General features: G+C 68.7%; 51 protein-coding genes, 3 tRNA genes and 1 pseudogene. 28 read left to right on the top strand and 27 right to left on the bottom strand.

Annotation, left to right across the window (positions count from 1 at the left end):
* Positions 1-132: 132 nt before the first annotated feature.
* Complete coding sequence (locus tag FHS00_RS08525; protein ID WP_183471830.1) at positions 133-552, top strand: ion channel; 420 nt, start codon at positions 133-135, stop codon at positions 550-552.
* 4 nt (positions 553-556) lie between these two features.
* Here FHS00_RS08525 and FHS00_RS08520 read toward each other — a convergent pair whose 3' ends face one another.
* The 5 genes from FHS00_RS08520 to betI all read right to left on the bottom strand — a co-directional run bounded on the left by FHS00_RS08520 (position 557) and on the right by betI (position 6624).
* On the bottom strand, positions 557-1237 hold the full coding sequence (locus FHS00_RS08520) for a thermonuclease family protein (protein ID WP_183471828.1): 681 nt from the start codon (positions 1235-1237) through the stop codon (positions 557-559).
* 81 nt (positions 1238-1318) lie between these two features.
* Positions 1319-2974 (bottom strand): choline dehydrogenase, encoded by a 1656-nt coding sequence (gene betA, locus FHS00_RS08515; RefSeq protein WP_221188765.1) that lies wholly within the window; start codon positions 2972-2974, stop codon positions 1319-1321.
* A 74-nt stretch (positions 2975-3048) separates the two neighbouring features.
* On the bottom strand, positions 3049-4506 hold the full coding sequence (gene betB, locus FHS00_RS08510) for a betaine-aldehyde dehydrogenase (RefSeq protein ID WP_183471826.1): 1458 nt from the start codon (positions 4504-4506) through the stop codon (positions 3049-3051).
* A gap of 34 nt (positions 4507-4540) precedes the next feature.
* Entirely contained in the window at positions 4541-6052 is a 1512-nt protein-coding gene (betC, locus tag FHS00_RS08505) for a choline-sulfatase (protein WP_183471824.1), read from the bottom strand.
* Positions 6049-6624, bottom strand: a complete 576-nt coding sequence (betI, locus tag FHS00_RS08500; RefSeq protein ID WP_183471822.1) for a choline-binding transcriptional repressor BetI — start codon at positions 6622-6624, stop codon at positions 6049-6051. The genes betC and betI overlap by 4 nt, the downstream gene beginning before the upstream one ends.
* Before the next feature lie 110 nt (positions 6625-6734).
* On the opposite strand from betI, the gene FHS00_RS08495 reads away from it, so the two are divergent.
* The 3 genes from FHS00_RS08495 (at position 6735) to choV (ending at position 9727) form a co-directional block, all read left to right on the top strand.
* Positions 6735-7673, top strand: a complete 939-nt coding sequence (locus tag FHS00_RS08495; RefSeq protein WP_183471820.1) for a choline ABC transporter substrate-binding protein — start codon at positions 6735-6737, stop codon at positions 7671-7673.
* A 174-nt stretch (positions 7674-7847) separates the two neighbouring features.
* Entirely contained in the window at positions 7848-8678 is an 831-nt protein-coding gene (gene choW, locus FHS00_RS08490; RefSeq protein ID WP_183471818.1) for a choline ABC transporter permease subunit, read from the top strand.
* A 2-nt stretch (positions 8679-8680) separates the two neighbouring features.
* On the top strand, positions 8681-9727 hold the full coding sequence (gene choV / locus FHS00_RS08485) for a choline ABC transporter ATP-binding protein (RefSeq protein ID WP_183471816.1): 1047 nt from the start codon (positions 8681-8683) through the stop codon (positions 9725-9727).
* Here the strand turns inward: choV and FHS00_RS08480 are convergent.
* From FHS00_RS08480 to FHS00_RS08470, 3 genes are all read right to left on the bottom strand, one after another.
* On the bottom strand, positions 9678-10637 hold the full coding sequence (locus FHS00_RS08480) for a DMT family transporter (RefSeq protein WP_183471814.1): 960 nt from the start codon (positions 10635-10637) through the stop codon (positions 9678-9680). The genes choV and FHS00_RS08480 overlap by 50 nt on opposite strands.
* A gap of 80 nt (positions 10638-10717) precedes the next feature.
* On the bottom strand, positions 10718-11335 hold the full coding sequence (locus FHS00_RS08475; RefSeq protein WP_183471812.1) for a LysE/ArgO family amino acid transporter: 618 nt from the start codon (positions 11333-11335) through the stop codon (positions 10718-10720).
* 37 nt (positions 11336-11372) lie between these two features.
* A complete protein-coding gene (locus FHS00_RS08470; protein WP_183471810.1) occupies positions 11373-13772 on the bottom strand; it encodes an ATP-dependent helicase in 2400 nt (799 codons plus the stop codon).
* A 1461-nt stretch (positions 13773-15233) separates the two neighbouring features.
* On the opposite strand from FHS00_RS08470, the pseudogene FHS00_RS17715 reads away from it, so the two are divergent.
* The 8 genes and pseudogenes from FHS00_RS17715 to hisH all read left to right on the top strand — a co-directional run.
* Positions 15234-15757 (top strand): annotated as a pseudogene (locus tag FHS00_RS17715) (GGDEF domain-containing protein); the annotation flags it as partial.
* Positions 15758-15870: 113 nt separating this feature from the next.
* Positions 15871-19314 carry a pyruvate carboxylase gene (locus FHS00_RS08460; protein WP_183471808.1) on the top strand — a complete coding sequence of 1148 codons (3444 nt, stop codon included), beginning with the start codon at positions 15871-15873 and terminating at the stop codon, positions 19312-19314.
* Positions 19311-19703 carry a VOC family protein gene (locus FHS00_RS08455; RefSeq protein WP_183471806.1) on the top strand — a complete coding sequence of 131 codons (393 nt, stop codon included), beginning with the start codon at positions 19311-19313 and terminating at the stop codon, positions 19701-19703. Before FHS00_RS08460 ends, FHS00_RS08455 begins: the two co-directional genes overlap by 4 nt.
* Before the next feature lie 99 nt (positions 19704-19802).
* The gene (locus FHS00_RS08450) at positions 19803-20585 is read left to right on the top strand and encodes a TerC family protein (RefSeq protein WP_183471805.1); all 783 of its coding nucleotides are present in this window, start codon (positions 19803-19805) and stop codon (positions 20583-20585) included.
* Between the two features lie 92 nt (positions 20586-20677).
* Positions 20678-20752: transfer RNA gene (locus FHS00_RS08445), tRNA-Gly, on the top strand.
* Between the two features lie 359 nt (positions 20753-21111).
* Positions 21112-21186: transfer RNA gene (locus FHS00_RS08440), tRNA-Gly, on the top strand.
* Between the two features lie 86 nt (positions 21187-21272).
* Positions 21273-21860: an imidazoleglycerol-phosphate dehydratase HisB gene (hisB, locus tag FHS00_RS08435; protein ID WP_183471803.1), complete on the top strand. Its 588-nt coding sequence runs from the start codon at positions 21273-21275 to the stop codon at positions 21858-21860.
* Positions 21857-22498 carry an imidazole glycerol phosphate synthase subunit HisH gene (gene hisH / locus FHS00_RS08430; protein WP_183471801.1) on the top strand — a complete coding sequence of 214 codons (642 nt, stop codon included), beginning with the start codon at positions 21857-21859 and terminating at the stop codon, positions 22496-22498. The genes hisB and hisH overlap by 4 nt, the downstream gene beginning before the upstream one ends.
* 51 nt (positions 22499-22549) lie before the next feature.
* Here hisH and FHS00_RS08425 read toward each other — a convergent pair whose 3' ends face one another.
* On the bottom strand, positions 22550-23356 hold the full coding sequence (locus FHS00_RS08425) for an alpha/beta fold hydrolase (protein WP_183471799.1): 807 nt from the start codon (positions 23354-23356) through the stop codon (positions 22550-22552).
* 64 nt (positions 23357-23420) lie between these two features.
* Positions 23421-23810 carry a DUF2147 domain-containing protein gene (locus tag FHS00_RS08420; protein WP_183471797.1) on the bottom strand — a complete coding sequence of 130 codons (390 nt, stop codon included), beginning with the start codon at positions 23808-23810 and terminating at the stop codon, positions 23421-23423.
* Between the two features lie 129 nt (positions 23811-23939).
* Here FHS00_RS08420 and hisA point away from each other — a divergent pair, with 129 nt between their 5' ends.
* Complete coding sequence (gene hisA / locus FHS00_RS08415; RefSeq protein ID WP_183471795.1) at positions 23940-24662, top strand: 1-(5-phosphoribosyl)-5-[(5-phosphoribosylamino)methylideneamino]imidazole-4-carboxamide isomerase; 723 nt, start codon at positions 23940-23942, stop codon at positions 24660-24662.
* Between the two features lie 92 nt (positions 24663-24754).
* Here the strand turns inward: hisA and FHS00_RS08410 are convergent, their stop codons facing one another.
* On the bottom strand, positions 24755-25201 hold the full coding sequence (locus FHS00_RS08410) for a DUF302 domain-containing protein (RefSeq protein WP_183471793.1): 447 nt from the start codon (positions 25199-25201) through the stop codon (positions 24755-24757).
* A gap of 113 nt (positions 25202-25314) precedes the next feature.
* Between FHS00_RS08410 and hisF the strand changes: the two genes are divergently transcribed.
* Both hisF and FHS00_RS08400 read left to right on the top strand, forming a co-directional pair.
* Positions 25315-26076 carry an imidazole glycerol phosphate synthase subunit HisF gene (hisF, locus tag FHS00_RS08405; protein ID WP_183471791.1) on the top strand — a complete coding sequence of 254 codons (762 nt, stop codon included), beginning with the start codon at positions 25315-25317 and terminating at the stop codon, positions 26074-26076.
* Positions 26073-26384 (top strand): phosphoribosyl-ATP diphosphatase, encoded by a 312-nt coding sequence (locus FHS00_RS08400; protein ID WP_183471789.1) that lies wholly within the window; start codon positions 26073-26075, stop codon positions 26382-26384. The genes hisF and FHS00_RS08400 overlap by 4 nt, the downstream gene beginning before the upstream one ends.
* 55 nt (positions 26385-26439) lie before the next feature.
* Here the strand turns inward: FHS00_RS08400 and FHS00_RS08395 are convergent, their stop codons facing one another.
* The gene (locus FHS00_RS08395) at positions 26440-27003 is read right to left on the bottom strand and encodes a carboxymuconolactone decarboxylase family protein (protein WP_183471787.1); all 564 of its coding nucleotides are present in this window, start codon (positions 27001-27003) and stop codon (positions 26440-26442) included.
* A gap of 165 nt (positions 27004-27168) precedes the next feature.
* On the opposite strand from FHS00_RS08395, the gene FHS00_RS08390 reads away from it, so the two are divergent.
* Positions 27169-27765, top strand: coding sequence for a TetR/AcrR family transcriptional regulator (locus FHS00_RS08390; RefSeq protein WP_183471785.1), 597 nt, complete (start codon positions 27169-27171; stop codon positions 27763-27765).
* Between the two features lie 184 nt (positions 27766-27949).
* Here the strand turns inward: FHS00_RS08390 and rlmB are convergent, their stop codons facing one another.
* The gene (gene rlmB, locus FHS00_RS08385; RefSeq protein WP_183471783.1) at positions 27950-28741 is read right to left on the bottom strand and encodes a 23S rRNA (guanosine(2251)-2'-O)-methyltransferase RlmB; all 792 of its coding nucleotides are present in this window, start codon (positions 28739-28741) and stop codon (positions 27950-27952) included.
* 165 nt (positions 28742-28906) lie between these two features.
* On the opposite strand from rlmB, the gene FHS00_RS08380 reads away from it, so the two are divergent.
* The 3 genes from FHS00_RS08380 to FHS00_RS08370 all read left to right on the top strand — a co-directional run bounded on the left by FHS00_RS08380 (position 28907) and on the right by FHS00_RS08370 (position 30576).
* A tRNA-Tyr gene (locus FHS00_RS08380) sits at positions 28907-28990 on the top strand.
* 74 nt (positions 28991-29064) lie between these two features.
* Positions 29065-30042 carry a hypothetical protein gene (locus FHS00_RS08375; protein WP_183471781.1) on the top strand — a complete coding sequence of 326 codons (978 nt, stop codon included), beginning with the start codon at positions 29065-29067 and terminating at the stop codon, positions 30040-30042.
* An 18-nt stretch (positions 30043-30060) separates the two neighbouring features.
* Positions 30061-30576 carry a DUF421 domain-containing protein gene (locus FHS00_RS08370; protein WP_221188764.1) on the top strand — a complete coding sequence of 172 codons (516 nt, stop codon included), beginning with the start codon at positions 30061-30063 and terminating at the stop codon, positions 30574-30576.
* A 9-nt stretch (positions 30577-30585) separates the two neighbouring features.
* On the opposite strand, the gene FHS00_RS08365 is transcribed toward FHS00_RS08370, so the two are convergent.
* Positions 30586-31290, bottom strand: coding sequence for an SIMPL domain-containing protein (locus tag FHS00_RS08365; protein ID WP_183471779.1), 705 nt, complete (start codon positions 31288-31290; stop codon positions 30586-30588).
* A gap of 193 nt (positions 31291-31483) precedes the next feature.
* Here FHS00_RS08365 and FHS00_RS08360 point away from each other — a divergent pair, with 193 nt between their 5' ends.
* Both FHS00_RS08360 and FHS00_RS08355 read left to right on the top strand, forming a co-directional pair.
* Positions 31484-34327 carry a hypothetical protein gene (locus tag FHS00_RS08360; protein WP_183471777.1) on the top strand — a complete coding sequence of 948 codons (2844 nt, stop codon included), beginning with the start codon at positions 31484-31486 and terminating at the stop codon, positions 34325-34327.
* 46 nt (positions 34328-34373) lie between these two features.
* On the top strand, positions 34374-36290 hold the full coding sequence (locus tag FHS00_RS08355; RefSeq protein WP_183471775.1) for a monovalent cation:proton antiporter-2 (CPA2) family protein: 1917 nt from the start codon (positions 34374-34376) through the stop codon (positions 36288-36290).
* Here FHS00_RS08355 and cobT read toward each other — a convergent pair whose 3' ends face one another.
* Complete coding sequence (cobT, locus tag FHS00_RS08350; RefSeq protein ID WP_183471773.1) at positions 36291-37304, bottom strand: nicotinate-nucleotide--dimethylbenzimidazole phosphoribosyltransferase; 1014 nt, start codon at positions 37302-37304, stop codon at positions 36291-36293.
* Positions 37305-37375: 71 nt separating this feature from the next.
* Between cobT and FHS00_RS08345 the strand changes: the two genes are divergently transcribed.
* Complete coding sequence (locus FHS00_RS08345; protein WP_183471771.1) at positions 37376-38086, top strand: adenosylcobinamide-GDP ribazoletransferase; 711 nt, start codon at positions 37376-37378, stop codon at positions 38084-38086.
* Here FHS00_RS08345 and FHS00_RS08340 read toward each other — a convergent pair.
* Positions 38083-38784, bottom strand: coding sequence for an FG-GAP repeat domain-containing protein (locus tag FHS00_RS08340; protein WP_183471769.1), 702 nt, complete (start codon positions 38782-38784; stop codon positions 38083-38085). The genes FHS00_RS08345 and FHS00_RS08340 overlap by 4 nt on opposite strands.
* The gene (locus tag FHS00_RS08335; RefSeq protein WP_183471767.1) at positions 38784-39107 is read right to left on the bottom strand and encodes a 2Fe-2S iron-sulfur cluster-binding protein; all 324 of its coding nucleotides are present in this window, start codon (positions 39105-39107) and stop codon (positions 38784-38786) included. Before FHS00_RS08335 ends, FHS00_RS08340 begins: the two co-directional genes overlap by 1 nt.
* Before the next feature lie 188 nt (positions 39108-39295).
* On the opposite strand from FHS00_RS08335, the gene FHS00_RS08330 reads away from it, so the two are divergent.
* On the top strand, positions 39296-39781 hold the full coding sequence (locus FHS00_RS08330) for a peptidoglycan-binding domain-containing protein (protein ID WP_183471765.1): 486 nt from the start codon (positions 39296-39298) through the stop codon (positions 39779-39781).
* A gap of 54 nt (positions 39782-39835) precedes the next feature.
* On the opposite strand, the gene FHS00_RS08325 is transcribed toward FHS00_RS08330, so the two are convergent.
* From FHS00_RS08325 to rpiA, 6 genes are all read right to left on the bottom strand, one after another.
* Positions 39836-41347: a Do family serine endopeptidase gene (locus tag FHS00_RS08325; RefSeq protein ID WP_183471763.1), complete on the bottom strand. Its 1512-nt coding sequence runs from the start codon at positions 41345-41347 to the stop codon at positions 39836-39838.
* A gap of 159 nt (positions 41348-41506) precedes the next feature.
* Positions 41507-41701, bottom strand: a complete 195-nt coding sequence (locus tag FHS00_RS08320; RefSeq protein WP_183471761.1) for a DUF2065 family protein — start codon at positions 41699-41701, stop codon at positions 41507-41509.
* Complete coding sequence (gene hflC, locus FHS00_RS08315; protein ID WP_183471759.1) at positions 41698-42849, bottom strand: protease modulator HflC; 1152 nt, start codon at positions 42847-42849, stop codon at positions 41698-41700. The genes FHS00_RS08320 and hflC overlap by 4 nt, the downstream gene beginning before the upstream one ends.
* A 1-nt stretch (position 42850) precedes the next feature.
* The gene (hflK, locus tag FHS00_RS08310) at positions 42851-44038 is read right to left on the bottom strand and encodes an FtsH protease activity modulator HflK (protein WP_183471757.1); all 1188 of its coding nucleotides are present in this window, start codon (positions 44036-44038) and stop codon (positions 42851-42853) included.
* A gap of 80 nt (positions 44039-44118) precedes the next feature.
* The gene (locus FHS00_RS08305) at positions 44119-45564 is read right to left on the bottom strand and encodes an FAD-dependent oxidoreductase (RefSeq protein ID WP_183471755.1); all 1446 of its coding nucleotides are present in this window, start codon (positions 45562-45564) and stop codon (positions 44119-44121) included.
* Between the two features lie 18 nt (positions 45565-45582).
* Entirely contained in the window at positions 45583-46368 is a 786-nt protein-coding gene (gene rpiA / locus FHS00_RS08300) for a ribose-5-phosphate isomerase RpiA (RefSeq protein WP_183471753.1), read from the bottom strand.
* A 149-nt stretch (positions 46369-46517) separates the two neighbouring features.
* On the opposite strand from rpiA, the gene FHS00_RS08295 reads away from it, so the two are divergent.
* On the top strand, positions 46518-47219 hold the full coding sequence (locus FHS00_RS08295; protein ID WP_183471751.1) for a glutathione S-transferase family protein: 702 nt from the start codon (positions 46518-46520) through the stop codon (positions 47217-47219).
* A gap of 53 nt (positions 47220-47272) precedes the next feature.
* On the opposite strand, the gene FHS00_RS08290 is transcribed toward FHS00_RS08295, so the two are convergent.
* Positions 47273-47821: a hypothetical protein gene (locus FHS00_RS08290; RefSeq protein WP_183471749.1), complete on the bottom strand. Its 549-nt coding sequence runs from the start codon at positions 47819-47821 to the stop codon at positions 47273-47275.
* Positions 47809-48414: a riboflavin synthase gene (locus tag FHS00_RS08285; RefSeq protein WP_183471747.1), complete on the bottom strand. Its 606-nt coding sequence runs from the start codon at positions 48412-48414 to the stop codon at positions 47809-47811. The genes FHS00_RS08290 and FHS00_RS08285 overlap by 13 nt, the downstream gene beginning before the upstream one ends.
* Before the next feature lie 135 nt (positions 48415-48549).
* Between FHS00_RS08285 and FHS00_RS08280 the strand changes: the two genes are divergently transcribed.
* From FHS00_RS08280 to FHS00_RS08265, 4 genes are all read left to right on the top strand, one after another.
* Entirely contained in the window at positions 48550-49848 is a 1299-nt protein-coding gene (locus FHS00_RS08280; protein WP_183471746.1) for a capsule biosynthesis protein, read from the top strand.
* Between the two features lie 216 nt (positions 49849-50064).
* Entirely contained in the window at positions 50065-51198 is a 1134-nt protein-coding gene (locus FHS00_RS08275; RefSeq protein WP_183471744.1) for a polysaccharide biosynthesis/export family protein, read from the top strand.
* A 2-nt stretch (positions 51199-51200) separates the two neighbouring features.
* Positions 51201-53195, top strand: coding sequence for a capsular polysaccharide biosynthesis protein (locus FHS00_RS08270; protein WP_183471742.1), 1995 nt, complete (start codon positions 51201-51203; stop codon positions 53193-53195).
* A gap of 154 nt (positions 53196-53349) precedes the next feature.
* On the top strand, positions 53350-53778 hold the full coding sequence (locus FHS00_RS08265) for an EF-hand domain-containing protein (protein ID WP_183471740.1): 429 nt from the start codon (positions 53350-53352) through the stop codon (positions 53776-53778).
* Between the two features lie 15 nt (positions 53779-53793).
* Here FHS00_RS08265 and ribD read toward each other — a convergent pair whose 3' ends face one another.
* Both ribD and nrdR read right to left on the bottom strand, forming a co-directional pair.
* Positions 53794-54909, bottom strand: coding sequence for a bifunctional diaminohydroxyphosphoribosylaminopyrimidine deaminase/5-amino-6-(5-phosphoribosylamino)uracil reductase RibD (gene ribD, locus FHS00_RS08260; RefSeq protein ID WP_343064593.1), 1116 nt, complete (start codon positions 54907-54909; stop codon positions 53794-53796).
* On the bottom strand, positions 54906-55370 hold the full coding sequence (nrdR, locus tag FHS00_RS08255; RefSeq protein ID WP_183471738.1) for a transcriptional regulator NrdR: 465 nt from the start codon (positions 55368-55370) through the stop codon (positions 54906-54908). The genes ribD and nrdR overlap by 4 nt, the downstream gene beginning before the upstream one ends.
* Positions 55371-55505 lie beyond the last annotated feature (135 nt).

Raw genomic sequence — 55505 nt, 5'->3', positions numbered from 1 at the left:
ACGACCTGGAAGACGACGCGCCTGCTCCTTGAATGTGACTGCGCGCTGTCGTGATGCCTCGGGCTTTGCAGCGCAAGCTGGCGCCACGCCTTTTCGCTTGCTGCACTGGTGATGCGGGCTAGCTCGATCCGCATGTTGCTGACCATCGCCATTCTGTTCGTGATCGTCCTGGGATCGGTACACCATTTCGGATTGGTGCTGTGTCGGCACATCCTGCCCCCCGCGAAAGGCCGCAATTCGCTGGTACCGCTCGGCGCCTTCATCCTGACGGCATTGCTGCACACGTTGCACATCGCGATCGGGGCGATGCTCTACGTGTTGCTGCAGGAGCAGGCTTGGCCCGGCGGCTTCGGCGTTAGCTTCACCAACTGGATCGACTACGTCTATCTCTCGGCCATTGCCTTTTCGACCGTGGGTTTCGCCGATCTCGACGTGACCGGGCCGATGCGTCTGGTCGTCGGCGCGCAGGCGATGGCGGGCTTCATGATCATCACCTGGTCTGCGACCTTCATCTACGACGTCTCCGCCAAGCAGCTTGAAAAGCACCGCTGAGGGGTCAGCTCCCGGCGTGGCGCCAACCCGCGCGCCGTGCCTCGGCCTCCGAGCAGAACCAGCGTTCACCGGCGCCCGTGTCGATCTTCGTGCGGCCGTAATAGGGATCGCCCGGCATGTGGTAGATGCGTCCTCCGCCGGAGATGTTGCCCTTGATCGCGCAGCCACCAGCCTCGATGCGCTCCGGTGCGGGGTCAGGGATGCCCTGCCCTGCCCTCTTGGCCCGGCGCCAATCCCAGGGTGCCTGAACCTCGCCGCGCCAGATGCCGCGCCGGGCGGCGCGTGCTTCGGCTTCCTGTGCCTCGTAGGCGCGGGAATACTCGACATAGGCTAGCGCCAGCCCCTCCGAGACCAGCGTCTCGCCGATATCGGCACCATCCACGGCGCAGCGTGCGACGATGCGTTCGTAGCGATCGATGTCGACGGTCTCGCAACGCGCCTCGCGCCCCGCGAAACGCAAGGACGCCTCTTGCGTGACCCAGTCGCCGCAGGCCCATTGTGCGCCTGATCCGGTGTCGCAGCGCTGCGCGTTCTCGGGGGCGTCGACACCGTGCAGCCGCACCCGTGCGCCGCCCACGTCGAGCGTGTCGCCGTCGATCACGGCGACGATACCTGACGGGCCGGCTGCGGGAGCGGGCTCGATCGAGCAAAGCCCCAGAAAGGCGAAGATCGCGAAGCAGGCCATGCCGGAGATGTCGGCGCTTTCGACGCCCCCGGCAAGTGTTTCGTTAACGAATAGTTAAGGATTTCGTGCTAGGCGCGAGTCTCAGCGCTGCGCAACCCGCCAAGCGGGATGAATCCACGGCTTTTCCTGCAGCGGGTCGAGCTTGCGGCCGAGAATGTGATCGGACGCCTTTTCGCCCACCATGATCGACGGCGCGTTGAGGTTGCCATTGGTGATGCGCGGAAAGATCGAGCTGTCGGCGACCCGCAGCCCCTCGACCCCGATAACCCGGCATTCCGGATCGACCACCGCCGACGCGTCGTCGCGGGCGCCCATCTTGCAGGTGCCGCAGGGGTGATAGGCGCTCTCCACATGCTCCTTGATCGCCTCGTTGAGATCCTCGTCCGACTGATAGGCCTCGCCGGGCAGGATCTCGTGGCCGCGATAGGGCGCGAAGGCCGGCTGGGCGAAGATCTCGCGTGTCAGCCGGATGCAGGTCCGGAAATCCTCCCAGTCCTGCTCCGTCGACATGTAGTTGAAGAGGATTTTCGGCGCCTCGGCCGGATCGCTCGAGGCCAGCGTGACATGACCCCGCGAGCCCGAACGCATCGGGCCGACATGCGCTTGGAAACCATGCCCCTCCGCCGCCGCCTGCCCGTCATAGCGGACGGCCATGGGCAGGAAATGATACTGGATGTCGGGATATTCGACGCCTGCGCGCGACCGGATGAAGCCCGCGCTCTCAAACTGGTTCGACGCACCGAGCCCGGTGCGGCTCAGCATCCATTGCGTGCCGACCTTGCCCTTGCCCCAGAGGTTCCAGTGGCTGAACAGCGAGACCGGCTGGGTCGCGGCCATCTGGATGTACATTTCCAGGTGATCCTGGAGGTTCTGGCCGACGCCCGCGCGGTCGGCCACCACGTCGATCCCGTGCTCGGCCAGATGCGCGGCCGGGCCGATCCCCGACAGCATCAGGAGCTTGGGCGAGTTGATCGAAGAGGCCGCGACGATCACCTCGGCGCGCGCACGGATCACCTCGACCCGGCTGCCGCGCGAGATTTCCACGCCGGTCGCGCGCCCCTCTTCGATCACGACCCTGCGGGCCAGTCCCCGCACCAGGCTGCAGTTGTCGCGTTTGAGCGCGGGACGCAGATAGGCATTGGCCGCCGACCAGCGGGTGCCCTGCCAGATCGTCGCCTCCATCGGGCCGAAGCCTTCCTGCTTCTCGCCGTTGTAGTCGTCGGTGAGCTGGTAGCCCGCCTGCCCGCCGGCCTCGACGAAGGCGCGGGTCAGCGGGTTGTCGCGGGGACCGCGGGTGACATGAAGTGGCCCGTCATGGCCGCGCCGCGCGGGGTCGCCGCCGTGGCCGCCATCATGCCAGTTCTCCATCCGCTTGAAGTAAGGCAGCACGCTCGCATAGTCCCAGCCCTCGGCCCCCATCTCGGACCAGGTGTCGAAGTCGCGCGCATGGCCACGCACATAGACCATGCCGTTGATCGACGACGAGCCGCCGATCACCTTGCCGCGCGGCGTGGCGAGACGCCGGCCGCCCAGATGCGGCTCGGGCTCGGAGCGGTAGCCCCAATCGTAGCGCGACATGTTCATCGGGTAGCTGAGCGCGCCCGGCATCTGGATGAACGGCCCGGCATCAGTGCCGCCATACTCGATGACGATCACGCTCTTTCCCGCCTCGGACAGGCGATAGGCCATGGTGCAGCCGGCGCTGCCGGCCCCGATGATGACGTAGTCCGCTTCCATGTCAGGCTTCCTTCTGCCGGAGCGGCCTCGGGGCCGCTCGACGGTCGTCTTGTTGCGCCCCCTCGGGGGCCGGTTCAGAACGGGGCTTCGACGGCGCCCGTGGCCACGTAGACGGTCTTGAGCTGGCTCCAGTGCTCGATCGCCACCCGGCCGTTCTCGCGGCCCACCCCGGACATCTTCATGCCGCCGAAAGGCGCCTCGACCGGCGTCAGGTTGTAGGTGTTGATCCAGCACGATCCGGCCTGCAGCGCCGCCACGAAGCGGTGCGCACGGGCGATGTCGCGGGTGAAGACCCCGGCCGAGAGCCCGTAAATCGTCGCGTTGGCGCGCTCCAGCGCCTCTTCCTCGGTCGCGAAGCCGAAGACCGACATGACCGGGCCGAAGATCTCCTCGCGGGCGATGGTCATGTGGTCCTCGACATCGGCGAAGACCGTGGGTTCGATCCAGAAACCCTCGCCCTCTAGCCGGCCGCCGCCCGCGACCAGTCGCGCGCCTTCCTGCTGGCCCTTGGCGATGAAGCCTTCGACGATCTCACGCTGCCTCTCGGACACCATCGGCCCGAAATTGGTCGCCTCGTCGAGCGGGTCGCCGGTCTTCACGGCCTTCAGCCGTTCGGCCAGCCGGGCGAGAAACGCCTCGCGGATGCCGTCCTGCACGAAGACGCGGGTGCCGTTGGAGCAGATCTGCCCGGTCGAGTAGAAGTTGGCGTTGATCGCCGCCGAGACCGCGTCCTCGAGGCTGGCGTCGTCGAAGATCACCAAGGGCGACTTGCCGCCCAGTTCCATCGTCACCGATTTCATCCCCTCGGCGGCGGCGGCATAGACCTTGCGCCCAGTCGGCACCGAGCCGGTGAGAGAAACTTTCGCCACGCGATCGTCGCTCACCAGCCCGGCGCCGACCTCGCCATAGCCCTGCACCACGTTGAACACGCCGTCGGGCAGCCCCGCCTTTTTGAGGATCTCGGCCACCTTGAGCGCGCAGAGCGGCGTCGTCTCGGAGGGCTTGAACACCATGGTGTTGCCGCAGGCCAGTGCCGGCGCGGCCTTCCAGCAGGCGATTTGGGTGGGGTAGTTCCAGGCGCCGATGCCGACCGCGACGCCCAGCGCCTCGCGGCGGGTATAGACAAAATCCTCGCCGAGCTGGATGTGCTCACCCGAGAGGGTCGCGGCCAGCCCGCCGAAATATTCCAGCGCGTCGGCGCCGGAGGTCGCGTCGGCGACCAGGGTCTCCTGCAGCGGCTTGCCGGTGTCGCGGGTTTCCAGCTCGGACAGCTCGCGGTTGCGGGCGCGCATGATGTCGGCGGCGCGGCGCAGGATGCGGCCGCGCTCGGTGCCGGTCATCGCGGCCCAGGCGGGCTGCGCGCGACGCGCCGCTTCCAGCGCCCGATCGACGAGCGCCGGGGTCGCGGCGTGCAGATCGGCGATCTTCTCGCCGGTGGCGGGATAGATCACTGGAAGCGCCGCACCGGACGCGTCCTCGACATACTGGCCGTCGATGAAATGGCTGGCCTCGGGCTGGGTCGGATAGGTCATGACTGCGTACTTTCGGAATGGTGAAGGGGAGAGATCACTCACCACGCGGGAAGCGCTGGCTCTCCTCGAGAATGTTCAGGTCCATGTGGTTGCGCATGTACCGCTCGGAGGCGGCGCGCAGCGGCTGGTAGTCCCAAGGGTAATAGCCGCCCTGCCGGAGCGCCTCGTAAACGACCCAGCGGCGGGCCTGACTCTGGCGCACCTGGGCATCGACGAGGCCGAGATCCCAGCGTTCGGCGGCAAGCTGGCGGAATTGCTGCAGCGTTTCGGCATGGGCGGGATCGGTGGCGAGATTGGTCCGCTCGCCCGGGTCGGCCTCGAGATCGAAGAGCTGTTCGGGGTCGACCGGACAGGCGGTATATTTGAACCGCCCCTGCCGCAGGCCGATCAGCGGCGCGATCGACCCTTCGGCGGCGTATTCCATCGCCACCGGCGTCTTACGCCGGCCGCCCTGCCCCAGATGCACGAGGCTCTCGCCATCGGTCCAGGGCGTGACCTCGGACATGTCGACGCCGGCGAGCTGGCACAGGGTCGGCGTAACGTCGATGCTCGACACCGGGTCGGTGACGAGGCCGGGCTCCATGCCGGCCGCCGAGATCATCAGCGGCACGCGGGCCGATCCCTCGAAGAAGTTCATCTTGAACCACAGGCCCCGCTCGCCCAGCAGGTCGCCGTGATCTGACACGAAGACCACGATCGCCTCCTGGCGCGTGTCCTCAAGCACCTGCAGGATCTCGCCCAGCTTGTCGTCGACATAGCTGATATTGGCGAAATAGCCCTGCCGGGCCCGGCGGACCTGCTCGGGCGTGATGTCGAAGCGGTCCGAATCGCAAGCGTCCCACAGGCGGCGCGAATGCGGGTCCATCTCGTCATAGGGGATCGCCTCGCCCGGCGCGTCGAGATGGGCGCAGTCGTTGTAGAGATCCCAGTATTTGCGCCGCGCGACATAGGGGTCGTGCGGATGGGTGAAGCTCACCGTCAGGCACCAGGGCCGGGCGTCATGGCCACGCGCGAGGTCGTAGAGCCTGGCCTTCGCCTGATGCGCGACGTCGTCGTCATATTCGAGCTGGTTGGTGATCTCGGCCACCCCGGCGCCGGTCACCGAGCCGAGATTGTGATACCACCAGTCGATCCGCTCGTTCGGCTTGCGCCAGTCCGGCGTCCAGCCGAAATCGGCAGGATAAATGTCGGTGGTCAGCCGCTCCTCGAAACCATGCAACTGGTCGGGGCCGACGAAATGCATCTTGCCCGACAGGCAGGTCAGCCAGCCGGCCCGGCGCAGGTGATGCGCAAAGGTGGGGATGTCCGAAGGGAACTCGGCGGCGTTGTCGTAGACCCCGGTGCGGAATGGCAGCTGGCCAGACATGAAGGAGGCGCGCCCCGGCGCGCAGAGTGGGCTGCCGGTATAGGCGTTGGCGAAACGCGTCGAGCGGGCGGCCAGCTTCTTGAGGTTCGGCGCGTGCAGCCAGTCGGCCGGGCCGTCGGGAAACAGCGTCCCGTTCAGCTGGTCCGCCATGACGATGAGGATGTTGCGGCTCGGGGTCATTTCAGCTCCAGTTCCAGCGCGGCGAGCAGCTGTCGCGTGGCGGCGGGCCCGTCGGCTGGGCCGCCCGCGAGGCCCTGCTTGAGATACATCCCGTCGATCAGCGCGGCGAGGCGCTCGGCTGCATCGGAGGCACCCGCCCCCAGAAGTGGCCGCAAATCATGCGCGAGATTCGAGCGCAGCCGGCGGTGATAGATCCGTAGCAGCCGCGCGGCGGGCTCCGAGGTGCGGGCGAGGACGTAGAAATTGAGCCAGGCCGCCACCACTTCGGAGCGGAAGTTGGAGGGGCCGAAATTGGCGCGTAGGGTCGCGGCGACACGGGCGCGCGGGTCGCCCTGCGCCTCGATCAGCGCGTCGCGCACCTCGGCGGAATACTCGGCCAGCAGGTGCCGCATGGCGGCGAGGAAGATCCTTTCCTTGTTGCCGAAATAGTGATGCGCCAGAGCCGAGGACATGCCCGCGCGCCGGGCGATCCGCGCCACCGTGACATCGAGCGAACCCTGTTCGCCGATCTCCTCGATCGTCGCTTTGACCAAGGCCGCGCGCCTTATAGGTTCCATCCCGAGCTTGGGCATCAAGGGTCTCCTGATCCGCTCCGGTTCAACGACCGGGTTGCAACCGCGACCCTAATAGGCTTTTTATTGACGCGTCAATCAAGAACCAAAACACCACAGGAAGGACGACCATGATGCTTCGCACCACGATCAGCGCCCTGGCGCTCGCCACCGCCGCCACAGGCGCCTTTGCCCAGGACGCCGCCGAATGCCGCGACGTCGTGATGTCCGACGTCGGCTGGACCGACATCACCGCGACCACCGCCACCACCGCCATCGTGCTTGAAGGTCTGGGCTACGAGCCCGAGATCAAGGTGCTCTCGGTGCCGGTGACCTTCACCTCGATGTCGGATGGCGACATCGACGTGTTCCTGGGCAACTGGATGCCCACGCAGTCGAGCGAGATCGCCCCCTACACCGAGGATGGCAGCATCGAGACGGTGCACAAGAACCTCACCGGCGCGAAGTACACGCTGGCCACCAACGCGGCCGGCGCGGCGCTGGGCATCGCGAACTACGCCGACATCGCCGAGCATGCCGATGCGCTCGAGAACACCATCTACGGCATCGAGCCGGGCAATGACGGCAACCAGCTGATCCTCGAGATGATCGAGACCGATGCTTTCGGTCTGGGCGACTTCGAGGTCAAGGAAAGCTCCGAGCAGGGCATGCTGGCGCAGGTCGACCGCGCCTCCAAGCGCGACGAACCGGTGATCTTCCTCGGCTGGGAGCCCCACCCGATGAACGCCAACTACGACATGACCTACCTCGAGGGCGGCGACGACTGGTTCGGCCCGAATCTCGGCGGCGCCGAGGTCTACACCGTCACCCGCAAGGGTCTTGTCGAAGAGTGCCCGAATCTCGGCCAGCTTCTGAAGAACCTCGAGTTCTCGCTCGAGATGGAGAACGAGATCATGGGCTCGATCCTCAATGACGGGATGGATCCGCGCGAGGCGGCGCAGCAGTGGCTCGCCGCCAACCCCGAGGCCGTCGAGCCCTGGCTCGAAGGCGTGACCACGCTCGACGGCGGCGAGGCACTGCCCGCCGTCAAATCCGCGATCGAGGGCTGAGGGCCTTCTCGCCGGGCGCGCCGCGCATGGCGCGCCCCTACCCCGGCCCCGTTTCAGGGGCCGGGCCCGGATCTCAGGCCGCTCGGCGGCCCCCGCCCATCCGACCCGCGGCGCCCGGCGTCGCATTCCCGACACGGAGACCCCGATGACCGGACCGAACCGAGGCCGCGCGCCATGGAAATGACCATCCCCAAGATCCCAGTGGGCCGCTGGGCCGCCGATGGTTTCGACTGGCTGGAGACCAACCTCGCCATCGTCTTCGACACCCTGTCGCTGCTGCTCGAGGGCATGATCGACGGCATCCTGTGGCTGCTGCAGACGCCGCCAGAGTTGGTCGTCATCGCCGTCTTCGTGGGCCTCACCTACGCGTTGCAGCGCCGCTGGCAGCCGGCGCTGCTGGTCGCGCTGGGTTTTCTCTTCGTCCTCAATCAGGGCTACTGGGAAGAAACCACCGAGAGCCTGACGCTGGTGCTGTCGGCCTGCGTGGTCTGCATGGGCGTGGGCGTGCCGATCGGCATCGCCGTGGCGCACCGTCCCAAGCTCTATGCCTGGGTCGCGCCGGTGCTCGACCTGATGCAGACGCTGCCGACCTTCGTCTACCTGATCCCGGCCATCGTGTTCTTCGGCATCGGCATGGTGCCCGGCCTGATCGCCACCGTGATCTTCGTGCTGCCGGCGCCGATCCGACTGACCCAGCTCGGGATCTCCAACACGCCCACCGCGCTCGTCGAGGCCGCGCAGGCCTTCGGCGCGACCCCGCGCCAGCTGTTGTGGAAGGTCGAGCTGCCCTCCGCCTTTCCGCAGATCATGACCGGCCTTAACCAGACCATCATGCTGTCGCTGTCGATGGTGGTGATCGCGGCCCTCGTCGGCGCCGACGGGCTCGGCGTGCCGGTGGTGCGTGCGCTCAACTCGGTCAACACCGCGCTGGGCTTCGAGAGCGGATTCGTGATCGTCGTGGTCGCCATCATGCTCGACCGGGCGCTGCGGGTGAAACGAGGATGACCATGACCGATACGAGCAAACGCAACGCCGTCGAGTTCGACGCCGTCAACATCGTCTTCGGCGACAAGCCCGAGACTGCCCTGCCCTTGATGGACGAGGGGCAGGAGCGGCCCGAAATCGCCGAGAAGACCGACCAGGTGCTCGGCGTGCACGATTGCACGCTCGACGTGCCAGAGGCCGAAATCCTCGTGCTGATGGGCCTGTCCGGCTCGGGCAAGTCGACGCTGCTGCGGGCGGTCAACGGCCTCAACCCGGTGGTGCGCGGCGACGTGCGGGTGCGCATGAACGGCGAGATGACCTCGGTCACCCATGCCGACAAGAAGACGCTGCGCCAGATCCGGCTGCACCACGTCGCCATGGTGTTCCAGCAGTTCGGCCTGCTGCCCTGGCGGACGGTGCGCGACAATGTCGGCCTCGGGCTGGAGCTGGGCGGCATGTCCAAGGCCCAGCGCCGGGAGCGGGTCGAAACCGAGCTGGAGATGGTCGGTCTCGCCGATCGCGCCGATGCGCTGGTGGGCGAGCTCTCGGGCGGCATGCAACAGCGCGTGGGTCTCGCCCGCGCCTTCGCCACCGACGCGCCGATCCTGCTGATGGACGAGCCGTTCTCGGCGCTCGATCCGCTGATCCGCTCGCGGCTTCAGGACGAGCTTCTCGACCTGCAGGCGCGCAAGAAGCGCACCATCATCTTCGTCAGCCACGATCTCGACGAGGCGTTCAAGCTCGGCAACCGCATCGCCATCATGGAAGGCGGACGGATCGTCCAGTCGGGCACCCCGCGCGAGATCTTCACCCGTCCTGCCAATGGCTACGTCCGCGACTTCGTGGCCCACATGAACCCGCTCGGCGTGCTCTGCGCCCGCGACGTGATGGACCCCGACGCCCAGCTTGCGGCCGAGGGACAGGTGACGGCCGACACGCCGATCCTCGAAGTGATGGCGCGCATCCATGCCACGCCTGCGCCGCTGGACGTGACCGAGGGCGGCCGCGTCATCGGCCAGGTCAGCCCCGGCTCGATCCTCGAGCGGCTGGGCCAGATGCCGACCGACTGAGCAGCGCGTCGGGCGCGGCGGCGATCGCCGCCCGCCGCGCCCGCGCCTCACGCCAAGTGATGAAGATCACCGCGCCCATGATGATCGCACCGCCCAGCAGAGTGAAGGGATCGACCGGCTCGCCGAAGAGCAGCGCCCCGACCGCCACCGCCCAGACCAGCTGCAGAAATGTCACGGGCTGGGTCACGGTCAGCGGCGCCGCCGCGAAGGCCCGGGTCATCGTGTAATGCCCGGCGGTGCCGAGCCCCGCCGCCGCGAACAGCAAGATGAGCTCGGTCGCGCCCGGCGTCTGCCAGACCGGTAGCGCGAAAGGCAGCAGCCCGAGCGGCACCATCAGCGACATCATTGCGACGATTACTTCGGCCGGAAGATCTTCGGAGAGCCGCTTGACCACCAGGTAGCCCGAGGCGATCAGCATCGCCGTGCCCATCATCGCGACATGGCCCGGATCGATCTCGCGCAGGCCGGGCCGCAACACCACCAGCGCGCCGATGAACGCTGCCGCCACCGCAGCCAGCCGCCGGGGCGGCAGCCTTTCACCCATCAGCAAAGCCGCGCCGACCGTCACCCAGATCGGGTTGAGGTAGTTGATCGCCGTGACCTCGCCCAACGGGATGCGCGCGATCGCAAAAAACCACAGCCCGACCCCGGCGCTGTGCAGCACCGCGCGCAGGCTCAGCAACTTCCAATGCGACGGCGTGAGCCGCACCCGCGCCAGCGCCGGCAGCATGGGCAGCAGAAACGGCAGCCCCAGCGCGAAGCGCAGTACCGCCGTTTGTGCTGCCGGCAGCGCCGCGCCGACCGACTTGATCAGCACCGTCATGCCGACGAAGCACAGCCCCGCCGCCACCATCCAGCCGATCCCGACGAGCGGGGCGGAGGCCGGGCGCGAAATATATGCTGTCGTCATGTAAATCTCCTGCCGCCACAGGATCGCAAAGCCGGACCGGATGCAAGCCTGACCAGGCCGAGGTCCCGCTTGGCCGTTCTCTAACCGCCCAGCACCAACCCGGCGGCGATGCTCCACATCACCAGCGCGATGCCCGCATCGAGCACCCGCCACGCCGTCGGCCGCGCGAAGACCGGGCGCAGCAGCCGCGCGCCATAACCCAGCGCGAAGAAGAACACGAAGGAGGCCGTGACCGCGCCGGTGCCAAAGGCCCAAGCCTGCCCTTCGAAGCGCGAGGCGACCGAGCCCAGCAGCACCAGCGTGTCGAGATAGACATGCGGGTTGAGCCAAGTCAGCGCGAGGCAGGTCAGCACCGCCCGGCGCAGCCCCGCCGCGCCGTCATCGGCGGCACGCAATGCTTCCCCGCCCCGCCACGCGGCGATGAGCGCGCGCGCCCCGTAGACGATCAGAAAGGCCGCCCCGCCCCAGCGCAGCAAGGGCGCGATCCACGGCGCGGCGTCGGCCAGAGCCGCGAAGCCCGACACCCCCGCCGCGATCAGCACCGCGTCCGACAGCGCGCAGGTCATCACCACGGCAAGGACATGGTCGCCTCGGAGCCCCTGGCGCAGCACGAAGGCGTTCTGCGCCCCGATGGCGAGGATCAGCGACAGCCCGAGCGCGAGCCCGGCCGCGAAGGCGGAGAGGGAACCGACATCCATCCGCTCGCCTTAGCGGCCGCCCCCTGCCCCCGCAATCTCAGAACGGCACGTTGTCGGCCTGATCGGCGGCCACCACGAAACGCGCGACGACCTTCTTCTGGCCGGCCTTGTCGAAGGCGATGTCGAGCTTGTCGCCCTCGACGCCCACAACCTCGCCATAGCCGAACTTCTGGTGGAACACCCGATCTCCAGCGGTGAAGGAGGACACCGCCGTCATGTCGATGGTGATATTCTTGGCCTCGGCCGGCTGGCGCATCTGCCGCTGCTGGCCGCGGGCCTGCAGTCGCTTCCAACCGGGGCTGTTATAGACATCGGCCTTGGCGGCGTTGTCGTGCAGGCGCGAGCCTTGGATCGCGTCGATCGCGGGCGACGCGCTGGCCGCCATGCCGGCGGCGCCGTAGCCGCCGCCATAGAGCCCCGGCGGGGTCAGCACCTCGACATGGGTCTCGGGCAACTCGTCGATGAAGCGCGAGGGCAGCTGGCTCTGCCACTGGCCATAGACGCGACGATTGGCGGCAAACGAGATCGTGCAGACCTGCTCGGCGCGGGTGATGCCCACATAGGCGAGGCGACGTTCCTCCTCGAGGCCGCGCAGCCCGCTTTCGTCCATCGAACGCTGCGACGGGAACAGCCCGTCCTCCCAGCCCGGCAGGAACACCATCGGGAATTCGAGGCCCTTGGCGGCGTGCAGCGTCATGATCGACACCTTCTCGCCCTCCTCGGCCTGCTCGTTGTCCATGATCAGCGCCACGTGCTCGAGGAAGCCCTGCAGGCTGTCGAAGCTTTCCAGCGCCTTCACCAGTTCCTTGAGGTTTTCGAGCCGACCCGGCGCTTCGGGCGTCTTGTCGTTCTGCCACATCGCCGTGTAGCCGCTCTCGTCGAGGATCATCTCGGCAAGCTCGACATGGGTGTCGCTCTCATTGACGACCTGCGAATGCCAACGGTCGAGCGCATCGACGAGGATCGACAGCTCCTTGAGGCCCTTCCCGCCCAGAAGTTTGGTCTGCACCACGATGCGCGCACCTTCGACGAGGCTGACGCCGTTCGAGCGTGCGGCGCGCTGGATCGTCTGCACCGCCTTGTTGCCAAGGCCCCGCTTGGGCGTGTTGACGATCCGCTCGAAGGCGAGGTCGTCATCGAGCGAGACGGCGAGGCGGAAATAGGCCATCGCGTCGCGAATCTCGAGCCGCTCGTAGAAGCGCGGGCCACCGATCACGCGATAGGGCAAACCGATGGTCAGGAACCGGTCCTCGAAGGCGCGCATCTGGTGCGAGGCCCTAACCAGGATCGCCATCGAATCGAGGCCGATGGGCGCCATGCCCCGGGTGCCGCGCTGCGCCGCCTCGATCTCCTCGCCGACCCAGCGCGCCTCCTCGTCGCCGTCCCAATGACCAATGAGGCGGACCTTCTCGCCCTCCTGCTCCTCGGTCCAGAGCGTCTTGCCCAGACGCCCCTTGTTGGCGGTGATCAGCCCCGAGGCCGCGCCGAGGATATGCGGGGTGGAGCGGTAGTTCTGCTCCAGCCGGATCACCTCGGCGCCCTCGAAATCCTTTTCGAAACGCAGGATGTTGCCCACCTCGGCGCCGCGCCAGCCATAGATCGACTGGTCGTCGTCGCCGACGCAGCAGATGTTCTTGTGCCCGCCCGCCAGGAGCCGCAGCCACAGATACTGCGCCGCGTTGGTGTCCTGGTACTCGTCGACGAGAATGTAGCGGAACCAGCGGCGATACTGGTCGAGCACGTCGTCGCGGGTCTGGAAGATCGTGACCATGTGCAAAAGCAGGTCGCCGAAATCGACGGCGTTCAGTTCCCGAAGCCGAAGCTGGTAGGCGGCGTAGAGCTTGCGCCCCTTGCCGTCATAGGCCGAAGCGTCGGCGGTGGGCACGTTCTCGGGCGTCAGCGCCCGGTTCTTCCAGTCGTCGATGATCCCGGCGAGCATCCGTGCGGGCCAGCGCTTGTCGTCGATGTTCTCGGCCGCGACCAGCTGCTTCAGCAGCCGGATCTGGTCGTCTGTGTCGAGGATGGTGAAGTTCGACTTCAGCCCCACCAGCTCGGCGTGCCGGCGCAGCAGCTTGACGCAGATCGCGTGGAAGGTCCCGAGCCATGGCAGACCCTCGACTGTCTCGCCCAGCATCCTGCCGATACGCTCCTTCATCTCGCGCGCGGCCTTGTTGGTGAAGGTCACGGCGAGGATCTCGTTCGGCCGGGCGCGCCCGGTGCGCATCAGGTGCACGATCCGCGCGGTCAGCGCGCGGGTCTTGCCGGTGCCCGCCCCCGCCAGCATCAGCACGGGGCCGTCCATCGTCTCGACCGCGAGCCGCTGCGCCGGGTTGAGCCCGTCGAGATAGGGCGCGGCGCCGCCGGGCTGCGCCATGGCGCGTCGCGACAGGGGCATGGAGGCGGCCTCGAAGGCCTCGTCATCGGAAAAGCTGCTCATGGCCCCAATCTAGCCGTCGCCGTCCGTGAAGAAAAGCCGCGTTCCATATATGTTCACAACGCGGCGTTCTCGGGGCGAAATCGTTGGAAGTTCCCGCAGTTTCCCCCATCCGGACGGCGGATTCCGGCGCTTCGTTAACGGCCGAGCAGCGCTGCGATGCCAGTCTGGAGAGGCAACCACAGGATGGCCCTCATGACCGACCCCCGCTTTCTCCGACGCCCGCGGCTCAACATGCTGCTCGTGCTGTTCCTCGGCCTCGCCACCGCCGTCGCCTGGCTTTCCGTGGTTTACCTGCCGACCCCCCTGGTCAACCGCATGATGCGCGAGGATATCAGCCGCGAGGCCGAGCACTGGCGCACGCGGGTGCTGCACGCGCTCGAGAACGGCAGCATCGCCTTCGAGACCGGACAGATCAGCGCCGCCGATGCCGACTGGCTCGAGGAGGTGACGACGCTGTCGGATATCTACCGCTTCAAGCTCTTCACCGCCGAGGGCCGCGTCTTCTGGTCGTCGCGCCCTTCCGACATCGGCACCGTCAACGAGAAGCCGTACTTCCAGAGCATCGTCGCGCAGGGGCAGAAATACTACGTGGCCAATATGAAGCCGATGGACGAGGTCGACGGCCATCTGCACGCCGCCGCCGATCACCATTTGCCCGGCGACATGCTGTGCGTGGCGGAGATCTATACCCCGGTGATGCGCGACGGCCGCTTCGTCGGCGCGATCGAATTCTACACCGACATCACCGCGATGGGGCATACCTTCACCGATCGGCTGCGCACCATATTCCTCGGGCTGTCCAGCATTTCGCTGGTCCTGCTGGTGATGACCAGCGTGGTGATCCGCCGGGCCGGACGGACGCAGCTGCGGGTTCTGCGCCAGCGCGCCGAAAAGGAGCGCGAGATGATGGAGGACCAGATGCGGCTTGCACGAGAGGTGCGGCTCTTGGGGGAGCTGAACGAGTGGCTACAATCCTCGCGCTCGCTCGACGAGCTGTTCGAGATGGTCGGCCGCTTCATGAGCCACATCCTCCCCGAGAGCGAGGGCAGCGTTTACGTCTACTCCAACTCCCGCGACGTGCTGATGGGGGCGGCGAGCTGGAATGGCGGGCACCATTGCGACCACATCCGGGCCGAGGATTGCTGGGGCCTGCGCCGCGGCCGGACTTACAGCTTCGGCGCCTCCGAGGTGGACTTCCCCTGCGGCCACTCCGAGGCTCAGGACGAGCGTCCGTCCTTCTGCTTCCCCGTGCTGGCGCATGGCGAGACGGTGGGGCTGCTGCATCTCAAGGCCAAGACCGGCATCAGCCTCGAGACCTTCCGCTCCAGCCAGAAGCTCGCCCAGATGTGCGCCGAGCAGATCAGCCTCGCCATCGCCAACGTGGAGATGCGCGACCAGCTGCATGACCGGTCGATCCGCGATCCGCTGACCGGGCTCTACAACCGCCGTCACCTGACCGAAACGCTGCGCCGTCAGCTCGAGAGGGCCGCGCGCGAGGATCGCGCCCTGGCGATCCTTTCGGTCGATGTGGATCACTTCAAGCGCTTCAACGACACGCATGGGCATGATGCGGGCGACATGGTGCTGCGTGCGGTGGGCGCGGTGCTCGAACAGATCTGCGACGGCGACGAGACCGCCGCATGGGCGGCGAGGAGTTCATGCTGCTGCTGCCGGAGCTGGGTCGCGAAGCGGCGGCGCTGCGGGCCGAGGCGCTGCGCGGCGCCATCGAGCGGATCAGCGTGCGCTACGGCGAGAAGACCCTGCCGCGGATCACCGTCTCGATCGGCCTCGCCGTGCATCCCGAGGACGGCACCATGCCGCAGCAGCTGATGAAGGCCGCCGACGACGCGCTCTACGACGCCAAGGCGCGCGGCCGGAACCAGGTGGCGATCGCCGGAGAGGAGGATCCGAACCCGCAAGAGGCAACCGCGATGCTCCTGCCGGCGACGCCCGAGGAACCCGACGGAAGGCACGCCGCCGCCTGAACCTCCGTTAGCGCTATCAGTAGGGGGCGCCTATGACGCCACCACAGTATCTCGGGGCTATACTGCACCGCAGAAAGCCCTAGACTGCGCCCGACCAAACGGAAGGGGTGGACATGGCCGATTTCGAGAAAATCCTGATCGCCAACCGTGGCGAGATCGCGATCCGAGTGATGCGCGCGGCAAACGAAATGGGCAAGAAGACCGTCGCGGTCTATGCCGAAGAGGACAAGCTCGGGCTGCACCGCTTCAAGGCCGACGAGGCCTATCGCATCGGCGAGGGGCTCGGGCCGGTTCAGGCCTATCTCTCGATCCCCGAGATCATCCGCGTCGCCAAGATGTCGGGCGCCGATGCCATCCATCCCGGCTATGGCCTGCTGTCGGAAAACCCCGAATTCGTCGATGCCTGCTTGGTGGCCGGCATCACCTTCATCGGCCCCAAGGCCGAGACCATGCGCAAGCTCGGCGACAAGGCCTCGGCGCGCAAGGTGGCGATCGAGGCCGGCGTGCCGGTGATCCCCGCCACCGAGGTCTTGGGCGACGACATGGACGCGATCCGCAAGGAAGCCGCCGAGATAGGCTACCCGCTGATGCTCAAGGCGAGCTGGGGCGGCGGCGGCCGCGGCATGCGGCCGATCATGGATGAGAGCGAGCTTGTCGAGAAGGTCCGCGAGGGCCGGCGCGAAGCCGAGGCCGCCTTCGGCAATGGCGAGGGCTATCTCGAGAAGATGATCCTGCGCGCCCGTCACGTCGAGGTGCAGATCCTCGGCGACCAGATGGGCCAGATCTACCACCTGTGGGAGCGCGACTGCTCGGTGCAGCGCCGCAACCAGAAGGTCGTCGAGCGCGCGCCTGCCCCCTATCTCTCCGAGACCCAGCGCGAACAGATCTGCAATCTCGGCAAGAAGATCTGCCAGCATGTGAACTACGAATGCGCCGGCACGGTCGAGTTCCTGATGGACATGGATTCGGGCGAATTCTACTTCATCGAGGTGAACCCCCGCGTGCAGGTCGAGCACACCGTGACCGAGGAGGTCACCGGCATCGACATCGTGCGCGCCCAGATCCTGATCGCCGAGGGCAAGTCGATCGTCGAGGCCACCGGCTGCGCCTCGCAATACGACGTGAAGCTCGACGGCCACGCGCTGCAGTGCCGGGTCACCACCGAGGATCCGCATAACAGCTTCATCCCCGATTACGGCCGGATCCAGACCTACCGCTCGGCCACAGGCCCCGGCATCCGCCTCGACGGCGGCACCGCCTATTCCGGCGCGGTCATCACCCGGTTCTACGACTCGCTGCTGACCAAGGTGACAGCGCGCGCGCCCACGCCCGAGATGGCGATCGCGCGGATGGACCGGGCGCTGCGCGAGTTCCGGATCCGCGGGGTGAGCACGAACATCGACTTCGTGATCAACCTGCTCAAGCACCCGACCTTCCTGTCGAACCAGTACACGACCAAGTTCATCGACACGACGCCGGAGCTGTTCAAGTTCGACACCCGCCGCGACCGGGCGACGCGGCTGCTCTCCTACGTGGCCGACATCACCGTCAACGGCCACCCGGAGACCGAGGGCCGCGCCCTGCCCCCGCGCGACGCCAAGACGCCGCGCCCGCCTGCCGCGCGCACCGATGCCCTTCAGCCCGGCACACGCCAGATCCTCGACGAAAAAGGCCCCAAGGCCGTGGCCGAATGGATGAAGGCGCAAAAGCAGCTCCTCATCACCGACACCACGATGCGCGACGGGCACCAGTCGCTGCTGGCGACGCGGATGCGTTCGATCGACATGATCCGGGTCGCGCCCTCCTACGCCGCCAACCTGCCCGGCCTGTTCTCGGTCGAATGCTGGGGCGGCGCCACCTTCGACGTGGCCTACCGCTTCTTGCAGGAATGCCCGTGGCAGCGGCTGCGCGACATCCGCGCGGCGATGCCCAACATCATGACGCAGATGCTGCTGCGCGCCTCCAACGGGGTGGGCTACACCAACTACCCCGACAATGTGGTGCAGGGCTTCGTGGCGCAGGCCGCGACCTCGGGCGTCGACGTGTTCCGCGTCTTCGACAGCCTCAACTGGGTCGAGAACATGCGCGTCGCGATGGACGCAGTGATCGCGGCCGAGAAGGTCTGCGAAGGCACGATCTGCTACACCGGCAACATGCTCGACCCGGCGCGTTCGAAGTATGACCTGAAATACTACGTCGCCATGGCCAAGGAGTTGGAGAAGGCCGGCGCCCATGTGCTGGGCGTCAAGGACATGGCCGGCCTGCTCAAGGCCCCGGCGGCGACGCAGCTCTTCACCGCGCTCAAGCAGGAGGTCGGCCTGCCGATCCACTTCCACACGCACGACACCTCGGGCGCGGCGATCTCGACCGTGCTGGCGGCCTCGGCCGCGGGCGTGGACGTCATCGACGCAGCGATGGACAGCTTCTCGGGCAACACCTCGCAGCCGACGCTCGGCTCGATCGTCGAGGCGCTGAGCCAGACCGACCGCGACACCGGGCTCGACATCGAGGCGATCCGCGAGATCTCGAACTACTTCGAACAGGTCCGCGCGCATTACGCGGCCTTCGAGAGCGGGCTGCAGGCCCCGGCCTCCGAGGTCTATCTGCACGAGATGCCCGGCGGGCAGTTCACCAACCTCAAGGCGCAGGCCCGTTCGCTCGGCCTCGAGGATCGCTGGCACGAGGTCGCCAAGACCTATGCCGACGTGAACATGATGTTCGGCGACATCGTGAAGGTCACGCCCTCCTCCAAGGTCGTGGGCGACATGGCCCTGATGATGGTGAGCCAGGGGCTGACCCGCGAGCAGGTCGAGGATCCGAACACGGATGTTTCCTTCCCCGACAGCGTCATCGACATGATGAAGGGCAATCTCGGCCAGCCGCCGGGCGGTTGGCCCACCGCGCTGCAGGCCAAGGTGCTCAAGGGCGAGAAGCCGCTTCAGGATCGCCCTGGCAAACACCTGAAGCCAGTGGATTTCGAGGCCGCGCGCGCCGAGGCCCAGAAGGCCACCGGGGAGGCCGAGATCGACGACGAGGATCTCAACGCCTACCTGATGTATCCCAAGGTCTTCACCGACTACGCCAAGCGGCACCAGCAATACGGCCCGGTGCGCACCCTGCCGACCCGGACCTTCTTCTACGGCATGGAGCCGGGCGAGGAGATCTCGGCCGAGATCGATCCCGGCAAGACGCTGGAGATCCGGCTGCAGGCGGTGGGCGAGACCGGCGATGACGGCGAGGTCCGCGTGTTCTTCGAACTCAACGGCCAGCCGCGCACGATCCGGGTGCCCAACCGCAAGGTCGCGGCAACGGCCCAGAAGCGTCCCAAGGCCGAGATCGGCAATCCCGCACATGTCGGTGCGCCGATGCCGGGCGTGGTCTCCACGGTCGCGGTGCAGGCCGGCCAGAAAATCAAGCAGGGCGACATGCTGCTCACCATCGAGGCGATGAAGATGGAGACCGGCCTGCATGCCGAGCGCGATGGCAAGGTGAAGGCGGTGCACGTCACGCCGGGCGCGCAGATCGACGCGAAGGACCTGCTGGTCGAGATCGAATGACCCGCCTCGGCGCGATCAGCCTCGTCGTCCCCGATTACGACGAGGCGATCGCTTTCTTCGCCGGCCCAATGGGCTTCATCCTTACCGAGGATGTCGACCTGGGGGCCGGGAAGCGCTGGATCCGCGTGGTGCCGCCAACTGGCGGCACCGGCTTCATCCTCGCCCGCGCCGAGGGCGCCACGCAGCGCGCCGCGATCGGGGCGCAGGGCGGCGGGCGGGTCTGGCTCTTTCTCGAAACCGACGACTTCGACCGCGACGCGGCCCGCATGACGGCGGGCGGCGTGGTCTTCGAAGAGGCGCCCCGGCACGAGCCCTACGGCAGGGTGGCTGTGTTCCGCGACCCTTGGGGCAACCGCTGGGATCTCATCGAACCGGCCTCTGCGGGTTGAAGCGGGAACGCCTCGACGACTGACAGGTTGTTTCGCGACGCCCATGGCTGCCTGCAATCGGGCCGCTGCTCCCGGGCCGCGCAGCAATGATGGACCGCCATGATCGAGCTTTTCTCCGACCCCGCCGTCTGGGCTTCGTTCCTGACCCTCACCATCCTCGAGATCGTGCTGGGCGTCGACAACGTCATCTTCATCTCGATCGCCGCTGCACGACTGCCCGAAGCGCAGCGCCGTCGGGCGCGGGTGCTGGGCCTCGCCGGCGCGCTGGTGCTGCGCATTGGCCTGCTGTTTTCGATCGCCTGGATCGTCTCGCTGTCAGAACCCTTCACCACGATCCTCGGCCACCCGCTGTCCTGGCGCGACGTGATCCTGCTCGTCGGCGGTGCCTTCCTGATCTACAAGGCTGCCACCGAGATTTTCGCCGAAGTCGAGGGCGACAGCACCCACGGCGCAGAAACATCGGCCAAGGCGACCTTCTTTGGCGTGATCGCGCAGATCATCGTGCTCGATCTCGTCTTCTCGCTCGACAGCGTCATCACCGCGGTAGGCATCGCCGACCATATCGAAGTGATGGTCGCCGCCATCACCATCGCGATCCTGCTGATGATGGTCGCCGCCACCCCCATCGCCAACTTCGTCGAGCACCACCCTTCGACCAAGATGCTGGCGCTGGCCTTTCTGGTCATGGTCGGCATGTCGCTTGGCGCCGAGGGGCTGGGCTTCCACATCGAGCGGGGCTTCATCTACGCGGCGATGGTCTTCGCGGGCGGGGTCGAGGCGCTCAACCTGTGGCGCCAGAAACGGCGCGTTCGGGTGAGGATCGCCGCCGACAAGGTGCTCGCGAGCGAGGGCGAGCGTGCCGGGGTGATGCACCGGCACTGAGCCCCGGGCGGTCGAAGAAATCGGTGCGGGCCGTGCATTTTTCGGCTTGCACCTCCCCGCCACCCCCGCTACACCCGCCCCACGAAACGGAAGCGGGTGTAGCTCAGGGGTAGAGCATTACCTTGCCAAGGTAAGGGTCGTGAGTTCGAATCTCATCACCCGCTCCAGTTTCGATCTCCCCGACATCGACGAGACCTGAACCGCGCCAGCGTGACTGCTGTCGTTCGGCCCCTTACTTCGGCTTGGGCCGGCATGTCCTTCGAGGCCGTTCCGGGTTGTCGCCAAGCGTTGCAGTCAGCAGATGCAAGCCATTCCACTGCAGCACTACCTGGTGCCAGCATGGACTTGCGGTGCGTGCCATCCTCATTCTGGGAGAGCCCATGGGGCGCGGTCAGGTTGGCGTCAGCCCCCCTTGCTCCACACGAAACCGGGCCGGTAAGAACTTCCGCAAAGTCGCCCGGTTTTTCTCTCGGCCCCCTCTTGCACCTCTCCGCCGCCCCCGCTACATCCGCCCCACGAAACGGAAGCGGGTGTAGCTCAGGGGTAGAGCATTACCTTGCCAAGGTAAGGGTCGTGAGTTCGAATCTCATCACCCGCTCCAGTTTCGATCTCCCAACATCGCAGTGCCACCCTTGGCCCCGCCCCCGTCGCCGCATATACGGTCGGCGAAACCAGACGAGGGATGACATGCGGACCGCCAAGATCACCCGCACCACTGCCGAGACGTCGATCGAGGTCGAGATCGATCTCGACGGCACCGGGGCCTATGACAACCAGACCGGCGTCGGCTTCTTCGATCACATGCTCGACCAGCTGTCGCGCCACGCGCTGATCGACATGAAGGTGCGCGCCAAGGGCGATCTGCATATCGACGACCACCACACCGTCGAGGACACCGGCATCGCGCTCGGCCAGGCGCTGCGGCAGGCGCTCGGCGACAAGAAGGGCATCCGCCGCTATGGCTCGTGCCACCTCGCGATGGACGACGCGCAGGTGCGCGCGGCGCTCGACCTGTCGGCCCGGCCCTTCCTGATCTGCAATCTCGATTTCCGCGCCTCCAAGATCGGCAGCTTCGACACCGAGCTGGTGCAGGAGTTCTTCCAGGCGCTGTCGACCCATGGCGGCATCACGCTGCACATCGACCGCATCCACGGCCACAACACGCATCACGTCGCCGAAGCCGCGTTCAAGGCCGTCGCCCGCGCGCTGCGCGAGGCGGTGGAGCCGGATCCACGTCGCTCCGATGCGATTCCCTCGACCAAGGGGGCGCTATGAGCCTCACCGCGCTGATCGACTACGAAAGCGGCAACCTGCACTCGGCCCAGAAGGCCTTCGAGCGCATGGCGCGCGAGGGCGATGCGGGCGAGGTGATCGTCACCTCGCGGCCCGAAGACGTGGCCCGCGCCGATCGGATCGTGCTGCCCGGCGACGGGGCCTTTCCGCATTGCCGGAACGCGCTCTCGGCCCAGCCAGGTCTACACGAGGCGTTGGTCGAGGCGGTCGAGGTGCAGGGGCGCCCCTTCCTCGGGATCTGCGTCGGCATGCAGCTGCTGGCCGAGATCGGCCATGAATACGAACGCACCGAGGGGCTCGGCTGGGTGCCGGGCGAAATCGTGCGGATCGAGCCTTCGGACCCGAAGCTCAAGGTGCCGCATATGGGCTGGAACGACCTCGTCATCGATCGGCCCCATCCGGTGCTGGAAGGGATCTCGACCGGCGATCACGCCTATTTCGTGCATAGCTGGCAGTTCCGCCCGACCGACCCCGACACGCTGCTCGCCCATGTCGACTATGGCGGGGCGGTGACGGCGGTGGTGGGGCGCGACAACGTCGTCGGTGCCCAGTTCCACCCCGAGAAGAGCCAGGCGGCAGGGCTCCGGCTCATCGCCAACTTCCTGAACTGGAAGCCCTGATACGACAAGGCCCGCGCGGATTGCGCGGGCCTTCTGTTTCACGGGAATCGCTCACTTCAGGAAGGCGGCGAGATCCTCGTAGAACTTGTCGGCATGGGTCGCGGTGAGGCCGTGCGGCGCGTCGTCATACTCCTTGAGCGTCGCGTTCGTCCCCACCAGCTTGGCCGCGCGCCGGCCCGACGGGTCGATCGGTACGGTCTCGTCCTTGCCGCCATGCACGATCAGGGTCGGCACCTTGAAGGCCTGCATGTCGTTGCTGAAATCGGTCTGGCCGAAGGCATCGACGCAGTCGAGCGTGGCCTTGGGGCTGGCCTGCATCGCCATCATCAGCGACCAGTGCAGCACGCCTTCGCTGACCTTGTTGCCGTAGAACGACTTGAAGAACGTCTTCAGGAATTCCGGCCGGTCCTTGCGCAGCCCCTCCTTGATGCCCTCGAACACGTCCTTGGTGACACCGTCGGGGTTCTTCTCGGATTTCAGCATCCCCGGCGCGACCGAGGCGATCAGCCCGGCGGCGCGGACATTGCGCCCGTCATGGCGCGACATGTAACGCGCGACCTCGCCGCCGCCCATCGAGAAGCCGACGATGGCCGCGTCCCTGAGATCGAGCTCGCGCATCACCGTGTCGAGGTCGTCCGCCATGGTGTCGTAGTCGTAGCCTTGGAAGGGTTGTCCGGAGCGGCCGAAGCCGCGACGATCATAGGCGACGACCCGGTGGCCGGTCTCGGCCAGCCGCATCGCCTGATACTCCCACGAATCCGAATTGAGCGGCCAGCCGTGGATCAGCACCACGGGGCGGCCTTCGCCCCAGTCCTTCACGTAGAGCTGGGTATGGTCCTTGGTGGTGACGAGGGGCATCCGATGTCCTTCCCTTGATCGTTGACGGAAAGGAAAACCGGCACACCCCCCGCGCTGTTCCGGGCTATTGCACCTTCTGCCAGACCCCGCCCTCGCGGCAGAAGCCCAGCACGCAGCCCGATACCGACAGCCGGTCCCCGGCGAGCACGAGCTTCGAGTTGTAGGTCTTGCCGTTGTCTGGCGCGAAGACCTTGCCGCGATACTCGCCGCCGCCGACCGCCTTGGTTTCGGAGATGATGTGGCGCCCGAGATTGGGCGACGTGATCTCGGCACCATCGGGGCCATAGGCCTTGACCAGTTGCCCGCAGAGCTGCGCACCGCAGGGCGCAACCTGCACTAGGCCGCTGTTGCCGTTGTCGTCAGGCGCCGTGCGCCAAGTGCCGAGCAGCGGCTCGGCCGAGGCCGTTCCCGCCAATGCTATGGCCGCCAGCGCGGCCCAGGCCAGTCTCTTCATGGTTGTCTCCTCCTCCATACGAGGCGAAGCTGACGCGAAGGTCAGCCGCGCAGGCAAGGCTGACGTGGCGTTGCATCCGGGGCCTTCGCGTGCCACAGCGCGGGCGCGACACAGCCCGGAGACCGCGCCATGATCCTGTACCCCGCCATCGACCTCAAGGACGGCCAGGCCGTGCGGCTCCTGCGCGGCGAAATGGACAAGGCGACCGTGTTCAACGACGACCCGGCGGCTCAGGCGCGGGCTTTCGTCGAGGCCGGGACCGAATGGCTCCACCTCGTCGACCTGAACGGGGCCTTCGCGGGCGAACCGGTGAACGCGGCGGCGGTCGAGGCGATCCTCGCGGCCTGCCCGGGAACCCCCGCGCAGCTCGGCGGCGGCATCCGCGACATGAAGACCATCGAGACCTGGATCGAGAAGGGCCTCGCCCGGGTGATCCTCGGCACGGTGGCGGTCGAGAACCCCGATCTCGTCCGCGAGGCCGCAAAGGCGTTCCCCGGCAAGGTCGCGGTCGGTCTCGACGCGCGCGAGGGACGCGTGGCGACGCGCGGCTGGGCCGAGGAGACCGACGTGATGGTCACCGATCTCGCCAAGAGCTTCGAAGACGCGGGCGTGGCCGCGATCATCTATACCGACATCGCCCGCGACGGCGCGATGGCGGGACCGAACGTGGCCGCGACCGAGGATCTCGCGCGCGCCGTGTCGATCCCGGTGATCGCCTCGGGCGGCGTGTCATCGCTCGACGACCTGAGGGCCCTGAAGTCGACCGGCGTCATCGCCGGCGCGATCTCGGGCCGCGCGCTCTATGACGGCGCGATCGACCTTGCTGAGGCGCTGGCGCTGCTTAAGGGCTGACACTAAGCGGCGCCGCATGGTCCCCCGTGCGGCGCCACCTTCATCACCTCGCGACTGCGCCGGGCCTCAAGCTGACCCGTGCGAGCCGGGGATCATTCCCCCGCCGCAGCCTTGGCGAATTTTTCCAGCGCGTTCTCCATCTTTTCGATGGCCTCGAGATCGTCATCGACGGCGAGGTCGTCGAAGGTCTCCTCCGGCTCTTCATAGGCCACGAAGACCTGCCCCGACCCGTCGTCATAGGCGAGGATCTTGAGCGGCAGGTAGAGCCCCGCCAGCGGATCCTCCTGCATCACCGGGGTCCCGAGCTGCGGGTTGCCGAAGATCAGCAGTTGGCTGTCGGCCAAGGTCATGCCTGCCTGCTCGGCCCCGGCCCCGTGATCGACGCGAGCGAAGACGGTCGCCCCGGCCTCGGTGACGGCGGCTTCGAGGCGGTCCATCACCTCGGCGACGGTGCCGGTGGCCTGCATGGTTTCGGTCTCGGCCATGGCGGGGGCCGCGAAGGCGGCGGCTGCGAGACCGGCGAGGATCGTGCGTTTCATGTGAAATGCTCCCTTTGTGCTGCTGCTCAACCAGCGGATGCCGCCTTCCGTTCCGGCACTGGCCCCGCCGCGCCGGGAGGGTTAGAAGGGCCGCGACCGCAGGAGGGCCCTACATGCTCAAGACCCGCATCATTCCCTGTCTCGACGTGGCCGATGGCCGCGTGGTGAAGGGCGTCAATTTCGTCGACCTGCGCGACGCGGGCGATCCGGTGGATGCCGCCCGCGCCTACGACGCGGCGGGCGCCGACGAGCTGTGTTTCCTCGACATCCACGCCACGCACGAGAATCGCGGCACGATGTTCGACCTCGTCCGGCGCACCGCCGAGAGCTGCTATATCCCGCTGACCGTGGGCGGCGGGGTGCGCAGCCATCACGACGTGCGCGCGCTACTGCTCGCCGGCGCCGACAAGGTGAGCTTCAACTCCGCCGCCGTGGCCGACCGCACCGTCGTCACCGAGGCGGCACAGCGCTTCGGCGCGCAGTGCATCGTCGTGGCGATCGATGCCAAGACGGTGGAGCCGGGCCGCTGGGAAATCTTCACCCATGGCGGTCGCAAGCCGACCGGCATCGACGCGGTCGAGTTCGCCACCGACATGGAGCGGCGCGGCGCCGGTGAAATCCTGCTCACCTCGATGGATCGCGACGGCACCCGGGCGGGCTTCAACCTGCCGCTCACCCGCGCCATCTCGGACGCGGTCGACATCCCGGTGATCGCCTCGGGCGGCGTCGGCACGCTCGACCACCTCGTCGAGGGCGTGACCGAAGGCGGGGCCAGCGCGGTCCTTGCCGCCTCGATCTTCCATTTCAGCACCTACACCATCGCCGAGGCCAAGGCGCATATGCAGGCCGCCGGCATACCGATGAGGATGGCATGAGCCTGCACGATCTCGCCGCCACGATTCTCGCCCGCCGCGGCGCCGATCCCGACACCAGTTGGACCGCCAAGCTGCTGTCGAAGGGTCCGGAGAAATGCGCCGAGAAGTTCGGCGAAGAGGCGGTCGAGGCGATCATCGAGGCGGTGAAGGGCGATCGCGAAAAGCTCGCCTCCGAGGCCGCCGACGCGCTCTACCACCTGCTGGTGATGTGCGCGGCGCGCGACGTCACGCTAGACGACATCGAAGCCGAACTGGCCCGACGCGAGGGCCGCTCCGGGCTGGCCGAGAAGGCCGCGCGCCCCCGCTGAATACCATTACCCCGCCGCCGTGCCTCGGCGGCGGGGTTTTTCGTGGCGCGCAGGCTCAGGCGGCCTTGTCGGTCGGGCTCCAGGCGAACTTCTCGAACGGCTTGTCCACCGGCGTGCCGGCAAGGTGGTTGGTGTAGTTCGACATGACCTTCTGGCTGTAGCCCAAGATCACCTCGAGGATGTTGCGCTTGGTGAAGCCCGCATCGAGGAAGGCCTGCACCGAGGCGTCGTCGACATTGCCATGGTTGCGCACCAGCTTCAGCGTGAAGTCACGCAGGGCCTCGAGTCGGGCATTGGGCAGCGGCGTGCCGTCGCGCAGCGCGTTGGTGATCGCGTCGTCCACGCCCATGCTCTTGGCGATACCGGTATGGGCGGGAACGCAGTAATGGCAGGCGTTCTCGACATTGACGGTCTGCCACACGACGGTCAGCTCGTCCTTGTCGAAGCTCGAATTCACGAACAGCTCATGGGTCCGCTGGTAGGCTTCGAGCAGGCCGGGCGCCTCGGCCATGACGGCATGCAGGCCGGGAACCCGGCCAAAGGCCGCGCGCGACTTGGCGAGCAGCGGCTTGCTCTCCTCGGGGGCGGTGTTGTCGTCGTGGAAGGTGAAATCGGTCATCGGGAACTCCGGTCGCTCTGTGGGGGGCATTGATGCCCGGACAGGACGACAGATATCCGATTTGAGTGATCGCTCAACAGCCAAATTGATCGATCACTCAAACTTGAGCGTAAGTCCTTGTGCGGGGCACGGGACATTCGCCTCTTCCTCCCCTATCTTCTGCGCATGATACGAGCCCGACCCTATGACCGCGACGTGGCGCTGGACGCCGCCCTGTCCCTGTTCTGGCGCAAGGGATATCACGCGACGTCCCTCAAGGACCTGGAAGGGGCCTTGCAGATGAAGCCCGGCAGCATCTACGCCGCCTTCGACAGCAAGCACGCGCTCTACTTGTCGGTGCTGGAACGCTATTTCCTGCGGTCGCGCGGCGAGCTGAAGGCGCTGCGCGAGCGACCGGGCCCGATCCTGCAGGGCCTTGCCGATCACCTGCGCGCCGTGGCGCGGCGCGAGGCGGACGACCCGGCCCGTAGCGCCTGCATGCTGGTACGTACGATGCTGGATGCGACGGCGGGTGAGGCCGAGTTGGGCGCCCGCGCGCGTGGCTATCTCGACGCGATCCGGGCCGAGATCGAAGCCGCCTTTCGCAAGGCACAGGAAAACGGTGAATTGACGAAGGCGCAGGACCCTGCCCGTCTGGCCCAGCGCTACCAGTCCAACATGACCGCGCTGCGGATCGAGGCGCATCGTGGTCTCGACGATGCCGCGCTGATCGCCCTGGCCGAGGAAATGGCGCAGGAGGTCGAGGCGCTGCGCCCGAACTGAGCGGCATTCACCCCGATAAAAAAAGCCCGGGCCATGGCCCGGGCTTCAAGGTGTGGAACGAGGGACAGTGAAATGAAGCGCATATGTTCCAGATACGCGCCTCCATGAAACGATCTAACCACGAAAAGGTTCCACGCGAAGACGGCTTCCCCAATTCGTGAACGGGCGGTTAGCAAAGCGAGAGCTAGCCTGCCGTCGTGGCCCGGGCGGCATAGAGCGCCACCGCAGCGGCGTTCGAGACGTTCAGCGACCCAAATCCCCCCGCCGCGTCGATCCGCACCAACGCGTCGCAGGTCTCGCGCGTTCTCTCCCTGAGCCCCGGCCCCTCGGCGCCGAGCACCAGCGCCACGGGGCGGTCGCGGCGCCCCTCGAGCGCCTGCTCGATGCCCTGCTCCGCCTCGCCGGCGAGGCCCAGCACCAGATAGCCCATATCCTTCAGTCGCTGCATGGTGTCGGCAAGGTTCCGGACCCGCAGATAGGGCTGACGCTCCAGCGCGCCGGAGGCGGTCTTGGCCAGCGCGCCCGTCTCTGGGGCGGAATGCCTTTGCACGCCGATCACCGCCCGGGCGCCGAACACCTCGGCCGAGCGCAGGATCGCCCCCACATTGTGTGGGTCGGTGACACGGTCGAGCAGCAGGAGCCGCGGCGGCCCGGCGCGCTCGCCGCCCAGCGCGATATCGTCGAGCGAGCCCCAGTCGAGCGGCTTGACCTCGAGCGCCGCGCCCTGATGCACGGAGTCCGGGTCGATCGGGGCGGCGAATTTGCGCGGATCCGAGATCTCGGGTGTCATGCCACTCTCGGCGATGGCGTCGGCGAGCTTGGCTTCGGCGTTCTTGGTGACGACGAGACGCAGCCGCTCGCGACGCGGGTTCATCAGCGCGTCGCGTACCGCGTGCAGGCCGAACAGCCAGACCGTCTCGGCGGCCGAGGCGCGCTTGGCCTGCTCCTTCTCGATGACCCATTTCGGCTTTTTCATCGCGCTCTCCGCTTGGCTTGGGGCTTCGCCTGATTGCGCTTTCGCGGCCGCGAAGTCCAGCGGCCGCCCCCATGCGCGGCGCCGTCGGGGAAGCCGGATTTTGAGGTTGACGCCTCCGTGGAGCACGCGTATTCCCGCTCTCGCACCGGGTCGAGGCCCGGCTGCGGGCGACGAGCTGCAAGGTGCGGCAGCGGACTGTAACTCCGCCGGGGAGACCCACGCCTGGTTCGATTCCAGGGTCGCCCACCACCCCTCCCCCCTTTTCCAGACGACGGTTTGACCGGCCGATGCACCCCTCATAGGGTCGGCGCAGGGAGACGCGCATGGGTCGGTTCGACATCGTCATCATCGGCCAAGGCGGCCGGATCGAGGCCGAGGCGCTGCTGCTCGCCGCCTCTCTGCGCGCCCGCGCCCCGGGATTCGCGGGCCGGCTCCTCGTGGCCGAGCCGCAGCCCGGACCGCTCTGGCCGGACGATCCGCGGATGAGCGACGACGGCCGCGCCATGCTGCGCGAACTGGGGGCCGAGATCCTGCCCTTCGAGAACCGGCATTTCGGCGCGTCCTACCCGCATGGCAACAAGATCGAGGCGCTCGGCGCCTTGCCTGCCGCCCCCTTCCTGTTTCTCGATAGCGATACGCTGATCCTGAGCGAGATCGGCGACCGGCCGATCGACACCCACCCCCCTGCCGCCTCGATGCGGCGCGAGGGCACATGGCCGGTCGAGGAGGTCTACTGGCCGGGCTACACCGCCAGTTGGCGGTCCCTCTACGACCGTTTCGGGCTCGACTTCGAAAGCTCGCTCGACAGGAACTGGCCCGACGAGTTCTGGAAACGCTACCTCTATTTCAACGCCGGTTGGTTCTGCGGCCCGGATGCGCAGGCCTTCGGCGCACGATTCTTGGATTACGCCGTGCAGATCCGAGACGACCCGCCGGCCGAGGTGGCGCTGCAACCCTTCGACCCATGGCTCGATCAGGTGGCCTTGCCGCTGGTGATCCACGCCCTGGGCGGCGGCCGTCCCGGCCCGGCGCTGGCCGGGCTCGACGGGGCGATCACCTGCCACTACCGCACCTTTCCCCTGCTCTATGCGCGGGAAGATGACGCGGTGGTCGAGACGCTGGAACAGGTGGCGGCGCCGAACCGGCTCAAGAAGCTTCTGAAGCGGCACGAACCGATCCGCCGCATGGTCTATCAAGGCCGCGGCGCCAAGGTCCGGGCCCTGTTCGACCGCAATGCCCTGCCCGCGCAGGAAAAGGAGATCCGAACCATACTGCGTGCGCATGGTTTCTGGATGAGGTGACACCCGAAGGAGGCCGCGATGTTCATCCCCGACATGCTGTTCCAGGATTGGACCGGGATCGCCCGCACCATCGTGGTCGGCGCGCTGGCCTATGCGGGGCTCGTCGCCTTCCTGCGCATTTCCGGCAAGCGGACGCTGGCCAAGCTCAACGCCTTCGACCTCGTGGTTACCGTGGCGCTGGGCTCGACACTGGCGACGATCCTGCTGTCGGAAAGCGTGGCATTGGCCGAGGGACTGGTGGCCTTTGGGCTGCTGATCGGCCTGCAATGGCTGGTCGCGCGCGCCTCGGTCGGCTCCACCCGCTTCGCCCGCATGGTCCGCTCGGAGCCCAGCCTGCTGCTGCGCGACGGCGAGATGCTGCGCGGCGCGATGGCCCGCGAACGCGTCACCGAGGAAGAGCTAGAGGAAGCGATCCGCAATTCCGGCAAAGCCGATCGCACCCAGCTCGCCGCCGTGGTGCTCGAGAGCGACGGCTCCTTCAGCGTGATCGAGGGTCCCGTGCGCGACCTGCCCGGCATGGACAAGTCGCACTAGGTGTCGGGCTTACTCGATGGCCCAGACCATGCTGACCCCGGCCGAGATCTCGACCTCACCTTGGGCGATCGGCACGCCGCCATCCGCGGCCATGCGCATTTCCATCATCGCCGGGCGTGGCCCGAAATCGGCCCCGGTCTCCGAGATCGACAGCACTTCGCCGAGCGTTACCCCCGCCGCCTCGGCATAGGTTGCCGCGCGGGCCTGCGCATCGGCGATGGCGGCCCGCCGCGCCTCGTCATGCGCGCTCGCCCGGTCTTCGAGGGCGAATTCGAGTCCTTCGAGCCGGTTCGCCCCCTCGCCCACCGCGGCGTCGAGCACCGCGCCCAGCCCGTCGAGATCAACCACCCGCAATTCGACCAGCGTGGTGGCGACGAAGCCCTCGGGTTCGGATTGCCCGTCATGCATCCGCGCATAGTCCCGGTCGAGGCTGAGCTGGCCGGTCTGGACGTTCTCTGGCGGGATACCCGCCGCTTCGAGCCGCTCCAGCACCCGCGCCATGGCGGCGTTCATCGCGTCGAGCGCGGCGCGCGCGGTTTCGGCCGTTTCGCTGACGCCGAGCCGCACCCGGGCGATCTCAGGGGCGGCGCGGACATGACCCTCGCCGCGCACGGCAATGCTGCGCTGTTGGGGTGCCGGTGTCTCGACCGGCTGCGCTGCTCCGGCACCGGCCATGCCGGCGAGAAGCGCCGCGGCGAGAATGGTGTGTTTCATGGGGACCTCCCTGGTCTTCATTCCGTTCGGGTCGCAGGGAACGCCCGCGACGAGGGCGACGCAAGAGAGGAGCAGCCATGCGACGATCACAACCTCGGGGTGGCGGGTTGCGCACGCGGAAAGCCGCCGGCAAAATGTCGCCGGTCAGGCGCGTCTGTTTCCGGACCCCGCCAGTGATGCTAAGGCCGATCGCATGACACCCAATTTCGCCCTGTCCCTCTCTCTAGAGGGCCTGAGACTTCTGCATCGCGACGCCGAGGGCTGGACGCTCATCGGCGACGTGCCGCTCGACAGCGCCGATCTCGCGGGCGAACTGGCGGCGCTGCGGGCCCGTGCCCTGGCCCGCGCGCCCGAAGGCATGCGCACCAAGCTGCTGATTCCCGAGGATCAGATTCGCTATCTCGAACTCGAGGGCGAGCAGGACGCGGCAGCCGTGGCGCAGGCGCTGGAGGGCGCGACCCCCTACACCGTCGACGAGCTGGCGATCGATTTCGTGGTGACCCAAGGGCGCACTCATGTCGCCGCCGTGGCGCGCGAGACCCTCGACGAGGCGCTCGCCTTCGCGCGCGAGCACGCGATGGCACCGGTTGCCTTCGCCGCCGTGCCTGAGAACGGGAACTTCCCCGGCGAGCCCTTCTTCGGTGGCGTGCCGGGCCTGGGCGCGCCGGTGGCGCGCGACACCGTGCCGGTGCGGGCCCGCGCCGTGGCGCTGGCCGAAGCACCGGAGCCGGTCCCCGCGCCGCAACCGACGACCGAGCCGCTGCCGACCGATCCGGCTGTCGAGGAGCAGGCCGACAGCGCCCCCGCCGAGGCGCCGGATCAGGAACTTGAGCCTGAACCTGAGATGACCGAGGCACCGGTCGCGGCGCCCGCAGAATCGACCCCCCAACCGGAGGCGGGCCCCTCGGACGTTCAGGAAGATATCCCGGCAACGCAGCCGGATGACGACGGCATGCCTGCCGAGCAGTCCTCCACTTACGAGACGGAGGCTGACAGGGCCCCTGAACCGATCGAGGCTGAGCCAGCGTCAGAGCTTGAGCCAGCGCCGGAGCCGGTGCCACAACCCCTGCCCGAACCGGAGCCGGGCGAGGATGAAGACGACGCCCTGCTCGCTTCTCCGTCCCCTGTCGCGCCCCCCCGCACTGCGTCCCCGGCGGGCGATCAGCCGCGTCCTGCCGCGCCCCCGGCCTCACCGCCCTTGCCGCCGCGCGGTGAGGCTGTTCCGGCCGTGCCATCGGCGGATCGGGAAGCGGCAGAGGCCGCGAAGCGGATCATGCCGCCTGCCATGCCCCGGCCGGGCGCGCCGCCAGCCGCGATGCCCGCCGTCCCACCGGCCGAAACGAGCGCTCGCAAGGAGCCCGAAACGCCGAACGGCGCCGAGGCGCAGGCGCTCGCCGCCGGTGCCGCGCTGAAAACCGCGACGCCGGCAGCGGCCGCGACCGCACCCAACCGTGGCGTCGACCGCGCCAGTGAGCGTGAGCGCATGACGGTGTTCGGCGCCCGCCGCTCCGAGCCGGAGACCCGGCCGGGTCGTGGCGCGCTCATGGCCGGACTGGCCGCGTTGCTGATTCTCGTGTTGCTCGTCGGGCTGTGGCTGCGTGGCAGCGGTGAGGCACCGCAGGCCGGGCTCCTGCGCGATTCCTCTCCGGTCGTGGAGATCGAGCCCGCGGCCGCCGCTGCGCCGGAAACCGCGGATACGCAGGAAATCGAAGCGTCCGCCATGCCCGAGCCGGTGGAGCTGCCGAATTACGACGACTATCCGGAGCCTGAGCCGGTCTCGGCCGCAGCCATCAGCCCGGCCGAGGCCGAGCGGATCTATGCCGCGACCGGTGTCTGGCTGCGGGCCCCGCGCCTGCCGCTGACCCCGCGCGGCGAGACGCTCGAGGCGCCGGTCCCCGCACTGGCCGATCAGGCGCTGACCGGGGACATGCCCCTGATACGGCTCGCCGCCGCTTCGCCCGATGCGGGTCTGCCGGCGCAGAGCGTTCCGCCCCCCGCCGGCAGCGTCTTCGACCGCGACGCGCGCGGCTTTATCGCCGCGACGGTCGAGGGGACTGTGCTGCCGCAGGGCCTGACGGTCTTTAGTGGCCGTCCCGAGATCCTGCCGCCGAACCGCCCCGGCACCGTCGCGCCCGAGCAACCGGCTGAAGCCGAAGCCGAATCCGAAACTGGCACCGACGAAGAGTCTGGCGAGCAGCTGACGATCCTCGTTCCGGAAGTCACCCCGGAGTCCCGCCCGGAGGATCCGGCCCCGAACGCGGGTCCGCCCCCCGTGGTGCCGCCGAATCGCCCGGGCACGCTCGTCCCCGAGGCTGAGGCCGACGCGGAGGAGGATGGCGAGGCGGCTCAGGCCGAGGTTTCGCCCGGCGGCGTGGCGCTCGACGCCCTGCGGCCGACCCGCCGCCCCGAGGATCTCGAACCCGAGCCGCTGGCCGCCTATGAGGGGCCGCGCCCGCCGCTGCGCCCCGAGGGGCTGGCCCCCGACGCCCAGGCGCAAGTGGACGAGGCCGCCGACGCGCAGGCCGAGGCCTTGGCCGAGGCGGTGAGCAGCACCCCCGATGCGCCGCCGGCCCGTGCCTCGGTCGCCGACGCGCTGGCCTCTCTCATGGCCGATGCGCCCGACCCGCTGGCCAATGCCACGGCGCAGGCGGTTCCGACCGCGCGCCGCCCCGATTCCCGGCCGCGCAATTTCGACCGGGTCGTCGCCCAGAGCCGCGCGCGCGTAGCAGCCCCCGCCCCCGCCGCCACGGAGCCCGAAGAGGTGGCCAGCGCCACCGTCGCGCCGGACGGCCCGGTGCCGGGCGGCGTCGCTCGTGCTGCCACCATCGACGACGCGATCAACCTGCGCGACATCAACCTGATCGGCGTCTATGGCCGGCCGGGCGCGCGCCGCGCGCTGGTGCGGATGGCGAATGGCCGTTACCTGCGGGTCGGCATCGGCGACTCGCTCGACGGCGGACGCGTCACCGCGATCGGCGACGACGTCCTGAACTACGTCAAACGCGGTCGTACGCTGGTTCTGCAGATCCCCGACTGATCTCGCGCACATTGCCTTCGCCTGTCCCAGCGGCGATAGCTGGGGCATGCAGGGATTTCTCTTTCAGGCCACGATCTATCTGGGCGCGGCGGTGCTGGCCGTGCCGCTCGCCGCGCGGCTCGGCCTCGGTTCGGTGCTGGGCTACCTCGCCGCCGGGATCATCATCGGCCCGGCCACCGGGCTGGTCGGGGCCGAAACCGAGGATCTCCAGCATTTCGCCGAGTTCGGCGTGGTCATGATGCTGTTCCTGATCGGGCTGGAGCTGGAGCCCCGCGCCCTGTGGAACATGCGACAACGGCTGATCGGTCTAGGCGGCGTGCAGGTGGTGGTGACCACCGGCGCTCTGTTTGCCGCCGGCAGCCTGCTCGGGCTCGATCCGCGCGTCGCGCTGGCCACGGGGCTGATCTTCGCGCTCTCCTCCACCGCCATCGTTCTGCAGACCCTCTCGGAGAAGGGGCTGGTACAGACCCAGGGCGGGCGGTCGGTGTTCTCGGTCCTGCTCACCCAGGACATCGCCGTGATCCCGATGTTGGCGCTGCTGCCCCTGCTGGCGCTGTCGACACATGGCGGCGGGAACGGCCACGAGACCCCGGCCAACCCAGACGCGCCCGGCGTCAAGGAGGTCGAGGCGGCGCGCACGCTGATCGAGAACCTGCCCGGCTGGGCGGTGACGCTGGTGACGCTGGGCGCGGTGGCCGTGGTCGTGCTGGCCGGCATCTACCTGACCCGCCCGGTCTTCCGCTACATCCACCATGCTCGGCTGCGCGAGCTCTATACCGCGCTGGGCCTGTTGATGGTGGTGTCGATCGCGGTGCTGATGGAGCTCGTCGGCCTCTCGCCCGCGCTGGGAACCTTCCTCGCCGGGGTGGTGCTCGCCAACTCCGAGTTCCGCCACGAGTTGGAGAGCGACCTCGAGCCGTTCAAGGGCCTGCTACTGGGGCTGTTCTTCATCACCGTGGGTGCCGGCATCGACTTCGGCGTGCTCCTAGACAGCCCGATGCGGATCGTGGCGCTCACTCTGGGCGTGATCACGATCAAGGGCGGGGTGCTCTACCTGCTGGCACGGCTGGCGCGAATGCACACGCGCGACCGCTGGCTATTCACACTGGCGCTCGCGCAGGCGGGCGAGTTCGGCTTCGTGCTGTCGTCTTTCTCGCTGCAACAGGGCGTCCTGGCGCAATCCGAGGCCGAAGTTATCCGGCTGGTGATCGGCCTGTCGATGCTGGTCACGCCGCTGCTTTTCATCCTCTACGAACAGCTCGTCAAACGCGCCGAGAAGGCACCAGATCTCGACCCGGACGAAATCGACCGCAAGGCGCCGGTGATCATCGCTGGGATCGGCCGCTTCGGGCAGGTGGTGAGCCGTCTGGTACAAGGCGCGGGCATCGACACGGTGGTGCTCGACCACGACATGGAGATGGTCGACACGATGCGTCGTTTCGGCTTCTCCGGCTTCTTCGGGGACCCGACCCGGCCGGATATCCTCCATGCCGCCGGGCTGGAGACGGCGAAGGTGCTGGTGGTGGCGCTCGACGACCGGCATGCCGCGCTCAAGCTCGTCCGCCACGCCCGCGCGCAACGACCGGACCTGCACATCGTCGCCCGGGCCTTCGACCGCGAGCATGTCTACCAGCTGTTCCAGGCGGGCGCGAACGACATCGTCCGGGAGATGTTCGATTCGAGCCTGCGGGCCGGGCGCTATGTGCTCGAGAATATCGGCCTGTCGAAATTCGAGGCCTCGGAGATCGAGATCGCCTTCTACCAGCAGGACCGGGCCGGGGTGCGCGAACTGGCGCAGCTGTGGAAGCCCGGCATCCCGGTCGCGCAGAACGCGGAATACGTGAAACGCGCGCGTGAGTTGAACAAGGATCTGGAGACCATGATCCTCGAGCGGCTGCACCCGCAGGGCGACGCCGCCGAGACCGGCGACGTCGTGGGCTACCGCAGCAAGGATCGCAGCTGATCAGCCGTCGCTGACCCCGGCCTCGGCAAAGCTCGCCATGCCGGAATGGCAGGCGATCGCGCCCTTGAGCACGCCGATCGCCAGCGTCGCGCCCGACGCCTCGCCGAGCCGAAGCCCGAGCGAGAGCAAGGGGCTCTTGCCCAGCGCATCGATCAGGCGCGCATGTGCCGCCTCGGCGCCCTGGTGCCCGGCCACGGCGTGGTCGAGCGCCCCGGGCGCGGCACGGTGCAGCACCAGCGCGGCGGCGCAACAGATGAAGCCGTCGAGGATCACCGGGATGCGGTGATGCCGCGCGGCCAGGATCGCGCCTGCCATCGCCGCGATCTCGCGCCCGCCCAGCTGGCGGAGCACCTCCAGCGGGTCCTTCTCACCGGCGATCCGGGCCACGCCCTGCGCCACGGCCTCGGTCTTGCGCGCGAGACCGGCATCGTCAACCCCCGTGCCCCGGCCGGTCCAGTCCTCGGCCCGGCCCCCTTCGAGCGCATGAGCGATCGCCGCGGCCGAACAGGTATTGCCGATCCCCATCTCGCCCGCGACGAAGAGGTCGGCCTCGGGATCGACCGCGTTCCAGCCGATGGCCAGCGCGTCCACCAGCTCGGCCTCGCTCATCGCCGGGCCCTCGACGAAATCGCCGGTCGGCCGGTCGAGGTCGATGGGATGGGCGGTCATGCGCGCGCCGAAGGCTTGGGCGAGTTGGTTCACCGCCGCGCCGCCGGCCTCGAAATTGCCGACCATCTGCGCGGTCACCGCTGCCGGAAAGGCCGAGACGCCGCGCGCCACGACGCCGTGATTGCCGGCGAAGACCGCAACCTGCGGCCGCTCCATGCGGGGCCGGGCATCGCCGCGCCAGCCGGCATACCAGATCGCCAGCTCCTCGAGCCGCCCTAGCGCCCCGGCGGGCTTGGTCAATTGGGCGTCACGCGCCTCTGCCGCGGCGATCGCCGCGGTATCGGGACCGGGCCGTTCGGCCAGCAGGACGCGGAAGGTGGACAGGTCGTCGAAAGGGGCGGTCATGCGGCATCCTCGTTGCATCCCGGTTTGTCCGTGCCTAACCGGTGTCGGCGAAGTTTGGAAAGAGGTTCCCGATGCTCCTGCCCCTGCGTGCAGCCCTAGGCCTGCTGACCCGCTTCCCCGTGCAGCCGGCGCCGCTCCGGCCCGAAGGGGTGTGGGCGTTCGGGCTGGCGGGGCTGGCGGTGGGCGGGCTCGCGGCGGCGCTCTACTGGCTGGCGCTGGCCGTGGGGCTGCCGACGGGACCGGCCGCGGCGCTGGCGCTGGCGGCGCAGGTGCTGCTGACCGGCGGTCTGCACGAGGACGGGCTGGCCGATTGCGCCGACGGGCTGTGGGGCGGGTTCGAGCGGGCCGGTCGGCTCGAGATCATGCGCGACAGCCGGGTCGGCAGCTACGGCGTGCTCGGGATCGGGCTGACGCTGCTGTTGCGCTGGTCGACGCTCGTGGTCGCGGGCCCGCTGGGGCTGGTGGCCGCTGCCGTGCTGAGCCGCGCGGCGATGATCTGGCCAATGCACTGGCTGCCGCATGCGCGCGAGGACGGGCTGGCGCGTCTGGCCGGACGCCCCTCGATGCGCGCCACCGGCCTCGCCTTCGGCTTGGCGGCGCTGCTGGCCCTGCCCTTTGCCGGCTGGGGCCTGCTGGTCGCTCTCCCGCTCGCGGCAATGGCGGCGCTGGCCTGCAGCTGCATCGCCAAGACCAAGATCGGCGGGCAGACCGGCGACGTGCTCGGCGCGACCCAGCAGATGGCCGAGATCGCGGTGCTGCTCGGCCTCGCGGCGCTGGTCTAGCGCGCGCAGTCCAGCGCCGGCCCGAAGCCTTCGGGCTCCAGCGGGCCGATCTCGCGCGCGGTGAGCGCACCATCGATCAGGCGCACCGCCATCGCCCTTTGCCATCCCGCATCGGCGAGAACCAGTTCGGTCCCTTCGCCGCAATCGCGGATACCGCCCTCGATCCGGGGCACGCCGAATCGGTGATTGGTCAGCCCCTCGAGCGCGGCGACCTGCTTGAGCACGCCATCCTGCATCCGCCAGACCCGCAGCACCCGCGCCAGATGCGGTCGGTCGACATAGGCCAGCTCGACCCGGCCGTCGCCATCGAGATCGGCGGGCGGCATGGGGGCGAGCCAGCGATGCGGCGTGCCGATGAACGGCGTGGCGGCAATGAGCCCCTCGGGACCGTAGACCGAAAGCCGCGCCCCCTGCGCCGTGTCGGTCTCCACCACCACGGCATCCAGCCCGCCATCGCCGTCGACATCCGCGAGGCGCGGCGCGAGATCCTCGAACACCCGGTGCTCCGGCAGGCGGACGACGCGCGTCGCGCCGTCCGGGGTCACCATCTCTAGCGCGCCCCACTCCTCGGTCTCGCCGAACACGCCATGCGCATAGCGCGTGGTCGGTTCGGCGAATCGCGCCTCGGCCAGCCCCTGCGCCGCCGCGGGACCGGCCAGCGCCGCGCCCAGAAGTAGCCCTGCCAGAGCCTGCTGCATCAGATCTGCCGCTCGGGCATCCGCACCACCAGCCCATCGAGCGCGTCCGACACCTTGAGCTGGCAGGTCAGGCGCGAGGTCTCGGCATCCGGCTCGTAGGCGAATTCGAGCATGTCCTCTTCCATCGGGTCCTTCTCGGGCAGCTTCGCCACCCAGCCCGCATCGACATAGACATGGCAGGTCGAACAGGCGCAGGCGCCGCCGCAATCGGCCTCGATGCCGGGGATACCGTTGTCCCGCGCGCCCTCCATGACGGTGAGGCCGTTGGCCACGTCGACGACATGCTCGGTGCCGTCATGCTCGATATAGGTGATCTTCGCCATCTGCGGCTCCTCTGTCGCGTTGCGCCGCCCTGTCTAGGCGAGCGATGGCGCGCCCGCCAGAGCCGCGAGGCGCCGCTCCGCCAGATGTGTTGCGGCACGCGCGCCACGCGCCGCCGCTGCCGCGCCCGGCGGCTTCCGGCAGCGGCCCGCGCGGTCTAGGGTCGGCCCGACAACCATCCCGGTGCCCGATGTTCCGCCTGCTCCTCGCCCTCCCCCTCGCCGCCTGCGCCGTCACCCTGCCACAGGTGCCGGCCTTCATGGCGGCCGAGATCGAGACCCGCGAGAATGGGCGCTGCTATGGCCGCGACATCACCCCCGCCGTTCTCGAGACAGTACAGGAACAGCTGCGCGAGCCGGGAGACGGCCCGGCCCGCTATCGCAGCGTGACGCGACAGCGAATCGTTCAGGAGCGCCGCGAGGTCGCGTTCGAGACGCTCTGCCCGCCCGCCTTCACGCCCAGCTTCGTCGAGACGCTGCAACGCGCGCTGGTGACGCGCGGCTTCCATCCCGGCCCGGTGACCGGGCAACTGGATCAACGCAGTTTCGACGCGGTGCGCGCCTTCCAGCGGGCCACCGGCGGCCCCGACAGCCCGGTGCTGTCGCTGGCCTCGGCGCAGCGGCTCGGCATCGTCGCGCTGACGCCCGAACAGCTCGAGATCATGAACCGGCGCTGAGCACGAAAAAGGGCGCCCGAAGGCGCCCTTTCGTTGCTGCTTTTGCAACGGAGATCACTCGGTCTCGCCGAGCCCCAGCGCCACGAAGCGCGGATCGCCGGCGCGACGCACCAGCAGCAGCAGCGACTTGCGCCCAGCTTCGCGGGCTTCTTCGACGCGGGCCTCGAAATCGGCGATCGAGGCGACCGGCTGCTGGCCGGCCTCGGTGATCACGTCACCCGCGGCGATACCCTTTTCAGCGGCATCAGAAGCCGGATCCACGTCGGTCACGACCAGACCTTCGGCGTCCTCGGCCAGCTCGAGCTGCTGGCGCAGTTCGGGCGTCAACTCCGACAGGTTCAGGCCGAACATCTCGGTCTCGGCGGCGTCGCCCGAACCATTGGCCGATGCCGGTACCGCGGCCTCGGCATCCTCGCGGCGGCCCAACGTCACGGTGAGCTCGACCGTCTCGCCGTTGCGCAGCACCGTCACCGGCACCGCCTCGCCCACCGGGGCGCGGCCGACCATGCGCACGAGGTCACGGGTGTCCGGAACCTCCTTGCCGTCGAAGTTGACGATCACGTCGCCCGCTTCCATGCCGGCCTCCATCGCCGGGCCCTCGGGCACGTCGGTGACCAGCGCACCGGCGGCGCCTTCCAGCCCCTCGATCGCCTCGACCATGTCGGGGGTCACGTCCTGGATCCGCACGCCGAGCCAGCCGCGCCGGGTCTCGCCATACTCGCGCAGCTGGTCGACCACCTCGGTCACCACGTCGGAGGACATGGCGAAGCCGATGCCGATCGAGCCGCCATTGGGCGACAGGATCGCGGTGTTCACGCCGATCACTTCGCCGGACATGTTGAACAGCGGGCCACCCGAGTTGCCGCGGTTGATCGCCGCGTCGGTCTGGATGTAGTCGTCATAGGTCCCCGACAGCGCGCGGCCGCGGGCCGAGACGATACCGGCCGAGACCGAGAAGCCCTGCCCCAGCGGGTTGCCCATGGCCATGACCCAATCGCCGACGCGAGCCCCCTCCGCGGTGCTGTCGCCGAACTCGACATAGGGCAGCTCATCGCCCTCGACCTTGAGCAGGGCGATGTCGGTCGAGGCGTCGGTGCCCACCACTTCGGCCTCGAGCACCTTGCCCGAGAAGAACTCGATGTTGATCTCGTCGGCGCCCTCGATCACGTGGTTGTTGGTCACGACATAGCCGTCGGCCGAAATCACGAAGCCCGAGCCGAGCGCCGAGGAGCGACGCGGCGCGCTGTCGCCACGCTCCTGGAAGTCGCGGAAGAACTCCTCGAAGGGCGAGCCCTCGGGGACCATGCCCTGCGGCCCGGTCGGCGCCGAGACCATGGTCGAGGTGGTGATGTTGACCACGGCCGGGCTGACCTGCTCGGCCAGATCGGCGAAGGTCAACGGACGCGTCGCGTCCGGCGCGTCGGCGGTGGTCCGCGGCTCGGCTTCCGGGGTGACGGCGGTGTCCTGGGCCGCGAGCGGGGCCACCTGACCCAGCCCCAGCGCGGCGCCCAGGGCCAGCACCGAGACGGCGCGGAATGGTGACTTGAAGTTGGTCTTGGCGTTCACGGGCACACTCCTGTTTGGTCCTGTGCTGCGGAGCGCGACGCAAGGGCCGCTCCGGTCGGCGCAGACCATCAACCTAAGTTGCGCGGGCCGCAACTCAAGCCCCGTCGCGGCGCGTCAAAGCGGTGTGAAAGGTTGTAACACCCGCCCACCCCGCTCGGCTCAGCCGCTCATCGCCCGGACGATCCACAGCAACGCGACGCCGATCGCCAGCGTCGTCAGCCCGGCGAGCCGCCGCGCCTCTGGCGGCATGTCGCGCAGGCTGTCGAGCATCCTCATCAACGCCGAAGGGGCCAGCGCCCAGGCCAGCCCCTCGATCACCAGAACCAGGCCTGGGCCCAGCAGGATCGGCGTCACTGCGTCGCCGTCTCGGCTTCGACCCCGGCCTCGGCCTCATCCCCGGGCAGGATCACCCGCGGACGCAGCGTCTCGGCCTGGCCTTCGGCGGCCGCGTCGGCCTCGGCCTGCGCATCGATCTCTCCCTCTTCGGTCGAGAAGGTCACGGTGCCGTCCTCGCCCTGCCGCACCTGCAGGCTGTCGAGGCGGATCGCCCCCGCCCCGGCCGCGTCGGCGCCTTCGCCCTGCGAGGTCTCGTTGGTGCGAGGCCGCGCCGGAGCGGGGCTCACCCCCTCGGGCAGATCGTCGTCGTAGAGGTAGTCGAAGAAAGCGCTGTCGGGGGTCATCACCAGTTGCGAATTCGATCCCTGCAGCGCCCGCTCATAGGCCTGCAGCGAGCGGTAGAAGTCGAAGAACTCGGGGTCCGCCCCATAGGCCCCGGCAAAGATCGCGTTGGCTTCGGCATCGGCCTCGCCTCGGGTCACCTGCGCCTCGCGCTCGGCTTCCGACAGGGTCTCGATCACGGTCCGGTCGGCCAGCGCGCGCACGCGCTGCGCGGCCTCGTTACCGCGGGCGATCTCGTCGGCGGCCTCGCGTTCACGCTCGGCACGCATCCGCGCGAAGGTCGCGTCGAGGTTCTGGCTCGGCAGGTTGGTCTGCTTGAGCCGCACGTCGACCACGTCGATCCCGAGGCCCTGCGCCGAACGCTGCGCCTGCTCGCGAATCCGGTTCATCAGCTCGCGCCGATCCGAGGAGAGGATCGTATCCGAGGTCACCTGATCGGCACCGAGCACTTCGCGGATCTGCGCATTGAGGATCGAGCTCAGCCGATCCTCGGCGGCGCGCACGCCACCGACGCCGACGGCCTGCCGGAACTGCACCACATCGCTGATGCGGTAGCGTGCGAAGGCGTCGACCACGAGGCGGCGGTCGTCCGAGGGGGTCACCTCGATCGTGTCGGTATCGAGCGACAGGATCCGGTCGTCATAGGTCACGACCTCCTGAATCAGCGGGATCTTGAGCCCGAGACCGGGCTCTTCCTTGACCTGACGGATCTGGCCGAACTGCAGCACCAGCGCCTTTTCGCGTTCGTCGACGACGTAGATCGAGGAGAGCGCCACGGCGACGGCGATGACGACGGCGGGCAGCGCGATTGCGGTGGTCTTCATATCAGTTCCCCTGCCCGGTGTTGCCGTCGGACGCGGCCGCGCCCTGCTGCGACTGGCCCCTGTCGCGGCCCAGCTCGTTCAGCGGCAGGAACGGCACGATGCCGGTGCCGCCATTTCCGCCAGTCATGAGCGACGGGTCGAGCACCATCTTGTCGACGTCGCCCAGCACCCGCTCCATCGACTCGAGATAGAGGCGGCGGCGCGTCACTTCCGGCGCTTGGGCGTATTCGTCCTGCACCGCCGAGAAGCGGCTGGCCTGACCCAGAGCGTCGTTGATGATCTGCGCGCGGTAGCCTTCGGCCTGCTCGATGGTCTGAGCGGCCTCACCGCGGGCTTCGGCGAGCACCCGGTTGGCATAGGCGTCGGCCTGACGCTGCAGGCGGTCGCGCTCCTGCTCGGCGGCCTGCACGTCGCGGAAAGCGTCGATCACCTCCGAGGGCGGGTCGGCGCGGTCGAGGTTGACCCGGACGATGTTGATGCCGCTCTCATAGGCGTCGAGCGTCGCCTGGATCGACTCCATCGCGGTGTCGGCGATCACGCCCCGGTCGCGGTTGAGGATCGGCGCCAGGTTCGAGGCGGCAATGATCTCGCGCATCACCGATTCAGACACCGCCTGCACGGTCAACTGCGGGTCGCGAATGTTGAACAGGAAACGCGCCGGATCCGAGACGTTCCACACCACCTGGAAGCCGATATCGACGATGTTGGCGTCAGTGGTCAGCATGAGACCGTCATTGTCGCGGCCGATGCCGATGTTCTCGGTCCGCTCGGAGGTCACGTTGACCACCTCATGGGTGACCAGCGGCCAGGGCGCGAAGTTCAGACCGGGGCTGCCGGTCGAGGAGTAGGAACCGAGGAACAGTTCGACAGACTGCTCTTCCGGGCGCACGGTGTAGAACGACATCACGCCCCACAGCACCAACGCGCCGGCGGCGACGAGACCGATCGTGCCGCGCGACATGCGGAAATTCGGGCCGCCATTGCCGCCCGATCCGTTGCCGCGACCGCCCCCGCCGCCCATCAGCACGCGCAGCTGCTCGCGGCCCTTGTTCATCAGTTCGTCGATCTGCGGCGGCTCGCCGGGACGGCGCGGCCGCTGCGGGCCACCGGGCCGCCTGTCGTCATCCCCGCCGCCGGGACCGCGCCCGCCTCCGCCGCCGCCCCAGGGGCCGCCGTTGTTTCCAGCCATGAAGCCACTGTTCCCTTGTTGGTTTCCCCCGCGCCGGTTTTACCCGGCACGCTTTGCATGTGTGCCCTCAGGGGCGGTATTCAAGAACGCCGCGTCGGCTCGCGCATGGTCACGATCTCTTCGGCCATGGTCGGATGCACCGCGACGGTGCGGTCGAAATCCTCCTTGGTCGCGCCCATCTTGACCGCGATCCCGGCGAGCTGGATCATTTCGCCCGCTTCCGGTGCGACGATGTGACAGCCCAGGATCTTGCGCGTCTCGACCGAGACGACCAGCTTCATCAGCACCCGTTCGGCCGATCCCGCGAAGGCGGATTGCATCGGCTTGAAGGACGAGCAGTAGATCTCGACCGGCTCGATCTCACGCGCGGCTTCCTCGGTCAGACCGATGGTGCCCAGCTCGGGCTGGGTGAACACCGCCGAGGGGATCAGCGCGTGATCGACCGGGGTCGGGTTGCCCTTAAACACGGTCTCGACGAACTGCATGCCCTCGCGGATCGCCACCGGGGTCAGGTTCACCCGGTCGGTCACGTCGCCGATCGCGTAGATCGAGGGGCAGGCCGTCTGACTGTACTCGTCGACTTCGATCGCGCCGCCGCGCGCGAGGCGGACGCCGGCCTCTTCGAGGCCCAGATCCTCGGTGTTGGGCCGCCGACCGGTGGCGAAGAGCACCGCGTCATAGACCGCCTCGTCGCCATTGGTGGCCTTGACCCAGACCGGGCCACGGGTGCCGAGCGCCGCCTCGGGCAGGTTGGTGCCGGCCCCGGCGGCGTCGGAATTGGTGCCGTGGTGGCGGGCCGGATCACCGGCCTCGGCCTCGGGGCACATCTCGACCACGTTGGTGCCCAGATGCAGATCGATGCCGCGCGCGCGCATCGAATCCGCGATCAGCCCGCGCGCCTCGTCGTCGAAGCCGCGCAGGATCTGCGCGCCACGGTAGAACTGCGTCACCTTCACGCCCAGCCCGTGCAGGATGTTCGCGAATTCGCAGGCGATGTAGCCGCCGCCGATGATCAGGATCGAGCTAGGCAGCGTCTCGAGATCGAAGATGTCGTCGGACACCATGCCCAGATGGGCATTGGGCAGATCCGGCCGCACCGGCCGCCCCCCGGTTGCCACGAGGATATGCGCCGCGGTCTTGCGGCTGCCATCGGCGAGCTCGACGGTGTGCGGATCGGCGACGCGGGCGCGGGCGTCGAACATCTCCACCCCCGACCCGTCGAGCAGGCGGCGATAGACGCCCTCGAGCCGGTCCAGCTCGGTGTGCAGCTTCTCGCGGAAGGGGCGCCAGTCGAAGCGGCCTTCGCCGATCTCCCAGCCATAGGCGCGGGCCTCTTCGAAGGTCTCGCCATAGCCCGAGGCATAGACCATGAGCTTCTTGGGCACGCAGCCGCGGATCACGCAGGTGCCGCCCATGCGGCTTTCCTCGGCCAGCGCGACGCGTGCACCGGTGGCGGCGGCCATGCGCGCGGCGCGCACCCCGCCCGAGCCGCCACCGATCACGAAGAGATCATAGTCGAAAGCCATAGGTTGGTAGGTCCCCGTTCAGTCGGAAATGTCTGTGAAGATGTTGTCGGCGGCGAGAAAGTCGAACTGCGTCACCTCGGCCGCGCCATCGAGCTCGAAACGCTCGACCTTGCCGTCGCCATGGCCGAGGATCAGCGTGTCGCAGATATCGACGAAGAGCCCGTTCTCCACCACCCCGGCGATCTGGTTGAGCGCGAGGCCGAGCTGGCGGGCATTGCCGATCCGGTTGAGATGCAGATCAAGCACGTAATTGCCCTCGTCGGTGCGGACCGGCTCGCCGCCCTTCTCGCGCAGTTCCACCTCGCGACCCAGCACGTCGAGGCCGACCAGCGTCTCCTCGATCAGCGCCTTCGTGGCCTGCCAGCCGAAGGAGATCACCTCGACCGGCAAGGGAAAGGCGCCCAGCGTCTCGACCCGCTTGGTGGCGTCGGCGATCACGACCATCCGGTCCGAGGCGGTGGCGACGATCTTCTCATGCAGCAGGGCGGCGCCGCCGCCCTTGATCAGGTTGAGCGCGCCGTCCACCTCGTCGGCGCCGTCGATGGTCAGGTCGAGCCAGCCCGCCTCCTCGAGCGACACCACTTCGATGCCTAGCTCGCGCGCCAGCTCGGCGGTGCGATGCGAGGTCGGCACGGCGCGGAAGGACAGCCCCTCCTCGCGCAGCCGCTCGCCTAGGCAACGGACCAGCCATTCCGCGGTCGAGCCGGTGCCCAGCCCCACGCGCATGCCGTCCTCGACCATGCGGCTCGCCTGCTTGGCGGCAACGAATTTCGCTTTCTCTACGGGTGTCAGATCCTTGGCCATCCGGCGCCTCCTCGCGGGTCCGCCCCGGTTATAGGAAAGATGCCCGGCACCTGCGAGGGGCAATCGACCCCGGCGCCGCGGGGTTTTCCGGTTGCACGGGACGAATATCGATGCTGCGATCCGCCCGCGCGGCGCGCTTTGGAGGCAGAATGACCCTGCGACTGCACTATGCCCCCGACAACGCCTCGCTCTGCGTCAGGCTGGCGCTCGAAGAGCTCGGCCTCGACTACCGCACTGTGCTGGTGGACCGCAGGATCCGGGCGCAGCGCGCGCCCGCCGATCTCGCGCTCAACCCGCACGGGCTGATCCCGGTCCTCGAGACCGAGGAGGGGCCGATCTTCGAGACGGCGGCGATCCTGCTGTGGCTGGCCGACCGGCACCGTGACCGGGTCGCGCTCTTGCCCGCGCCGGAGGCCCCCAACCGCGGTCGGGCGTTGGCATGGCTGTTCTGGATGTCGAACACGCTGCATCCGGCGTCGCGGATCATGTTCTACGGCGATGCCCATGTCGCGCCGGCCCATGTCGCGGCCCTGCAGGAGGCCACCGCCCGCCGCATCGACGCGATGCTCGACCGGCTCGAAGCGGCGTCGCCGGAACTCGGGGACTGGCTCGGCGGCCATGGCCCCTCTGCGCTCGATTGCTACCTTGGTCCGATGCTGCGCTGGTGTGCGCTCTACCCCGAAGGCGACACCGGCTGGTTCGACCTCGGAACGCGCCCGCGGTTGCGCGCGCTGCTCGCGCGGTTCGAGGCGCGGGCCTGCGTCGCGGCGGCGATCGCGGCCGAAGGCCTGGGGGAAGCCCCCTTCACCGCACCGCGCCTGCCGCAGCCACCGGAAGGCAGCGCCACCTGAGGTGATCATCCGGACGCCCCAAAAGAAGCCCTTACGAAGAGAGGCGCGACGCCTCAGCCGGCGAAGTAGCGATCCGCCGGGAGATAGCCCGCCGCGCGCACCGTCGCGCACCAGTCGCGCTCCAGCGCGGTGTCCCCCACCACGAGGTAGCGGTCGGCTGGGCCGTCGAGCATGTCGCGCAGCCGGGCGCGGGTCTCGCCCCAGCCCGCGGAGAGCCCTGGCGCGGCATGCGCGGCGTCGAGCGGCGCAGCCCGGAGCACCCGGTTCGGGTCGAGCGGCGGCTGCACGGCGGCAATCCGCAGCGCATCGAGAGCCGCCAGCTTCGCGCGCCGCGCCTCGGGCAGCCGGTCACTCGCGCGTAGGAGCCGCAGCGCGTTCGACGAAAACAGAAAGCCGATCAGGTCATGCCCGGTTGCCGCCCGCACCGAGGCGTAGCTGCGATAGTCGAGACCGAGCTCGGCGGCGCGCTTCACCCGCAGCCGCACCACTTCGATCGGCAGCACAGGCAGCAGTTCGCACCGCGCCCGACCCCAGGCATGGCGGCGCCAGCTCGCGCCGGGCTCGAGCGTCGGGCCGCCATTATGGCCGATTACCGATCCCATTCACGCAGCCGCGCCACGTAGCGCGCCATGGTGTCGATCTCGAGATTGATCGATTTGCCCACGACGACCTCGCCCCAGTTGGTCACCTCCCGGGTATGCGGGATCAGGTTGATGCCGAACTCGGCGTCCTCGACCTCGTTCACGGTGAGCGAGGTGCCGTTCAGCGCCACCGAGCCCTTGGGCGCGATGAACTTGGCCAGCGCGTCGGGGGCGCGAAAACGCACCCGCAAGCTGTCGCCCTCGTCGCGGGTCGAGACCACTTCGGCCACGCCGTCGACATGGCCCGAGACGATGTGCCCGCCCAGCTCGTCGCCGACCTTGAGCGCGCGTTCAAGGTTGAGGCGCTTGCCTACCTGCCAGCCATCGCGGCCGATATTGGTGAGGTTCACCGTTTCGGCCGAAATCTGAACCTCGAACCAATTGCGGGGCTCGCGGCCCAGCGCCACCACCGTGAGGCAGACGCCGTCGCAGGCGATCGAGGCGCCGATGTCGATGCCGTCGGGATCGTAGGCGGTGGCGATGCGGGCGCGCAGGTCGCCCTCCTGCACCACCTCGAGAACCTCTCCGACGTCGGTGATGATGCCTGTGAACATGGGTGCGCTCCTGTCTTGCGCCCCAAGACCTAGATGCGCGGTTCGCCCCGCACAAGGGCAGGCGCTTTTCCCTGCCCTCCCGGTGCCATAAAAGGGCCCGGCGCTTTTGCGAAATCGAAGGGATCGACCGTCACCATGGCCCGCATCATGACCGATCCCGCGACCAAGCGTTTTCTGTTCCTGCAAGGCCCGCACGGGCCCTTCTTCGACCGGCTCGCCGCCATGCTGCGTGCCGCCGGGGCGCGGACTTGGCGGGTCGGGTTCAACGCGGGCGACGCGGCCTTCTGGCGCGACCGCGCAGGCTATATCCCCTATCGCGGCGATGCGGCGGGCTGGGCCGCGACCTTCGGCACGCTGGTCGCGGAGCACGGCATCACCGACATCGTGCTCTATGGCGACACGCGCCCCGTCCACGCCACCGCCGTGGCCGAGGCCCGGGCGCGTGGCCTGACCGTCCATGTCTTCGAAGAAGGCTATCTGCGGCCCTGGTGGGTCACCTATGAGCGCGGCGGCACCAACGGCCATTCGCGCCTGATGGAGATCGGCATCGACGAGATGCGCACGGCGCTGGAGCGATCCGACCCCGAGATCACGGAAGCGCCCGCCCATTGGGGCGACATGCGCCAGCACGTCTTCTATGGCGCGCTCTACCATTGGTTCGTGCTGTTCCGGAACCGCGCCTATCCAGGCTTCCGCGCGCATCGCGAGCTGCCCCTCGCGACCGAGGCGCGCCTCTATACCACCCGGCTGCTGCTGATGCCCTTCATTGCGCTCGACCGGATCGTGGCCACGGCGCGGATCCGGTATGGCGGCTATCCCTATCACCTCGCGCTGCTGCAGCTCGAACACGACGCCAGCTTTCGCGCGCATTCGCCTTTCTCGCGCATGGCGGAGTTTCTCGAGCTGGTGATCGCGGGCTTCGCCAAGGGGGCGCCGCGCCACCATCACCTCGTGTTCAAGGCGCATCCGCTCGAGAACGGGCAGGCGCCGCTCAAGCGGATGATCCGCGACCTGGCGCGCGCGCATGGCGTCGAGGCCCGGGTGCATTACCTGCGCGGCGGCAAGCTGGCACGGCTTCTGGACGCGGCGCGCACCGCCGTCACCGTGAACTCCACCGCGGCGCAGCAGGTGCTGTGGCGTGGCATCCCGCTCAAGGCGTTCGGCCGCGCGGTCTATTCCAAGCCCGACCTCGCCTCGACCCAGGCCCTGCCCGAATTCTTCGCCCAGCCGGTCCGGCCCGACCGCCGCGCCTATCGCGACTACCGCCGCTTCCTTCTCGAGACCAGTCAGGTCTCGGGCGGGTTCTACTCGGCGGCGGGGCGACGGCGGCTGCTGCGGCAGGTGGCCGACATGATGCTCGCGGCCGAGGACCCCTATGACGCCCTGCGCGCGGGCCGCGCCGCCCCACGCCAGCCATTGCGCGCGCTGCCCTGACGGCGCGCGAGCGCGACCCGCAGGCCACACCGCCCGCCTCGCCGCCGCACCGCGCCCTCACGGCAACTGGTCAGGCCCCGGCGCGCGCGCTAGCCTTGCCCGCGACGGGCAGAACATGCCCCGCATCATGACAGGCCCGGGACACAACGGGCTGCAGGCAGACCGGCCCCGGCGCGGGGTCGCAGGCAGACAGGAACAGGTCGAGGAGACCGCGCAGTGACACACCTCCCCCACCGCCTCGCCCGCGGTGCGGCCCTCTTGGCCGCGATCGCCCTCGTCGCAGGCTGCGGGCTGACCCCGCGTTCGGGCCCCAACAAGCGCGAGATCTTCGCGGGCTCCGTGCTGCGCGAAGGCGATGCCTTCGTGGTGGCGGTGGACGACCGGGTGAACCGCATCGCCGGCGTCACCCCGGCGCTGGGCTTCGCCGCGACCTTCGAGAACGCGGCCCTGCTGGGGTCGGACACGATCCAGCCGGGCGACGTGCTCGGGCTGACGATCTGGGAGAACGTCGATGACGGTCTTCTGGTGCCGAGCGGCCAGAACGCCACTGTGCTCGAAGAGGTGCAGGTCGACGGTTCGGGCTTCATCTTCGTGCCCTATGCTGGCCGGATCCGCGCCGCCGGGAACAGCCCAGAGGCGATCCGCCGGATCATCAGCGAGAAGCTCGAAGCGCAGACCCCCGATCCGCAGGTGCAGGTCCGCCGCCTCGCTGGCGACGGGTCGACCGTGTCGGTGGTGGGCGATGTCGGCGCGCAGGGCGTCTACCCGATCGAACGGCCGACCCGCACCCTCTCGGCGATGCTGGCGGCGGCCGGTGGCGTCACCGTGCGGCCCGAACTGGCGCAGGTCACCGTCACCCGTGGGGGCACCACCGGCGAGGTCTGGTTCCAGGATCTCTACGAGCATCCGCGCGCCGATATCGCGCTGCGCGCCGGCGACCGGATCCTGGTCGAAGCGGACACCCGCGATTTCACCGCGCTGGGCGCCACCGGCACGCAGGAGCTGGTCCCCTTTGAAAGCCGCAACATCTCGGCAATCGAGGCGATCGCCCGCGTGGGCGGCCTGAACCCGCAGCTGGCCGATCCGACCGGCGTCTTCGTGTTCCGAAACGAGCCCGCCGTGATCGCCAGCCAGATCACCGGCATTCCGGATCTCGTCGGCACCCAGCGCCTCGTCTACGTGCTCGACCTCACCCGGCCAAACGGCATGTTCATGGCGCGCGACTTCGCGATCCGCGACGACGACACGGTCTATGTCACCGAGGCCCCGATCGTCGAGTTCGGCCGGGTCATCAACGGGCTGACCGGGACGCTGACCAGCTCGCGCGGCGCCGTCGACGCCGTCCGCTAGGGGTGGCCGAGCACCCGCGCCGCCTGTTCGTCTGCAATGGAGGGCTGCTGGCGCGACCGATCCGCGCACGGCTGCGCGGGGCCGGCTACGCGCCGCGGCTCGGCCTGCCGGGTGCGAGTGATCTCGTCGGTGTCTGGGGCCAGAGCCCGACCGCCTGGCGCGGCGAGGCACTCGCCAAACGGCGCGGCGCGGCACTGGTGCGGATCGAGGACGCCTTCTTGCGCTCGGTCCTGCCGGGCCGCTCCGGAACGCCGCCCCTTGGCCTGCTGATCGACCACTGCGGTGCGCATTTCGACCCTTCCGCGCCGTCGGACCTCGAAACGCTGCTCGCAACCTCCCCGCTCGACGATACCACCCTGCTCGACCGCGCGCGCGACGGCATGGCCCGGCTGCACTGGGCCGAGCTGTCGAAATATTCCGCCTTCGACCCCGAAACACCGCTGCCCGAGCCAGGCTACGTTCTGGTGATCGACCAGACCGCCGGAGATGCGGCGGTGCGCGCCAGTCGGGGCGACCGCGCGGCGTTTCTCGAGATGCTGTTCGACGCGCGGGAGGCGCATCCTCATGCCCGGATCGTCATCAAGACCCACCCCGAGACCCAGCAAGGCTTTCGCGCAGGTCACTACCGCGACAGCGATCTGGGGCCCGGCATGGAGTTCTGCGACAGCCCGGTTTCGCCCTGGCGGCTCCTCGAAGGGGCGATCGCCGTCCATGCTTTCTCCTCGCAGATGGGCTTCGAGGCAATTCTCGCCGGGCATCGCCCCGTCATCCATGGCCAGCCCTTCTATGTCGGCTGGGGGCTGACCGATGACCGCGCGCCGGTGGCGCGGCGGCAGCGCAGCCTGACCCGCGCGCAGCTCTTCGCCGCGGCGATGATCCTCTACCCGCGTTGGCACGACCCGTATCGCGACCGTGCCTGCGGATTCGAGGCGGCGCTCGACACCTTCGAAGCGCAGACCCGCGCCTGGCGCGAGGATCGCAAGGGCTGGGTCGCGACGGGCATGCGGCTCTGGAAGAGGCGGCATCTGCAGGCGGGCTTCGGCACCTATCGCCCGGTGATCTTCGCCGATCCGCCCAGACGCGCGGCGCGGCTCGCAGAGCGGAGCGGACGCCGGCTGATGACTTGGGGCGACCGGCCCGCCCCGGCAGGGGCGCTACGCGTCGAGGACGGCCTCTTGCGATCGCGCGGCCTCGGCGCTGCCCTGGTGCCGCCCGCGAGTCTCGCGCTCGACGATCTGGGGCTGCATTACGATCCCGCCCGCGAGAGCCGCCTGGAGCGGCTTATCACCGCCGCGCCCACCCTGCCCGACCACGCGCGACGTCGCGCCGAGCGGCTGGTGCAGCGGCTCGTCGCGGCACGGCTGACGAAATACAACCTCGCCGGAGACATGCCGCCCGAGCTTCCCCCGGGCCGGCGCATCCTCGTGCCGGGACAGGTCGAGGACGACGCCGCGATCCGTCTGGGCGCGGGAGAGATAAAGACCAACCGCGGCCTGCTCGAGGCCGTGCGAGCCGCCCATCCCGACGCGGTCATCCTCTACAAGCCGCATCCCGACGTCGAGGCCGGGCTGCGGCCCGGGGCGGTGGCCGATGCCGGCGCGCTGGCCGATGTCGTGCTGGTCCAGGCCGACATCCACGCGGCGCTTGCCGTGGCCGACGAGGTCTGGACCATCACCTCCGGCACCGGCTTTGAGGCGCTGCTGCGCGGCATTCCGGTTACCTGTCTCGGCACGCCCTTCTATGCCGGCTGGGGGCTGACGCGCGATCTCGGACCGCCCTGCCCGCGTCGCACCGCCCGGCCCGATATCACGGCGCTGGCGCATGCCGCGCTCATCGGCTGGCCGCGCTATTTCGACCCGGTATCGGGCCGCCCCTGCCCGCCGGAAGTGACGCTGGACCGGTTGATCGAGGGTCAGGGCCGGACCGCGCCCGCCTTGCGCGCATTGGCGCGAATTCAAGGGCTTCTGGCCGGATTTCCCGGCCTCTGGCGCCGCTAGGCAGCGGCCCGCCGGCACCGGACGGCGCACCCGGCAGGATGCCGCGTCCGCGCCTACGGGGCAGGCGACAGCGCCCCGTCGAACCTGTTAGCCCGTCCGCAGCCGGCCGATGCGCCGGGGGCGCATGTCGCCCGATCACGACAAAGGACAGACCATGACTCGTAGCTTCAAGTTCATCGCTCCCCTCGCCCTCGCGGGCCTTGCCAATACCGCCACTGCTCAGGAGGCGACCTTTGCCATGGTGGATGCCGACGGCGACGGCTTTCTGGTGGAAGCCGAGCTGACCGCCGCCTTCGGCGAGGTCGGCACCCAATTGCTGCGCTACGACCTCGACGCCGACGGTCGGCTGAGCGCCGAGGAAATGCAGGCGCGCAATGAGGCCCGGGCCGAGGTCGAGGCTCAGGGCGAGACCGCGACCGGAGCCGCGGAGACCGCGGCAGAGGCAGCCGGCGAGGCCGTTGAGCAAGCCAAGGAAGATGCGGAAGTCGAAGCGGAAGCCTCCTCCGAGACCGAGGTCGAGGCAGGCGGGGCAGATGCCTCGGTCGATCTCGACGCCGGGCTTTCGGTCGGCGCGCCGAACTGAACTTTTGCGGCCGCCCTATCCGGGGCGGTCGCCTTCCGCGCCTTTGGTGGGACGCCAGACGCTCATCACGTCGGCGCCCACCCGCTCCTGCGTCACGAGGGTCAGTCGCGGCGCCTTGGCAAGCGCGTCGATCCCCATCGCCGACAATGCCGGCGTGCCTTCGGCGCCGATCGCGAGCCCGGCCGTGAACAACACCAGCTCGTCGACCAGCCCCGTCCCCAGCAACGAGGCGGCAAGCCCGGCCCCGCCCTCGCAGAACACCCGGGTCAGCCCCGCCTCCGCAAGCGCCCCGAGCGCCGCCGCCGGGTCGATCTGGCCGCTGGCCAGCTTGCAGGGCAGGCTGCGGGCGCCAACGGCCTGCCACGGCGCCGTGTCGGTGCCCTCCTCGTGGCACAGCCAGAGCGGCACCGTGCCCGCCGTCCGCGCCAGCCGCCCGTCGATCGGCAAGTCGAGCCTGCGCGACAGCACCACCCGCACCGGCTGTCGATCGATGCCGAGATCCCGCACGTCGAGCATCGGGTCGTCGGCCCGCGCCGTGCCGCCGCCCACCATCACCGCGTCGTGGCGGGCCCGCATCATGTGAACCCGCGCCCGCGCGGCAGGGCCGGTGATCCAGCGGCTCTCGCCCGAGCCGGTCGCGATGCGGCCGTCGAGACTGGTGGCGAGCTTGAGCGTGACGAAGGGCCGCCCGCGTTCCACCCGGCTCAGGAAGCCCGCCATGTCGCGCCGTGCCTGCGCCTCCATCAACCCGGTTTCGACCACGATGCCGGCCGCGCGCAGCCGTTCCAGGCCACGCCCTGCGACACGGGGGTCGGGATCTTGGGCCGCGACGACGACCCGTGCCACGCCCGCCGCCACCAGCGCCTCGGCGCAGGGCGGTGTCCGGCCGTGATGGGCGCAAGGTTCGAGCGTGACATAGGCCGTGGCGCCGCGCGCGGCGTCCCCCGCCTGAGCCAGCGCCTGCGTTTCCGCATGCGGGCGTCCGTCATCCGCGGTGCGCCCGCGTCCGACGATGCGGCCGTCCCGTACGATCACGCAGCCGACATTGGGATTGGGCCAGACCCGTCCCAGCCCGCGCCGCCCCAGCGACAGCGCCAGCGCCATGAAGCGGCGATCGGTGCTGCCGTTCACTTCCCGGCCGGGTTCGGGCGCAGCGCCGACATGAAGCGGTCGAAATCGCCCACGGCCTGGAAGTTCATGTAGACCGAGGCGAAACGCACATAGGCCACCGTGTCGATCCGGGCGAGCGACTCCATCACGATCTCGCCGATCTTGGCCGAGGGGATATCGGTGTCGCCCATGCTCTCCAGCCGCCGGACGATGCCAGAGATCATCTGGTCCATCCGCTCCGGCTCCACGGGGCGTTTCTGCAGGGCGATGCGGATCGAGCGCTCGAGCTTGTCGCGGTCGAACTCCTCGCGCCGGCCGTTCGACTTGATCACCACGAGATCACGCAATTGCACGCGTTCATAAGTGGTGAAACGGCCGTTGCAGGAGGGGCAGAAGCGGCGGCGGCGGATCGCGGCGTGGTCTTCGGCGGGACGCGAGTCCTTCACCTGCGTGTCGACATTTCCGCAAAACGGGCAGCGCATCCCGGTCCTCTTGCCATCATGCTGGGGGCCTGACGGCCCTGGTCCACGACGACTATAGGAGACCACCCACAGAATGGGTAGGGCGAAATATCCACACACCAGATGACGTGGCTTCGGCCCCTGCCCGCCCGGCGC

The organism is Limimaricola variabilis (assembly GCF_014195545.1).
GTDB lineage: Bacteria > Pseudomonadota > Alphaproteobacteria > Rhodobacterales > Rhodobacteraceae > Limimaricola > Limimaricola variabilis.
This window is presented reverse-complemented; position numbering and strand designations above follow the sequence as displayed.

Bases quoted from the DNA above. Each gene is read 5' to 3' on its own strand.
- FHS00_RS08525 (WP_183471830.1), top strand. From the start codon at position 133: ATGTTGCTGACCATCGCCATTCTGTTCGTGATCGTCCTGGGATCGGTA.
- FHS00_RS08520 (WP_183471828.1), bottom strand. From the start codon at position 1,237: ATGGCCTGCTTCGCGATCTTCGCCTTTCTGGGGCTTTGCTCGATCGAG.
- betA (WP_221188765.1), bottom strand. From the start codon at position 2,974: ATGGAAGCGGACTACGTCATCATCGGGGCCGGCAGCGCCGGCTGCACC.
- betB (WP_183471826.1), bottom strand. From the start codon at position 4,506: ATGACCTATCCGACCCAGCCCGAGGCCAGCCATTTCATCGACGGCCAG.
- betC (WP_183471824.1), bottom strand. From the start codon at position 6,052: ATGACCCCGAGCCGCAACATCCTCATCGTCATGGCGGACCAGCTGAAC.
- betI (WP_183471822.1), bottom strand. From the start codon at position 6,624: ATGCCCAAGCTCGGGATGGAACCTATAAGGCGCGCGGCCTTGGTCAAA.
- FHS00_RS08495 (WP_183471820.1), top strand. From the start codon at position 6,735: ATGATGCTTCGCACCACGATCAGCGCCCTGGCGCTCGCCACCGCCGCC.
- choW (WP_183471818.1), top strand. From the start codon at position 7,848: ATGGAAATGACCATCCCCAAGATCCCAGTGGGCCGCTGGGCCGCCGAT.
- choV (WP_183471816.1), top strand. From the start codon at position 8,681: ATGACCGATACGAGCAAACGCAACGCCGTCGAGTTCGACGCCGTCAAC.
- FHS00_RS08480 (WP_183471814.1), bottom strand. From the start codon at position 10,637: ATGACGACAGCATATATTTCGCGCCCGGCCTCCGCCCCGCTCGTCGGG.
- FHS00_RS08475 (WP_183471812.1), bottom strand. From the start codon at position 11,335: ATGGATGTCGGTTCCCTCTCCGCCTTCGCGGCCGGGCTCGCGCTCGGG.
- FHS00_RS08470 (WP_183471810.1), bottom strand. From the start codon at position 13,772: ATGAGCAGCTTTTCCGATGACGAGGCCTTCGAGGCCGCCTCCATGCCC.
- FHS00_RS08460 (WP_183471808.1), top strand. From the start codon at position 15,871: ATGGCCGATTTCGAGAAAATCCTGATCGCCAACCGTGGCGAGATCGCG.
- FHS00_RS08455 (WP_183471806.1), top strand. From the start codon at position 19,311: ATGACCCGCCTCGGCGCGATCAGCCTCGTCGTCCCCGATTACGACGAG.
- FHS00_RS08450 (WP_183471805.1), top strand. From the start codon at position 19,803: ATGATCGAGCTTTTCTCCGACCCCGCCGTCTGGGCTTCGTTCCTGACC.
- hisB (WP_183471803.1), top strand. From the start codon at position 21,273: ATGCGGACCGCCAAGATCACCCGCACCACTGCCGAGACGTCGATCGAG.
- hisH (WP_183471801.1), top strand. From the start codon at position 21,857: ATGAGCCTCACCGCGCTGATCGACTACGAAAGCGGCAACCTGCACTCG.
- FHS00_RS08425 (WP_183471799.1), bottom strand. From the start codon at position 23,356: ATGCCCCTCGTCACCACCAAGGACCATACCCAGCTCTACGTGAAGGAC.
- FHS00_RS08420 (WP_183471797.1), bottom strand. From the start codon at position 23,810: ATGAAGAGACTGGCCTGGGCCGCGCTGGCGGCCATAGCATTGGCGGGA.
- hisA (WP_183471795.1), top strand. From the start codon at position 23,940: ATGATCCTGTACCCCGCCATCGACCTCAAGGACGGCCAGGCCGTGCGG.
- FHS00_RS08410 (WP_183471793.1), bottom strand. From the start codon at position 25,201: ATGAAACGCACGATCCTCGCCGGTCTCGCAGCCGCCGCCTTCGCGGCC.
- hisF (WP_183471791.1), top strand. From the start codon at position 25,315: ATGCTCAAGACCCGCATCATTCCCTGTCTCGACGTGGCCGATGGCCGC.
- FHS00_RS08400 (WP_183471789.1), top strand. From the start codon at position 26,073: ATGAGCCTGCACGATCTCGCCGCCACGATTCTCGCCCGCCGCGGCGCC.
- FHS00_RS08395 (WP_183471787.1), bottom strand. From the start codon at position 27,003: ATGACCGATTTCACCTTCCACGACGACAACACCGCCCCCGAGGAGAGC.
- FHS00_RS08390 (WP_183471785.1), top strand. From the start codon at position 27,169: ATGATACGAGCCCGACCCTATGACCGCGACGTGGCGCTGGACGCCGCC.
- rlmB (WP_183471783.1), bottom strand. From the start codon at position 28,741: ATGAAAAAGCCGAAATGGGTCATCGAGAAGGAGCAGGCCAAGCGCGCC.
- FHS00_RS08375 (WP_183471781.1), top strand. From the start codon at position 29,065: ATGGGTCGGTTCGACATCGTCATCATCGGCCAAGGCGGCCGGATCGAG.
- FHS00_RS08370 (WP_221188764.1), top strand. From the start codon at position 30,061: ATGTTCATCCCCGACATGCTGTTCCAGGATTGGACCGGGATCGCCCGC.
- FHS00_RS08365 (WP_183471779.1), bottom strand. From the start codon at position 31,290: ATGAAACACACCATTCTCGCCGCGGCGCTTCTCGCCGGCATGGCCGGT.
- FHS00_RS08360 (WP_183471777.1), top strand. From the start codon at position 31,484: ATGACACCCAATTTCGCCCTGTCCCTCTCTCTAGAGGGCCTGAGACTT.
- FHS00_RS08355 (WP_183471775.1), top strand. From the start codon at position 34,374: ATGCAGGGATTTCTCTTTCAGGCCACGATCTATCTGGGCGCGGCGGTG.
- cobT (WP_183471773.1), bottom strand. From the start codon at position 37,304: ATGACCGCCCCTTTCGACGACCTGTCCACCTTCCGCGTCCTGCTGGCC.
- FHS00_RS08345 (WP_183471771.1), top strand. From the start codon at position 37,376: ATGCTCCTGCCCCTGCGTGCAGCCCTAGGCCTGCTGACCCGCTTCCCC.
- FHS00_RS08340 (WP_183471769.1), bottom strand. From the start codon at position 38,784: ATGCAGCAGGCTCTGGCAGGGCTACTTCTGGGCGCGGCGCTGGCCGGT.
- FHS00_RS08335 (WP_183471767.1), bottom strand. From the start codon at position 39,107: ATGGCGAAGATCACCTATATCGAGCATGACGGCACCGAGCATGTCGTC.
- FHS00_RS08330 (WP_183471765.1), top strand. From the start codon at position 39,296: ATGTTCCGCCTGCTCCTCGCCCTCCCCCTCGCCGCCTGCGCCGTCACC.
- hflC (WP_183471759.1), bottom strand. From the start codon at position 42,849: ATGAAGACCACCGCAATCGCGCTGCCCGCCGTCGTCATCGCCGTCGCC.
- hflK (WP_183471757.1), bottom strand. From the start codon at position 44,038: ATGGCTGGAAACAACGGCGGCCCCTGGGGCGGCGGCGGAGGCGGGCGC.
- FHS00_RS08305 (WP_183471755.1), bottom strand. From the start codon at position 45,564: ATGGCTTTCGACTATGATCTCTTCGTGATCGGTGGCGGCTCGGGCGGG.
- rpiA (WP_183471753.1), bottom strand. From the start codon at position 46,368: ATGGCCAAGGATCTGACACCCGTAGAGAAAGCGAAATTCGTTGCCGCC.
- FHS00_RS08295 (WP_183471751.1), top strand. From the start codon at position 46,518: ATGACCCTGCGACTGCACTATGCCCCCGACAACGCCTCGCTCTGCGTC.
- FHS00_RS08290 (WP_183471749.1), bottom strand. From the start codon at position 47,821: ATGGGATCGGTAATCGGCCATAATGGCGGCCCGACGCTCGAGCCCGGC.
- FHS00_RS08285 (WP_183471747.1), bottom strand. From the start codon at position 48,414: ATGTTCACAGGCATCATCACCGACGTCGGAGAGGTTCTCGAGGTGGTG.
- FHS00_RS08280 (WP_183471746.1), top strand. From the start codon at position 48,550: ATGGCCCGCATCATGACCGATCCCGCGACCAAGCGTTTTCTGTTCCTG.
- FHS00_RS08265 (WP_183471740.1), top strand. From the start codon at position 53,350: ATGACTCGTAGCTTCAAGTTCATCGCTCCCCTCGCCCTCGCGGGCCTT.
- nrdR (WP_183471738.1), bottom strand. From the start codon at position 55,370: ATGCGCTGCCCGTTTTGCGGAAATGTCGACACGCAGGTGAAGGACTCG.